Origin of the sequence: Pseudomonas huaxiensis (assembly GCF_003231275.1) — a bacterium.
Taxonomy (GTDB): Bacteria; Pseudomonadota; Gammaproteobacteria; order Pseudomonadales; family Pseudomonadaceae; genus Aquipseudomonas; species Aquipseudomonas huaxiensis.
This window is the reverse complement of the sequence record NZ_QKVL01000026.1, coordinates 1-55489: the sequence shown is the minus strand read 5'-3', so window position 1 is coordinate 55489 and position 55489 is coordinate 1. Positions and strand designations below refer to the sequence as shown.

The 55489-nt window shown below is 62.8% G+C and carries 51 protein-coding genes and 1 pseudogene (1 of these 52 cut by a window edge); 31 read left to right on the top strand and 21 right to left on the bottom strand.

What is annotated here, in order from left to right; translation table 11 throughout:
* From DM374_RS22705 to DM374_RS22685, 5 genes are all read right to left on the bottom strand, one after another.
* On the bottom strand, window positions 1-249 hold the beginning of the coding sequence (locus DM374_RS22705) for an SDR family NAD(P)-dependent oxidoreductase (protein WP_157969736.1). The gene continues 450 nt to the left of window position 1, outside the view; only the first 249 of its 699 coding nucleotides appear in the window; its start codon is at window positions 247-249; its stop codon lies beyond the left edge, outside the window.
* A complete protein-coding gene (gene phrB / locus DM374_RS22700; protein WP_110971904.1) occupies window positions 239-1678 on the bottom strand; it encodes a deoxyribodipyrimidine photo-lyase in 1440 nt (479 codons plus the stop codon). The genes DM374_RS22705 and phrB overlap by 11 nt, the downstream gene beginning before the upstream one ends.
* Window positions 1678-2577, bottom strand: a complete 900-nt coding sequence (locus DM374_RS22695) for a MerR family transcriptional regulator (protein WP_110971903.1) — start codon at window positions 2575-2577, stop codon at window positions 1678-1680. The genes phrB and DM374_RS22695 overlap by 1 nt, the downstream gene beginning before the upstream one ends.
* On the bottom strand, window positions 2567-3523 hold the full coding sequence (locus tag DM374_RS22690) for a YbgA family protein (protein ID WP_110971902.1): 957 nt from the start codon (window positions 3521-3523) through the stop codon (window positions 2567-2569). Before DM374_RS22690 ends, DM374_RS22695 begins: the two co-directional genes overlap by 11 nt.
* A gap of 109 nt (window positions 3524-3632) precedes the next feature.
* The gene (locus tag DM374_RS22685) at window positions 3633-4619 is read right to left on the bottom strand and encodes an NAD(P)/FAD-dependent oxidoreductase (RefSeq protein WP_110971901.1); all 987 of its coding nucleotides are present in this window, start codon (window positions 4617-4619) and stop codon (window positions 3633-3635) included.
* A 193-nt stretch (window positions 4620-4812) separates the two neighbouring features.
* Between DM374_RS22685 and DM374_RS22680 the strand changes: the two genes are divergently transcribed.
* Together DM374_RS22680 and hemH are read left to right on the top strand one after the other, a co-directional pair.
* On the top strand, window positions 4813-5715 hold the full coding sequence (locus DM374_RS22680) for a TIGR01777 family oxidoreductase (RefSeq protein ID WP_110971900.1): 903 nt from the start codon (window positions 4813-4815) through the stop codon (window positions 5713-5715).
* 12 nt (window positions 5716-5727) lie between these two features.
* Complete coding sequence (gene hemH / locus DM374_RS22675; protein WP_110971899.1) at window positions 5728-6741, top strand: ferrochelatase; 1014 nt, start codon at window positions 5728-5730, stop codon at window positions 6739-6741.
* A gap of 581 nt (window positions 6742-7322) precedes the next feature.
* Here the strand turns inward: hemH and DM374_RS22670 are convergent.
* The gene (locus DM374_RS22670) at window positions 7323-8597 is read right to left on the bottom strand and encodes a uracil-xanthine permease family protein (RefSeq protein ID WP_110971898.1); all 1275 of its coding nucleotides are present in this window, start codon (window positions 8595-8597) and stop codon (window positions 7323-7325) included.
* Between the two features lie 2 nt (window positions 8598-8599).
* Window positions 8600-9238, bottom strand: coding sequence for a uracil phosphoribosyltransferase (upp, locus tag DM374_RS22665; protein ID WP_095158634.1), 639 nt, complete (start codon window positions 9236-9238; stop codon window positions 8600-8602).
* A gap of 165 nt (window positions 9239-9403) precedes the next feature.
* Between upp and DM374_RS22660 the strand changes: the two genes are divergently transcribed.
* From DM374_RS22660 to DM374_RS22645, 4 genes are all read left to right on the top strand, one after another.
* Complete coding sequence (locus tag DM374_RS22660; protein WP_095158633.1) at window positions 9404-9961, top strand: hypoxanthine-guanine phosphoribosyltransferase; 558 nt, start codon at window positions 9404-9406, stop codon at window positions 9959-9961.
* A gap of 4 nt (window positions 9962-9965) precedes the next feature.
* On the top strand, window positions 9966-10439 hold the full coding sequence (locus tag DM374_RS22655) for a WbuC family cupin fold metalloprotein (RefSeq protein WP_110971897.1): 474 nt from the start codon (window positions 9966-9968) through the stop codon (window positions 10437-10439).
* An 86-nt stretch (window positions 10440-10525) separates the two neighbouring features.
* Window positions 10526-10996 carry a hypothetical protein gene (locus DM374_RS22650; protein ID WP_095158631.1) on the top strand — a complete coding sequence of 157 codons (471 nt, stop codon included), beginning with the start codon at window positions 10526-10528 and terminating at the stop codon, window positions 10994-10996.
* Window positions 10997-11068: 72 nt separating this feature from the next.
* The gene (locus tag DM374_RS22645; RefSeq protein ID WP_095158630.1) at window positions 11069-11359 is read left to right on the top strand and encodes a PA4642 family protein; all 291 of its coding nucleotides are present in this window, start codon (window positions 11069-11071) and stop codon (window positions 11357-11359) included.
* A gap of 54 nt (window positions 11360-11413) precedes the next feature.
* Here the strand turns inward: DM374_RS22645 and mqo are convergent, their stop codons facing one another.
* Together mqo and DM374_RS22635 are read right to left on the bottom strand one after the other, a co-directional pair.
* A complete protein-coding gene (mqo, locus tag DM374_RS22640; RefSeq protein WP_110971896.1) occupies window positions 11414-12919 on the bottom strand; it encodes a malate dehydrogenase (quinone) in 1506 nt (501 codons plus the stop codon).
* Window positions 12920-13525: 606 nt separating this feature from the next.
* Complete coding sequence (locus DM374_RS22635) at window positions 13526-13759, bottom strand: hypothetical protein (RefSeq protein WP_110971935.1); 234 nt, start codon at window positions 13757-13759, stop codon at window positions 13526-13528.
* Between the two features lie 170 nt (window positions 13760-13929).
* Between DM374_RS22635 and DM374_RS22630 the strand changes: the two genes are divergently transcribed.
* Window positions 13930-14514: a YajG family lipoprotein gene (locus DM374_RS22630; RefSeq protein WP_095158628.1), complete on the top strand. Its 585-nt coding sequence runs from the start codon at window positions 13930-13932 to the stop codon at window positions 14512-14514.
* A 118-nt stretch (window positions 14515-14632) separates the two neighbouring features.
* On the opposite strand, the gene DM374_RS22625 is transcribed toward DM374_RS22630, so the two are convergent.
* Window positions 14633-14839 (bottom strand): hypothetical protein, encoded by a 207-nt coding sequence (locus tag DM374_RS22625; RefSeq protein WP_095158627.1) that lies wholly within the window; start codon window positions 14837-14839, stop codon window positions 14633-14635.
* A 163-nt stretch (window positions 14840-15002) separates the two neighbouring features.
* On the opposite strand from DM374_RS22625, the gene DM374_RS22620 reads away from it, so the two are divergent.
* On the top strand, window positions 15003-15263 hold the full coding sequence (locus DM374_RS22620; RefSeq protein ID WP_095158626.1) for a hypothetical protein: 261 nt from the start codon (window positions 15003-15005) through the stop codon (window positions 15261-15263).
* Between the two features lie 45 nt (window positions 15264-15308).
* On the opposite strand, the gene DM374_RS22615 is transcribed toward DM374_RS22620, so the two are convergent.
* Window positions 15309-16475: a 1-acyl-sn-glycerol-3-phosphate acyltransferase gene (locus tag DM374_RS22615; protein ID WP_110971895.1), complete on the bottom strand. Its 1167-nt coding sequence runs from the start codon at window positions 16473-16475 to the stop codon at window positions 15309-15311.
* Between the two features lie 111 nt (window positions 16476-16586).
* Between DM374_RS22615 and DM374_RS22610 the strand changes: the two genes are divergently transcribed.
* Genes DM374_RS22610 through DM374_RS22600 form a run of 3 tightly spaced genes read left to right on the top strand, consistent with a single transcriptional unit; the run spans window position 16587 to window position 17661 of the window.
* On the top strand, window positions 16587-16769 hold the full coding sequence (locus DM374_RS22610) for a CPXCG motif-containing cysteine-rich protein (RefSeq protein ID WP_095158624.1): 183 nt from the start codon (window positions 16587-16589) through the stop codon (window positions 16767-16769).
* A complete protein-coding gene (locus tag DM374_RS22605) occupies window positions 16769-17029 on the top strand; it encodes a putative signal transducing protein (protein ID WP_110971894.1) in 261 nt (86 codons plus the stop codon). Before DM374_RS22610 ends, DM374_RS22605 begins: the two co-directional genes overlap by 1 nt.
* An 11-nt stretch (window positions 17030-17040) precedes the next feature.
* Window positions 17041-17661, top strand: a complete 621-nt coding sequence (locus DM374_RS22600; protein ID WP_110971893.1) for an SOS response-associated peptidase — start codon at window positions 17041-17043, stop codon at window positions 17659-17661.
* A gap of 66 nt (window positions 17662-17727) precedes the next feature.
* On the opposite strand, the gene DM374_RS34455 is transcribed toward DM374_RS22600, so the two are convergent.
* Both DM374_RS34455 and DM374_RS34450 read right to left on the bottom strand, forming a co-directional pair.
* Entirely contained in the window at window positions 17728-18471 is a 744-nt protein-coding gene (locus DM374_RS34455) for a methyl-accepting chemotaxis protein (RefSeq protein WP_371864333.1), read from the bottom strand.
* 114 nt (window positions 18472-18585) lie between these two features.
* Window positions 18586-18786, bottom strand: a pseudogene (locus tag DM374_RS34450) (HAMP domain-containing protein); the annotation flags it as partial.
* Window positions 18787-20027: 1241 nt separating this feature from the next.
* Between DM374_RS34450 and DM374_RS22590 the strand changes: the two are divergent.
* Window positions 20028-20846, top strand: coding sequence for a M48 family metallopeptidase (locus DM374_RS22590; protein WP_110971891.1), 819 nt, complete (start codon window positions 20028-20030; stop codon window positions 20844-20846).
* Window positions 20847-20949: 103 nt separating this feature from the next.
* Here DM374_RS22590 and DM374_RS22585 read toward each other — a convergent pair whose 3' ends face one another.
* The 5 genes from DM374_RS22585 to DM374_RS22565 form a co-directional block, all read right to left on the bottom strand.
* Window positions 20950-21537, bottom strand: coding sequence for a TMEM165/GDT1 family protein (locus DM374_RS22585; RefSeq protein ID WP_110971890.1), 588 nt, complete (start codon window positions 21535-21537; stop codon window positions 20950-20952).
* A gap of 248 nt (window positions 21538-21785) precedes the next feature.
* Window positions 21786-22784 carry a class I SAM-dependent methyltransferase gene (locus DM374_RS22580; protein ID WP_110971889.1) on the bottom strand — a complete coding sequence of 333 codons (999 nt, stop codon included), beginning with the start codon at window positions 22782-22784 and terminating at the stop codon, window positions 21786-21788.
* 51 nt (window positions 22785-22835) lie between these two features.
* Window positions 22836-23792 carry a 2-hydroxyacid dehydrogenase gene (locus tag DM374_RS22575; protein WP_110971888.1) on the bottom strand — a complete coding sequence of 319 codons (957 nt, stop codon included), beginning with the start codon at window positions 23790-23792 and terminating at the stop codon, window positions 22836-22838.
* A gap of 25 nt (window positions 23793-23817) precedes the next feature.
* The gene (locus DM374_RS22570) at window positions 23818-24177 is read right to left on the bottom strand and encodes a MerR family transcriptional regulator (protein ID WP_110971887.1); all 360 of its coding nucleotides are present in this window, start codon (window positions 24175-24177) and stop codon (window positions 23818-23820) included.
* 11 nt (window positions 24178-24188) lie between these two features.
* Window positions 24189-24764, bottom strand: coding sequence for an NAD(P)H-dependent oxidoreductase (locus DM374_RS22565; protein WP_110971886.1), 576 nt, complete (start codon window positions 24762-24764; stop codon window positions 24189-24191).
* A 203-nt stretch (window positions 24765-24967) separates the two neighbouring features.
* Between DM374_RS22565 and DM374_RS22560 the strand changes: the two genes are divergently transcribed.
* From DM374_RS22560 to qhpG, 9 genes are all read left to right on the top strand, one after another.
* Window positions 24968-25597, top strand: coding sequence for a LysE family transporter (locus DM374_RS22560; RefSeq protein ID WP_110971885.1), 630 nt, complete (start codon window positions 24968-24970; stop codon window positions 25595-25597).
* Between the two features lie 139 nt (window positions 25598-25736).
* Window positions 25737-27419: a fatty acid--CoA ligase gene (locus DM374_RS22555; protein ID WP_110971884.1), complete on the top strand. Its 1683-nt coding sequence runs from the start codon at window positions 25737-25739 to the stop codon at window positions 27417-27419.
* Window positions 27420-27744: 325 nt separating this feature from the next.
* Window positions 27745-29646, top strand: coding sequence for a DUF1302 domain-containing protein (locus DM374_RS22550; RefSeq protein ID WP_110971883.1), 1902 nt, complete (start codon window positions 27745-27747; stop codon window positions 29644-29646).
* Between the two features lie 30 nt (window positions 29647-29676).
* The gene (locus tag DM374_RS22545) at window positions 29677-31041 is read left to right on the top strand and encodes a DUF1329 domain-containing protein (RefSeq protein ID WP_110971882.1); all 1365 of its coding nucleotides are present in this window, start codon (window positions 29677-29679) and stop codon (window positions 31039-31041) included.
* A 264-nt stretch (window positions 31042-31305) separates the two neighbouring features.
* Entirely contained in the window at window positions 31306-34011 is a 2706-nt protein-coding gene (locus tag DM374_RS22540; RefSeq protein ID WP_110971881.1) for a helix-turn-helix transcriptional regulator, read from the top strand.
* Window positions 34012-34230: 219 nt separating this feature from the next.
* Entirely contained in the window at window positions 34231-36144 is a 1914-nt protein-coding gene (locus DM374_RS22535; protein ID WP_110971880.1) for a sigma-54-dependent Fis family transcriptional regulator, read from the top strand.
* A complete protein-coding gene (locus tag DM374_RS22530) occupies window positions 36144-37862 on the top strand; it encodes an ABC transporter ATP-binding protein (RefSeq protein ID WP_110971879.1) in 1719 nt (572 codons plus the stop codon). Before DM374_RS22535 ends, DM374_RS22530 begins: the two co-directional genes overlap by 1 nt.
* The gene (qhpE, locus tag DM374_RS22525; RefSeq protein ID WP_110971878.1) at window positions 37855-38520 is read left to right on the top strand and encodes a subtilisin-like serine protease QhpE; all 666 of its coding nucleotides are present in this window, start codon (window positions 37855-37857) and stop codon (window positions 38518-38520) included. Before DM374_RS22530 ends, qhpE begins: the two co-directional genes overlap by 8 nt.
* Window positions 38517-39824 (top strand): flavin-dependent monooxygenase QhpG, encoded by a 1308-nt coding sequence (gene qhpG / locus DM374_RS22520; protein WP_110971877.1) that lies wholly within the window; start codon window positions 38517-38519, stop codon window positions 39822-39824. The genes qhpE and qhpG overlap by 4 nt, the downstream gene beginning before the upstream one ends.
* A gap of 254 nt (window positions 39825-40078) precedes the next feature.
* Here qhpG and DM374_RS22515 read toward each other — a convergent pair whose 3' ends face one another.
* Entirely contained in the window at window positions 40079-41572 is a 1494-nt protein-coding gene (locus DM374_RS22515) for an aldehyde dehydrogenase family protein (RefSeq protein ID WP_110971876.1), read from the bottom strand.
* 400 nt (window positions 41573-41972) lie between these two features.
* On the opposite strand from DM374_RS22515, the gene peaA reads away from it, so the two are divergent.
* From peaA to peaD, 4 genes are read left to right on the top strand one after another with little or no spacing between them, the layout of a single operon-like run.
* On the top strand, window positions 41973-43550 hold the full coding sequence (gene peaA, locus DM374_RS22510) for a quinohemoprotein amine dehydrogenase subunit alpha (RefSeq protein WP_110971875.1): 1578 nt from the start codon (window positions 41973-41975) through the stop codon (window positions 43548-43550).
* A gap of 46 nt (window positions 43551-43596) precedes the next feature.
* Window positions 43597-45027 (top strand): quinohemoprotein amine dehydrogenase maturation protein, encoded by a 1431-nt coding sequence (gene peaB, locus DM374_RS22505; protein WP_110971874.1) that lies wholly within the window; start codon window positions 43597-43599, stop codon window positions 45025-45027.
* 1 nt (window position 45028) lies between these two features.
* Window positions 45029-45352, top strand: coding sequence for a quinohemoprotein amine dehydrogenase subunit gamma (gene qhpC, locus DM374_RS22500; protein WP_095158602.1), 324 nt, complete (start codon window positions 45029-45031; stop codon window positions 45350-45352).
* 32 nt (window positions 45353-45384) lie between these two features.
* Window positions 45385-46500, top strand: a complete 1116-nt coding sequence (gene peaD / locus DM374_RS22495) for a quinohemoprotein amine dehydrogenase subunit beta (protein ID WP_110971873.1) — start codon at window positions 45385-45387, stop codon at window positions 46498-46500.
* Between the two features lie 537 nt (window positions 46501-47037).
* Here peaD and DM374_RS22490 read toward each other — a convergent pair.
* The gene (locus DM374_RS22490) at window positions 47038-48432 is read right to left on the bottom strand and encodes an aminotransferase-like domain-containing protein (RefSeq protein WP_110971872.1); all 1395 of its coding nucleotides are present in this window, start codon (window positions 48430-48432) and stop codon (window positions 47038-47040) included.
* On the opposite strand from DM374_RS22490, the gene DM374_RS33245 reads away from it, so the two are divergent.
* From DM374_RS33245 to DM374_RS22475, 4 genes are all read left to right on the top strand, one after another.
* Complete coding sequence (locus DM374_RS33245; protein ID WP_157969735.1) at window positions 48431-48604, top strand: hypothetical protein; 174 nt, start codon at window positions 48431-48433, stop codon at window positions 48602-48604. The genes DM374_RS22490 and DM374_RS33245 overlap by 2 nt on opposite strands.
* 39 nt (window positions 48605-48643) lie before the next feature.
* Window positions 48644-49846: a benzoate/H(+) symporter BenE family transporter gene (locus DM374_RS22485; protein ID WP_110971871.1), complete on the top strand. Its 1203-nt coding sequence runs from the start codon at window positions 48644-48646 to the stop codon at window positions 49844-49846.
* Window positions 49847-50116: 270 nt separating this feature from the next.
* Window positions 50117-51724: a tetratricopeptide repeat-containing response regulator gene (locus DM374_RS22480; protein ID WP_110971870.1), complete on the top strand. Its 1608-nt coding sequence runs from the start codon at window positions 50117-50119 to the stop codon at window positions 51722-51724.
* Window positions 51721-52413, top strand: a complete 693-nt coding sequence (locus DM374_RS22475; RefSeq protein WP_110971869.1) for a sensor histidine kinase — start codon at window positions 51721-51723, stop codon at window positions 52411-52413. The genes DM374_RS22480 and DM374_RS22475 overlap by 4 nt, the downstream gene beginning before the upstream one ends.
* A 488-nt stretch (window positions 52414-52901) precedes the next feature.
* On the opposite strand, the gene DM374_RS22470 is transcribed toward DM374_RS22475, so the two are convergent.
* Window positions 52902-53084 carry a hypothetical protein gene (locus DM374_RS22470; protein WP_110971868.1) on the bottom strand — a complete coding sequence of 61 codons (183 nt, stop codon included), beginning with the start codon at window positions 53082-53084 and terminating at the stop codon, window positions 52902-52904.
* Between the two features lie 334 nt (window positions 53085-53418).
* Here DM374_RS22470 and DM374_RS33800 point away from each other — a divergent pair, with 334 nt between their 5' ends.
* Both DM374_RS33800 and DM374_RS22460 read left to right on the top strand, forming a co-directional pair.
* Window positions 53419-55041, top strand: a complete 1623-nt coding sequence (locus tag DM374_RS33800) for an S-type pyocin domain-containing protein (RefSeq protein ID WP_225422562.1) — start codon at window positions 53419-53421, stop codon at window positions 55039-55041.
* Window positions 55038-55310, top strand: coding sequence for a colicin immunity domain-containing protein (locus DM374_RS22460; RefSeq protein WP_110971866.1), 273 nt, complete (start codon window positions 55038-55040; stop codon window positions 55308-55310). The genes DM374_RS33800 and DM374_RS22460 overlap by 4 nt, the downstream gene beginning before the upstream one ends.
* The last annotated feature ends 179 nt before the right edge of the window (window positions 55311-55489 follow it).

Below are 55489 nucleotides of genomic sequence, written 5' to 3'. Positions count from 1 at the left end.
GATCAGCGTGTCGAGCGCGCCCCAACGATCCTGGATACGCCGACTCATGCACTCAGCCTGCGCGGCATCGCTCAAGTCACCGTCGAGCACCAGGCAGTGCCGGGCGAGGTTCTCGGGAAGTGGGTCGAACGGAGCACGACCGCTGATTGCCACGTGATGACCGAGCATGAGCAACTGTGTCGCCAATGCGTGACCCAGGCCGTTGCTGGCGCCGGTTACCCAGATACGTTTTGGTGTCTCAGTATTCAAGGGCGTGCTCTTTGCTGTGGTCGTTGGGGAGTTGTCGGAAAGCGTCGATGGCGCGCTGGCGACTCGGGCCAAGATCGACAATCGGCTGTGGATAACCTTGAACGCCGAACAACCCGCCGGGGCTGTGGATATCTTTATCGTCCAGCGCCTTCAACTCCGGCAACCAGTGTCGCAGGAAGCGGCCCTTGCTGTCGAAGCGCTCGGATTGGCTGACGGGGTTGAACACCCGGAAATACGGCGCGGCATCGGTGCCGGTGGACGCACTCCACTGCCAACCACCGTTGTTTGCGGCCAGGTCACCGTCTATCAGATGGCGCATGAAGAATTCTTCACCCTTGCGCCAGTCGATCAGCAGGTTCTTGCTCAGGAACATCGCTACCACCATGCGCAGACGGTTGTGCATCCAGCCGGTGGCGAGCAATTGGCGCATGGCGGCATCGACGATCGGGATGCCGGTACGGCCTTCCTGCCAGGCGGCGAGGTCCTCGGGGGCGTCGCGCCATTTCACCGCTTCGGTCGCCGGGCGGAAGGCGCGGTGGCGAGAGACACGCGGATAGCCGACGAGCACATGCTTGTAGAACTCGCGCCAGAGCAACTCGTTGATCCAGGTGACGGCGCCGGGATTACCGCTTTCGAATTCGCCGTAGTTGTTGGCCAGCGCGGTGTGCAGGCACTGGCGCACGGAAATTACTCCGGCAGCGAGGTACGGCGACAGTTGGCTGGTGCCGTCGACGGCGGGCAGGTCGCGTTGTTCGGTGTAGTCCGCCATGTCGTCTTCAACGAAGCGGGCCAGCCGCTCGCGGGCGTGGTCTTCACCCGCCGGCCACTGCTCGCGCAGCGACGCTGCGGGGGTGGGAAAACCATCGATGTGCCGTGGGATATCGTCACTGGCGACGTTAGTCTTCGCCTGCTTGCGCGGCAATGGCTGCAATGCGGGCAGGCCATGGTGCAGGCGCTGATAACAGAGCTTGCGGAACTGGGTGAAAACCTTGAAGTAACCGCCCTGGCGAGTGAGCACCGTGCCCGGTTTGAACAGCAACTGATCCAGGTGACTGTGCAGGCCGATGCCGTGCTGCAGCAGGTATTCGCCTACGTCGCGATCACGCTGCTGTTCGTTGATCCCATATTCCTCGTTGACATGGACATCCTGCGCGCCGTACTCCCGGCATACCTCGTGCAACACCCGGGGTGCGTCCTTCCAGTCATCGGCAACACGAATCAGCAGCGGGATGTTCAGTTCGCCGAGCGCCTGTTTCAGTGCGTCCAGATTGCGCAGCCAGAAGTCCACCTTGCAGGCGGCATCATCGTGGTGCTTCCACTGTGCCGGGCTGACCAGCCAGAGCGCCAGGCACGGGCCGCGCTCGCAAGCGGTGGCCAGGGCGGTGTTGTCATGTACGCGCAGGTCGCTGCGCAGCCAGATCAATTGCATTATTCGGGTCCGTTTTTTTCCGTGACAAGCGGCTTGAGGTCTTGCAGGCACCGGCACGCCGCCAGAGGCGAGTCGAGCAAGTGCCAATCGGGATCTGTCGGCAACGCATGCTTGTGTAAAGTGACCGCAGCGCCGAACAGGAGTTTCGGTACGCTCAGCGGCGAGAGGGTGCGTTGCAGTCGGTCACTGTCCTGGGCGGTATTGATGCTGACCAGCACCGCCTTCGCCCCCAGTTGCTCGACGCCCAGTGCCAGGTCGCGGGCGGGCAGGGTGCTGTCGAACACTTCCACCGGGCAGCCGGCGTCACTCACCAGCCAGGCGCACAGCCACAACTGCGGATCGAACGGCAGGCCGCCGCCATTGACCAGCATCGCCGGCGCACCGTTGCACTGGCGGTTGTTGTGGTACACCCGAAGCCCCAGCTTGCTGCGCAGCCAACTGTGGAAAAAGCCCTGTTCGAGGCGAGCGGTGGGGTGTGTCTGCCAACGTGCTTCAAGATGACCGAGCAACGGCAGCAGCAGTTGCTCGCACAGGGTGGTGGCGGGGTAGAGCGCCATGGCCTGGTTGAACTGTTGGTCGAGCTGGCGCTCGGCGAGGTGGGCGATGCACTCGGTGAGGTGGGTGCGCAGCGCCTGCCAGTCGTCGCCGGGAATGCTCTGCTCGGGCGACTTGTCGCTGTCGAGCAACGGCAGCACCTGACTGACTGCAACACCACGGTTGAGCCAGAACAGAATGCTGCGAATCCGTTCCACCTGATCGCTGCTGTACAGCCGGTGGCCCTTGCTGGTGCGCTGCGGCACCACCAGGCCATAACGCCGCTCCCAGGCGCGCAAGGTGACCGGGTTGACCCCGGTCAGCCGTGAGATTTCGCGAATGGGCAATAGCGGTTCAGATGGCATTGCGCAGGCTCAGGTTTTCCGGGTGTGGCTGCAGGTAGACCTGGCTCAGCAAGTACGCGTCGGGATGATGGTTGAGGTGATGCTTGAGCAGCGTCAGCGGCACCACCAGCGGGACGATTCCGGCCATGTATTGCTCGATCACGCGGCGGATTTCCTGCTTGTCCCCGGCGTCAAGGAAGCGCCGCAGGTAACCGCTCAGGTGCATCAGCACATTGCCGTGGGTGCCGCGGTTGGCGCAGCGGCGCAACGCGGCGATCAACTGGCTGAAATACGCCGGGCCGATCTGCTGCGGGTCGTCCTGGCGGCTCATGCTGCCCAGCAGTTTGCCGAGCACTTTGTATTGCTCGGGGTTGTGCGCCATCAGTTGGTACTTGTAGCGGGAGTGGAAGGCGATCAGCGCGTGGCGGCTCAGGCCCTCGGCGCACAGGCGCTGCCAGTCGGCATAGGCCAGCACGCGGATGATGAAGTTTTCCCGCAGCACCGGGTCGCACAGCCGGCCTTCTTCTTCCAGCGGCAGGTCCGGGCGCAACTCGCGGAAGCGCGCGGCGTACAGGCCGCTGGCGCGCTCGCGTGCGGGGTAGCCGTTGGCCTGGTAGACCTTGATGCGCTCCAGTCCGCAGGACGGCGATTTCTGCATGAAGATGTAGCCGCAGATATCGTCCAGCTCGACGGCCATCTGGTCGGCGTACTGGATCAGCGCATCGGAAACATCGATGGTGTCGTCGCGGCTGTTGACGGCGCGAGGCTGGGCGGGATCGCCGGCAAGGTGGATCGCGGCACGAGGCGTGCCCAGGCCGATCGCCACTTCGGGACAGACGGGCACCAGCTCGAAATGCTCCGCCAGTGCTTCAGTGCACAGGCGCGATTCCTTGTGACCGCCATTGAAGCGGACTTCTTCACCGGCGAGGCAGGCGCTGAGGGCGATTTTGGGCTTGGTAGCGAGCATGTTGGGCAACCTTTCTTGTACAAAGATAAAAACCTGTACAACTTTGCTCAGCATAAGCCGGAAGTTGTACAAGTCAATATTTCTGTAGAGGACGCCTTGCCCGCTGGGATTATTCCAGGTGTTCGATCAGGCGGCGGGCAGCTTCCTGGCCACTGAGCCAGGCGCCTTCGACCCGGCCCGACAGGCACCAGTCACCGCAGGCATACAGGCCCAGGTCGGCGTCGGCGAGTGCGCCCCACTCATGGTTGCTGGCGGGGCGTGCGTAGAGCCAGCGGTGCGCCAGGGTGAAGCTCGGCGCCGGTACTGCACAGCCGACCAGCTCGGCGAAATCGCCCAGCAACTGTTCGATCACTGCTTCTTTTTGCAGGTCGATGTGCTGTTTGCTCCAGGCCGAGGTGGCGTGCAGGACCCAGGTGTCCAGGCGCTCCTCGCGCCCCGGCTTGCTGCGGTTGCGGGCCAGCCAGTCGAGGGCGCAGTCCTGCACGAAGCAGCCCTGCATGGGCGTGGCCAGCGGGGTGTCGAAGCCCAGGGCGATGGCCCAGGTCGGCTCCATCTGCACGCCGGCCGCGGCTGCAGCGAGTTTCGGCGTGGCGGCCAGCAAGGCCGCGGCCTGCGGTGCCGGCACGGCGACGATGACCTTGCTGAACGGGCCGTGGCTGCAGCCTTCGGTGTCCTGCAGGTGCCAGTACTGTTTGCCGCGGAAGACTTCACTGATGCGGCAACTGAAGTTCACCGTGACGTCCTTGAGCAGGCCGCGGGTGATGGCGCTCATGCGTGGCGTGCCGACCCAGCGGATCTGTTCGTCCGGCGAAGGGCTCAACTGGCCGTCGCGGTAGTTATAGAGTTGCGGCTTCCACTCCGCGACCCAGCCCTTGGCCTGCCAGTGCTGGATCTGCTCGACGAAGCGGCGGTCGCGGGCGGTGAAATATTGCGCACCGAGGTCCAGAGCCCCGGCTTCGCTGCGCTTGCTGGCCATACGTCCACCGCTGCCGTGCCCCTTGTCGAACAGGTGGACGGTGAGTCCTTCCTTCTGCAAGGCCTGGGCGGCAGAGAGTCCGGCAATGCCGGCACCGATGATGGCGATAGGTACGGTCATGATGGGCCTCTTTGAACCTTCTAGTAGGTACAGACAGCCACGCTGTCGGACAAACCTGTACAACTCCAGGGTTTTGTATAAGATCGATCGGCTCGTTGCAACAGGTTGGCCTATGTTTATCCCAGAGTGAACGGTCAAAAAAGTGCCTTGCTTTTAAAAGTAGACCAGCGAGCGCCATCATGAGGACACGGCCATGAATATATTGCTGACCGGTGGTACCGGCCTGATTGGACAGCAACTGTGTCGCCACTGGCTCGACCAGGGTCATCGACTGACGGTCTGGAGCCGCCGTGCCGATCAGGTTGGCCAGCTTTGCGGTGCCGGCGTTCGCGGCATCAGCGAGCTGGAGGCTTACGGCGACGGGCCGCTGGATGCGGTCATCAACCTGGCCGGTGCGCCGATTGCCGATCGACCCTGGACCGTGTCGCGGCGGGCGCAGTTATGGGGCAGCCGGATCACCCTGACCGAACACCTGCTGGCCTGGCTCGAGCGTCGTGAACAGCGCCCGGCCGTGATGATCTCCGGCTCCGCGGTGGGCTGGTATGGCGACGGCGGCGAACGTGAATTGACCGAGTCTTCGCGCCCGGTCAAGGAAGACTTCGCCAGCCAGTTGTGTATCGCCTGGGAAGAAACCGCGCAGCGCGCCGAAGCCCTCGGCATCCGTGTCGTGCTGCTTCGCACCGGGTTGGTCCTGGCCAGCGAGGGCGGCTTTTTGTCGCGCCTGCGGCTGCCCTTCAAACTCGGGCTGGGCGGGCCGATCGGCGATGGCCGGCAGTGGATGCCGTGGATTCATATCCAGGACGAAATCGCCCTGATTGATTTTCTCTTGCAGCGCAACGATGCCAGCGGTCCTTATAATGCCTGCGCTCCGGAGCCTGTCCGCAACCGCGAGTTCGCCCGGCGCCTGGGTCGCACGCTGCACCGGCCGGCGTTCATGCCGTTACCCGCGCTGGTGTTGAAGGCGGGGCTTGGCGAGTTGTCGACGTTGCTCCTCGGTGGTCAGCGCGCGCGCCCGGTGCGTGCGCTGGCGGCCGGCTTCACCTTCCGTTTCAACGATGTGCAATCGGCGCTGGACGAGTTGTCCCCCCGCCTCTGAAAAGGATGTTGCATGACCGATCATGCTTTGCTGCTGGTCAACCTGGGTTCGCCGGCGTCCACCTCCGTCGCTGATGTGCGCCGTTACCTCAATCAGTTCCTGATGGACCCTTACGTCATCGACTTGCCGTGGCCGGTGCGGCGTTTGCTGGTGTCGCTGATCCTGATCAAGCGCCCGGAACAGTCCGCCCATGCCTACGCGTCGATCTGGTGGGACGAGGGCTCGCCGCTGGTGGTGCTGACCCGTCGCCTGCAACAGGCCGTGGCGCCGCACTGGACCCACGGACCGGTGGAAATCGCCATGCGCTATGGCGAGCCGTCGCTGCCCTCGGTGTTGAAGAAACTGGCCGCCCAAGGTGTGCGCAAGGTAACCCTCGCGCCCCTGTATCCGCAGTTCGCCGACAGTACCGTGACCACCGTGATCGCCCAGGCGAATGAGGTGATCGCCGAGCAGAGACTGCCGTTGCAGATGACGGTGTTGAAGCCGTTCTATGACCAGCCCGAGTACATCGATGCGCTGGTGGCGAGCGCCAAGCCTTATCTGGAGCAGGATTTCGATCACCTGCTGCTGAGTTTCCACGGGCTGCCGGAGCGGCACCTGAAGAAGCTCGACCCGACCGGAACGCATAACTTCCAGGACGCCGACTGCTGCCGTGAGGCTTCTGCGGAAATGCTCGCCGTCTGTTATCGCGGCCAGTGCTTGCGGACGGCCCAGGCTTTCGCGCGCAAGATGGGGCTGCCGGATGGCAAATGGTCGGTGTCCTTCCAGTCGCGGCTGGGCAAGGCGAAGTGGATCGAGCCCTACACCGAAGCGCGGCTGGATGAACTGGCCAAGGCCGGGGCGAAGAAGCTGCTGGTGATGTGCCCGGCGTTCGTTGCCGACTGTATCGAGACCCTCGAAGAAATTGGCGACCGCGGTCGCGAGCAATTCATCGAGGCGGGTGGGGAGGAGTTGAAGTTGGTGCCTTGTCTGAACGATCACCCGCAATGGGTGCAGGCACTGGTTACGCTGTGCGAGCGGGCCTGATCCTTGTGGGCGCTGGCTTGCCAGCGATGGCCATAGGTATCTACCATCTCATGACTGTATGAAGCCCATGAGGCGCCAGTCAGGAGGCCGGGTAGCGGCGAGCATTCGCTAGCCGACAGTTTTTCAGCGTTCTCAAGATCGAGCGCCGCCCGCGCGGCGCATCGCGAGCAAGCTCGCTCCTACATTGGTTGCAACGCGCAATGGCCTGTTAGAAAGGTATTGCCCGCTCTTGGCGTTTGGCGATGAATCGCGGGGAGGCTGTTGAATTCGACTCGATACCGCGATGTAAAAACAAGGCGATCAACCATGGCCTGACAGACATAGGTACGTTGCAACCAATGTAGGAGCGAGCTTGCTCGCGATGCGCCGCGCGGGCGGCGCTCGGTCTTGAGAGCGCTAGAAAATTTCCGGCATGCGCTTGGTGGCCATTACTCGGTCTTTTGACAGGCGCCTTCCAGCCACCACATGACCTAAAGATGTGTCCACAAGGGTTGCGGTGCTCACATCAGTTGTGGTTCCTCCGTGAACAAAAAAAGGGGCTGCCAACGCAGCCCCTTTTCTACAGGTGAAGATCACTCCGCTCAGGGCAGATGATCATCCATCACCTTGTTCTTCCAGCCGTCATTGCCCGGCAACAGCAGGTTCAGGGCGATAGCCACCACCGCGCACAGCGCGATGCCTTTCAGGCCCCAGTCATCCGGGCCGTCACCGCTACCGACCAGCACACCGCCGATACCGAAGACCAGTGTCACCGAAACGATCACCAGGTTGCGTGCTTCGCTCAGGTCGATCTTGTGGCGGATCATGGTGTTCATGCCGACCGCAGCGATCGAGCCGAACAGCAGGCAGAGAATACCGCCCATCACCGGCACCGGAATGCTCTGCAACAGCGCGCCGAACTTGCCGATGAAGGCCAGGGTAATGGCGAACACCGCCGCCCAGGTCATGATCTTCGGGTTGTAGTTCTTGGTCAGCATCACCGCGCCAGTCACCTCGGCGTAGGTGGTGTTGGGCGGGCCGCCGAACAGGCCGGCAGTGGTGGTGGCAATGCCGTCACCCAGCAGGGTGCGGTGCAGGCCCGGGGTCTTCAGGTAATCGCGACCGGTCACGCTACCCACCGCGATCACGCCGCCGATATGTTCGATAGCCGGAGCCAGGGCGACCGGCACGATGAACAGGATGGCCTGCCAGTTGAACGCCGGCGCAGTGAACTTCGGCAGCTCCAGCCACGGCGCGGCAGCGATCTTGGCGACATCGACGACACCGAAGGCGAACGACAGGCCAAAGCCCACCAGCACGCCGGCAATGATCGGCACCAGGCGGAAGATGCCTTTGCCGAAGACCGCGACGATCAGGGTAGTCAGCAGTGCTGGCATCGAGATCATCATCGCCGTGCTGTACGGCATCAGGGCGGTGCCGTCGCCGGCCTTGCCCATGGCCATGTTGGCCGCGATCGGCGCCATGGCCAGGCCGATGGAGATGATCACCGGACCGATCACCACCGGTGGCAGCAAGCGGTCGATGAACCCGGTGCCCTTGATCTTCACCGCCAGGCCCAGGAAGGTGTAGACGAAGCCTGCGGCCATGACGCCGCCCATGGTTTCGGCCAGACCGAACTGGCCCTTGGCAAGGATGATCGGGGTGATGAAGGCGAAGCTGGAGGCCAGGAACACCGGCACCTGACGCCCGGTGACGATCTGGAACAGCAGCGTGCCGAGGCCTGCGGTAAACAGTGCGACGTTGGGATCAAGGCCAGTGATCAGTGGCATCAGCACCAGGGCGCCGAAGGCCACGAAGAGCATTTGCGCGCCGGAGACTACCTGGCGCCAGAGCGGTTCGTTGAACTCGTCCTGCATGCTCAGGCGTCCTTCTGCTTGGTGCCGAAGATCTTGTCACCGGCATCGCCCAGGCCGGGAATGATGTAGCCGTCTTCGTTCAGGCGCTGGTCGATCGAAGCGGTGAAGAGCTGCACGTCAGGGTGGGCTTTTTCCACCACGGCGATGCCTTCCGGCGCGGCCACCAGGACCATGGCGCGGATATCCTTGCAACCGGCACGCTTGAGCAGCTCGATGGTCGCGACCATGGAACCGCCGGTGGCCAGCATCGGGTCGATGATCAGGGCCAGGCGCTGGTCGATTTCCGGCGCGAGCTTTTCCAGGTAGGTGTGGGCTTCGAGGGTTTCCTCGTTGCGGGCCACGCCCACGGCGCTGACTTTGGCGCCTGGGATCAGGCTGAGCACGCCTTCGAGCATGCCGATGCCGGCGCGCAGGATCGGGACTACAGTGATTTTCTTGCCGGCGATCTTCTCGACTTCGACGGCGCCGCACCAGCCATCGATGGAATAGGTTTCCAGTGGCAGGTCCTTGGTGGCTTCATAGGTCAGGAGCGCGCCGACTTCCTGGGCGAGTTCGCGAAAGTTCTTGGTACTGATATCGGCGCGGCGCATAAGGCCGAGCTTGTGGCGGATCAGCGGATGGCGGATCTCACGGATGGGCATGGGGAAGGGCTCCGGAATGCGGGCAAAAAAACCGCGCTAGATTAATCTATTCGACCGTGTGTGTCCTATAGCCACACTGGACGTTAGTCCAGAAATGCTTGATCTGATGCGTGTGGATGCGTACCTTTGCCCGCTTTTCCAAATCCTGACTCCCTGGAGAGTTTCATGTCCGCTGATCTCGAGCACATCCGTCAAGTCATGCGCGAGGCCGACTGCCTGCACGATGAAGCCGCAGTCGAGGCGGCCATCGCCCGAGTCGGCGCGCAGATTACCGAGCGCCTGGCCGACAGCAACCCGGTGGTGTTCTGCGTCATGAACGGCGGGCTGATCTTCGCCGGCAAACTGTTGACCCACCTGCCGTTCCCGCTGGAATCCTCCTACCTGCACGCCACTCGCTACCGCAACCAGACCAGCGGCGGTGACCTGTTCTGGAAGGCCAAGCCGGAAGTCTCGTTCATCGACCGCGACGTGCTGATCATCGACGACATCCTCGATGAAGGTCACACCCTCAGCGCCATCATGGATTTCTGCCGCCATGCCGGTGCTCGCAACGTCTACACCGCCGTGCTGATCGACAAGGACCACGACCGCAAGGCCAGCCCGGACCTTAAGGCCGACTTCGTTGGCCTGAGCTGCGTCGACCGCTATGTCTTCGGTTACGGCATGGACTACAAGGGCTACTGGCGCAACGCCAATGGCATCTACGCCGTCAAGGGGCTCTGACACCATGGCCAAGCCTTCCTACCTGGATCAATCGCTGTTCGCCGAGGTGGCACAAAAGGCCGCGCAAAGCCCGCGTGGCCGCGCGCATCACAACTTCCACGAGATGGAAGACTCTTGCCACCGCATGCTGGTCGGCCTGCAGCCGGAAACCTACGTTCCGCCCCATCGCCACCAGGCGGCCGACAAGGCCGAGAACCTGATCGTCCTCAAGGGCAAGCTGGGCGTGCTGATTTTCGATGAGGCCGGCAACGTGCTGGACAAGCGGATCCTGCAGGCGGGCGGCGAGTGTCTGGGGGTTGATCTGGCGCCCGGCATTTTCCATGGCCTGGTGGTCATGGAGCCCGACACTCTGATGTTCGAATGCAAGGCGGGCCCGTACCGCCCGGTCAGTGACGGCGACATGGCCCCTTGGGCGCCGCGCGAAGGCGAGCCGGAAGTCGTGGCCTACCAAGCGTGGATGCGCGCGCAGTTCGACTGATTGCCCGCGGGGCCTGGCGCAACGCCTGCGCCCCGCGACAACCGGACACATCATGGTAGAGTGCCAGGCCCTCCAAGGAGCCTGTCATGCGTGCGACGATTCTCCCGCTTCTCCTGTTCCTGAGCCTGCCTGCCGTTGCGGCGCCGATGCATGGCCAGTTCCTGCCGCCGGACGAGCAGTCGGTGCGTGGGGAAAACCCCGAAAGCCAGCAACTGCTGCAAGTGACCAGCTATTCGGTGGTCGTCGGTAACCAGCGCCAGTCCAACCAGCAACCGCTGCCGATCACTTCGTCACTGACCATGCGCCTGAAAGGCAAGCCGCTCAGCCAGGGTGCGACCATCACCCAGGTGGTGATCAGCTTCGACGGCGAGGGCAAAAGCCTGAAAAAGCCGGCCTTCGACAGTGCCACCCGCACCCTGACCCTGAATTACGCGCCTGCGCAGTACCAGGTGATCCTCGACCTGCTGCGCAACGACACCGTCTACGTGCAATTCCTCAGCTACCCCAACGGCCACATCTGGGCCGATCTGCACACCGGAACCCTTCGCGCGCGTTGAGCGCCGGGCCCGCCGGGGGGTAAACTGCCCGCCCCGTGGAAAATGTCCTTGATGGTTCAGTTGGAGTCGGTAATGCGTAAAGACAAGAAGCAGGTGATTGGCGACGAAATCAGCGATGACTACGTCAAATCGTTCCTCATTTACGAGCCAGCCGATGGCGTGACCTCGCCTTCGCACCACAAGCTGATCAAGGGCTACCGTGGCCTGCGCATCGACGACTTCGAGCGTTATGTCGGTTTCTTCGTTGAAGCCGGTTACGACCTGGACGGCAAGGACGAGCACGGCAAGACCTTCGTCGAGGCGATCGCCGACCAGCGCAACGCGCCGGAATACGTCGAGATCATCGAGAAAGCCCGCGGCTGATCGATCTTCTGCGCAAAAAAAACGCCCCGAAGGGCGTTTTTTTATGAGCGCGACTCAAGCGTAGCTTGGCGCCGGGCTGCTTTCGACCAGGCCCAGGGCCTCGTCGTTGTAGGCACTGACCTTGTGGTACAGGGCTGCGTCGGCTGCCAGGACTTTCTCCCGCGCGGGGAAGATTTCCTTGAGCTTCTCGGCCCACTCGCCCTTGGCCTTGTCGGCGAAGCAGCGTTCGATCAGATCCAGCATGATCGACACCGTCACCGAAGCGCCTGGCGAGGCACCCAGCAGGGCGGCGAGGGTGCCGTCCTGTGCGGCCACCAGTTCGGTACCGAACTGCAGAACGCCGCCTTTTTTCGGGTCTTTCTTGATGATCTGCACGCGCTGGCCAGCCACTTCCAGGCGCCAGTCCTCGGCTTTCGCCTCCGGATAGAAGCGGCGCAGGGAGTCCAGGCGCTGCTCCATCGACTGCATCACTTCGCTGACCAGGTACTTGGTCAGGTCCATGTTGTCGCGGGCCACGGCCAGCATCGGGCCGATGTTGCCCATGCGCACCGACAGCGGCAGGTCAAGGAACGAACCGTACTTGAGGAACTTGGTGGTAAAGCCGGCGTATGGGCCGAACAGCAGGGATTTCTTGCCGTCCACCACACGGGTGTCGAGGTGCGGAACCGACATCGGCGGAGCACCGACCGCGGCCTGGCTGTAGACCTTGGCCTGGTGTTGCTTGACGATTTCCGGGTTGTCGCAGCGCAGCCACTGGCCACTGACCGGGAAGCCGCCGAAGCCTTTGCTTTCCGGGATGCCGGACGCTTGCAGCAGCGGCAGGGCCGCGCCACCGGCGCCGAGGAACACGAAGCGGGCGTCGACATCACGGCTGCTGCCGCTGTTGACGTCCTTGACGCTGACGGTCCAGCCGCTGCCGTTACGGCGCAGGCCAGTGACCTTCTTGCTGTACTTGACCTGCGCATCCGGCGCGCTGGCCAGGTGCTTGAGCAGCTTGTTGGTCAGCGCGCCGAAGTTGACGTCTGTGCCCTTGATCACGCGGGTAGCGGCGATCTTCTGGTCAGCCGGGCGACCCGGCATCATCAGTGGCATCCACTCCTTCATCACCGTCTGGTCTTCGGTGTATTCCATCTCGCTGAAGGCGTGATGCTGCTTGAGCAGATCGAAGCGCTTCTTCAGGAACGCGACGCCTTTGTCACCCTCGACGTAGCTCAGGTGTGGCACCGGGTTGATGAACGCCCGTGGCGAGTTGAACGCGCCTTTTTTGCTCAGGTACGCCCAGAACTGCCGGGAAACCTCGAACTGGGTGTTGATGAGCACCGCTTTCTTGATGTCGATGCTGCCGTCAGCGGCCTGAGGCGTGTAGTTCAGTTCACACAGCCCGGCATGGCCCGTACCTGCGTTGTTCCACGGATTGGAACTTTCCGCGGCACCCGAATCCATCAACTCGACGACTTCCAGCTTGATTGCCGGGTCGAGTTCCTTGAGCAGCACGGCCAGGGTGGCACTCATGATGCCTGCCCCTACCAGTACCACATCGACTGTTTCGTTCTGCGCCATTTAACGCATCTCCAAAATCTTCAGCACCTAATTGACAGCATAGGACCCCGGAACTCCGAGACTGCCCTATCCGATACTTCGCAGCTTTCCAACGTTCACGGACACTGCCAACCAGGCTCGTTAGATGCGTATGAACGCATTTCGCGGCCGGTGCGGCAATTCGACTTATGGTCGAGGCGCCCGTCGTGCGCTATGAAACCGGCCTCAGTCACCCATGACGGATGAAGGCCGTAGCCAGCTGCTTGGGGCTGTTCGGGACACTGATGATGCTTTTGCACATACCAGACTGTTCATTGCTCGCCACACTCTTGTGAAGTTGTGAAAACCCGTTTTTTCACGCTCTTTTGGAGTCGTGAACCTCAAAAATGGACCGTGCAGGGCAGGTCCGTCAGGTTCAGGCAGAGCATGGGGGCCGAGAAAAAAGCGGGCACACCGGCTTCGCAAGACCTGTGTGGGCGGCTCTCTGTGGGCGGATGCGGGGAAGCCGATGCGTGGCATTGGCGGTACTGCGGGGCCCGATCAGGAGACGTCCTTATAATCGGGGGCAGATTATAACGAGGTCGCTGGGAGAAACGACCTTTATTAACGACTTTTCTTGCTCGGCCGTCAGGCGGCGAGCATGCGCTGCAGTCGATTGCCGCGCGGACGCTGTACGACCCGGGCGTTACCGGGGAGCGGACGGTTCAGCCATTGCAGACGCGATTCGCTGACTTCCACCCAGCCGGACCCGGCAGGTAGCTGTTCGCAACATTTGAATGCCTGGCACAGCCCCTGCGCGTCGAGGCGCGCGAAGTGGCGTTGCGGCTGGCGTTTGAAGAGCAGGGACCAGAGGCTGTGCATGGCGATGTACCGGTAGGAAACTGGCGCCAGCATACGTCGGCAATGATGAAGTCCGTATGACAGGGAATTGGAAGCATGAAAGCGCTGTCCTAACCGCAGAGGCCCGATGACTGGTGCATGACGGGCTGGGTATACTGGCGGCCTTTGCCGCTATTCCAGGAGAGATGAGCATGTTGCAACGTTTGTTGTTCGGTTTGATCGCTGTGACCAGCCTGACCCTGGTGGGTTGTGCCCACAGCCCGCAACAACTCAGCCCGCAACCGAAACTCACCGCCCAGCTCGCCCCCGTTGGCCATGGCCAGCCGGTGGTGGTGCGAGTGGTAGACGGACGCGGCACCCAGACCCTCGGCACCCGTGGCGGTCTGTACCCGGAAACCAGCGCCATCAGCGTCACCGGCAACGATATCCTGCCCAAGCTGCAGGCCCAGGCTGAAGCTGCTGTCCGCCTGTTGGGCTTCACCCCGACGCCGAACGCCTACAACGCCCCGCAGTTGACCGTGACCCTGGCTGAACTCAAGTACCAGTCGCCGAAAGAAGGCCTGTACGTGACCGAAGCCACCATCGGCGCGACCTTCAAGGCTGACGTGAACAACGCCAACCGTCGTTACAGCGGCCGCTACGGTGCTTCGCTGGACCAGCGTTTCGGCATGGCGCCGAACCAGGAAACCAACACCAAGCTGGTCAGCGACGTGCTCAGCGACGCTCTGACCCGCCTGTTCAAGGATCCGACCATCGGTCAGGTACTGGGCGAATAAACCGTCCCTTGAGCTGCAAGTTTCAAGTTTTAAGCGACAAGAAAAAGCCCGGTATCTGGCGACAGGTATCGGGCTTTTTCTTGTGGCTTGAAACTGACAGCTTGTAGCTTCGCGCGGCTCAGGCCGCGTCGACGTAGAAGTCGAGCACGCTGATACCGGTCTGGCTGTCGACCTCCGGCAAATGATCGTGGGGATGGCCGCCCAGGGCACAGTAGACCAGCCATTGGCGGTCCTGGACGTTGAAGGCCAAACCGTCGATCAGCGCTTCCTGCTCCTCGCTCTGGGCAATCAGATAGAGGCGATCCTGGTTTTCGGCGTGCAGCATGACAAGCTCCGGTTCGTTGGGAGGGCAACAGGGTGGCTTGTCTGGATGACGACTGTATGACGGCGCAATTTATCGTCATTGGTCGTAAAGGACGGGCAGGGACGGGCAGCTTGGGTAGAATGCGCGCGTTTCGAAGCAATCGTGGTTCTTTCGAGGTAAGGCGATGTCGCTGCAAATGTTCTGGGGCCTGTTCGCTGCCCACCCGACCAAACTGATCAATCTGCTGGCCCTGCTGCTGACCTGTCCTGGCGGCGTGCTCCTGCACAACGCCCGGCGCCGCGCTTCGCGGGCCATGGCCAGCCTGCCTGCAGGCGAGGCGGCCATCGACCTGCTGACCCAGCGGGTCAACCGGTTCTATTACAGCCTGGGGTTTGCTTTCCTGGCGCTGGCGTTGCTGTTGTCCTGGGTCAGCACCTGGATCTGACCTCTTGAGGGCCTCATCGCGCGCTCGCCATGAGGCCCTGAAGCGTTACAGCGGCAACCCGGCCTTGACCCGATACTGATTACGCACCGGCATCGCGTACTGCAACACCAGGTACGGACGATGCTCTTGCGGGCACGCCTCCAGCCGGCTCTGCCATTGCGCCTGAGCCTTGGCCAGCTCTTCGGCGCCAAACAGTTCAGCCGCCTTCGGCACCTGCAACTGCGGGTCGGCATCCGCCCACTGCGCGTACGCCAGGTAATGCGCCGGGAACAGTCGGTAGCCGGCGAGAATCTGCCGGTCGATCTCCGCCGCCAATTGCTTGGTATCGTCGAAGAGCTCGGTCACTGGCGCTGCGAAGTTGATGTGCACTCGCCCTTTGTAGCCGGTGATGCCCTGGGCGATGCTCAGGTCATCCTCGCCCGGCGCCTTGCTGTAGCTACCGGTGGTGGCGCGGATGTACAGCTCGCGGGCCTTGGCCTGGTCGCACGGGTCGTATTCGTAGCTGATCGACACCGGGCTCAGGTTCAGCGACTGGATCACCTCGCCGAACGGCTCGCCCTTGCGGCTCATGTGGAACATCTTGAGGATTGCCGAATCGGTGCGATCGTCGCCGTCCTTGGCGCGGCCTTCGGCCTGGGCGATCCAGATCGAGGCGCCATCGTTGCGAATCGAATGGTTGATGTAGGCCGAGAGCAGTTGATAGGCCGCCAGCTTCTCGCGCCGGCCGCTGATGGAGCGGTGCACGATGAAGCTCTTGTTCAGGCGCATCATGTCGCTGACGAAGGGCTTCTGCAGCAGGTTGTCGCCGATGGCGATGCGCGGGGTCGGCAGGCCGGCGTGGTAGACCGCGTAGTTGACGAACGCCGGGTCCATCACGATGTCACGGTGGTTGGCCAGGAACAGGTAGGCGGTACCCGACTTGAATTGCTCCACACCGGTATAGGTGACGCCGTCGGTGGCGCGCTCGATGGTGTGGTCGACGTAGAACTCGACCTTGTCCTGCAGGGTCGAGACGCAGGTCACGCCGGCGAATTCCTTGCGCAGGCGGCGAGCGATCAGCGGCTTGAGCAGCCAGCCGAAACCCGTGGCCATGCGCGGGAAGCGGAAGCGGGTGAGGATATCCAGGAATGCCGGGTCGCTGAGCAGGCGTGCCAGAACGGCAGGGACCTCAGCGTCGTCGTAGGGTCGGATGGCATCGAATTCGCCCATCATGCTCTCTTGTTGTGAAACGGCTAGGGTAAAGGGTAGGGCTGCGCCCAGAAATACCGGCTTGAGGGGGGCGCAAGACCGGCAATTATACGCACAATCACTGCGGAGGCCGCGATGCTGGAAACTGCGATCTACGATTGCCCTTATTGCGGCGAAGCCGTGGAAACCACCGTCGATCTTTCCGGCGGTGATCAGCACTACATCGAGGACTGCGCGGTGTGCTGCCGTCCGATCGTGTTCATTTTGCAGGTCCATGGTGACGAATGGATGCTGGACGTTAAGCGTGAGGACGACTGATGCAGCGAATCTACGAACCGGAAAACCTGCTGGAAGCCGAAGTGCTGATCGGCATGCTCGGTAGCGAAGGCATCGAGGCGTACCTGGCCGGGCGCGATCTGATGGGCGGCATCGGCGAGTTGCCGGTGCACGGCCTGCTCGGCCTCGCGGTGTCCGACGAGCAGGCCGAGTACGCACGGCAACTGATCGCCGCGTACAATGCGGCCCAGCCACTTCCTGGCGACGAGCCGGATCACCTTCCGGGAATTCTGATTTGCTAGGTTTCGCCTGAATGTGTGGACGTTATGCGCTGTTTCGCTGGTCGCCGGCTTTTGCCGCGTTGCCCGGCTTTCCTGAGGGCCAGCAGGCCCAATGGAACATTTCTCCCGGCGCCCAGGTACTGATCCAGCGCCTGGACGACGGCCAGATGACCCTGGCCCGCGCCCGCTGGGGCCTGACCCCGCCCTGGCTGACCGATCTCACCCGCACCCCCGCCCATGCTCGCGCCGAAACCCTCGCCGAACAACCGATGTTCCGTGAAGCCTTCGCCAAGCGTCGCTGCCTGCTGCCGGCCAACGGTTTCTACGAATGGCGCGGCGCGGTGCGCAAGCGCCCGTACTGGCTGACGCCGGGGGAGGGTTCGTCGTTGTTCTTCGCGGCGATCTGGGAAGCGTATCCGGTGCAGGAGCAGATCTGGCTGAGCACCGCGGTGGTGACCCAGGCGGCGATGAACCAGCGTCGTCCGCTGATCCTCGATGCCGCCGGGCAGGCCGCGTGGCTCAACCCGGACACCCCGGTCGGTGAACTCCAGGGCCTGCTGGCCAGTCAGCCCGCTGCCTTGCGCGAGCGGGTGCTGGCCAACTTCGTCAACGATCCGAAACTCAATGCCCCGGAATGCTTGACCCCCGGCTGAGCAGCCCCAACATAGGCGTCAAAACGCTAACTGACTGACACCCTGCTTTAACTTGTAGCTTGCAGCTCAAACTCTAAATTGGTTGATGAGCCGACGCTGCTGCTCGGCCAGCTTGGTCAGCTCGGCGCTGGCGGTGCTGGACTCGTCGGCGCCACCGGCCACTTCGTTGGCCACCTGGCCAATGTTGATCACGTTGCGGTTGATGTCCTCGGCCACCGCGCTCTGCTCCTCGGCGGCACTGGCGATCTGGGTGTTCATGTCGTTGATCACCGACACCGCGCGAGTGATGCTTTCCAGCGCCTCGGCCGCCCGCGCCGCCTGCTGCACGCTGACGTCGGTCTTGCCCTGGCTGTCTTCCATGACCCGCACCACATCGCGGGTGCCTTGCTGCAGTTGCTGGATCATCTGCTGGATTTCTTCGGTGGCCTGCTGGGTTTTCTGCGCCAGGTTGCGGACCTCGTCGGCGACCACGGCGAAGCCGCGGCCCTGTTCACCCGCCCGTGCAGCCTCGATGGCGGCGTTGAGCGCCAGCAGGTTGGTCTGCTCGGCAATGGCGCGGATCGCCACGAGGATGGCGTTGATGTTTTCGCTGTCGCGGGCCAGAGCCTGCACTACGCCAACCGCGCGACCGATCTCTTCGGCCAGGGCGGTGATCGATTGCGAGGTGTCGCGGACGATCGACAGGCCCTGGTTGGCGGCCTGGTCGGCATTGCTCGCGGCCTGGGCGGCGTGGGTGGCGTTGCGCGCCACGTCCTGGGCGGTGGCGGTCATCTCGTGCACCGCGGTGGCGACCAGGTCGATCTCCGCCATCTGCTTGTGCACGCCCTGGTTGGTGCGAATGGCGATATCGGCGGTGTGCTCCGACGAGTCGCTGACCTTCTGCACCGAGCTGACCACCTGGCTGATCATCGATTGCAGCTTGCCCAGGAAGGTATTGAAGCCCCTGGCGATCGAGCCCAGCTCGTCGGCGCGGTCGCTGTGCAGGCGGCGGGTGAGGTCGCCTTCGCCCTGGGCGATGTCATCGAGCATGGCCACCATCTGCCGCAGCGGGCGAGCGATACCGTGGGCCAGCAGCCAGATCACCAGCAGGCCGAGGGCCGCGATGGTCAGGCCGACCAGGGTCATGCCGGTAATGTCGGTGCGGCGTTGTTCGCTGAGTTCGTTCTGCAGTTTTTCCGAGTCGGCCATGACCGCGCTGGTCGGCAGTTGCAGCAGCAGGGTCCAGCGGGTGTCGGTGTCGGCGATCTTGAACGGCAGGAACAGGCGGATCTGGCCGTTTTCGTGGTCGACTTCATAGCGCAGCGTGTCGCCGCTGAGTTTGGACAGGCCGGCGGCGTCGACGGCGTCGAGCACGTCGCTGGCTTTCTCGCCGAACTTGTTTTCGTCCTTGGTGTAGGCAACCAGGCGGCCGTTGTTGGAGATCAGCGCCAGTTCGCCGGCGCCGTTATAGAGCTGGCTGTCGGCGGCTTTGAGCAGGTCCTGGATGAAGTTCACCGACAGGTCGGCGCCGACAATGCCCTGGAACTTGCCGTCTACCAGGATCGGTTCGATAAAGGAGGCGAGCATGACCATCTTGTCGCCCACTTTATAAGGCGCGGGGTCGATCACGCAGGCGTGCTTGCTCTCCTGCGAGCACAGGTAGTACTCGCTGGCGCGCACGCCGGTGGACAGCAGGGTGTTGTTGCTCAGGTCAACCAGCGCTTCAACGGCCAGGGTGCCGTCGGTATTACGGTACCACCAGGGCTGAAAGCGACCGTTGCTGGGGTCGATGCCCTTGATCGAGGTGCCGACGAAGCTGGCGTCGGCGTGGTCCAGTGCGTTCGGCTCCCAGGCGATGTAACCGCCCAGCACCAGCGGGTTATCCACAACCGTCTGCTTCAGCAGGGTGATCAGCTCTTCGCGCTGGACCTGCAGGCGCGGGGTGCCGGCTTCGTTTTTCTGACCGATCTGGGCGTTGGTGGTGGCCAGGCCGCGAGCGATCAGGAGGGGAGCTTCAAGGCGACGCAGAATCTGGCTGACCTGGGTCTGGGCCAGGGCGGTCAGGCGCTGCTCTATCAACGTATCGAACTGCTGTTGCGTGCGGTTCTGCACCAGTTCCTGGGTTTTTGCACCGGAATACACCGCATACAGCACCAGGGCTGCGACGATACTCAACACGATGGCGCCCGCCAGGGCCGCAACGGAAAACTGGATCGACTTGAACTTCATAGAGGCTCCGAGCGCAGGGAAAAGTCGCCTTGCCCCGGTGTTATCGGCGTGCCGCCGCTAAATCATGAGACTGCCGGGCAGAAATCTTTGCTAACGGTTGTGGCGCGATGAATCGTGCCGGCCTAGGATACGGCCCACGTTAGAAGGGAGTTTTATTGATGCGTAGATCGGTTGTTATTGGCGCCTTGAGCGCCTCGATGCTGCTGGCGGGTTGCCAGGCGGTGAACACCACCAGCGGCGGAGCGGTGGGTGTTGAACGCAAGCAATATATGTTCAGCATGCTGTCGACCGACGAGGTCAACCAGATGTACGCCCAGTCTTATCAGCAGACCCTGGGCGAAGCGTCCACCAAGGGCCAACTGGACAAGACCAGCGCTGCGGCCAAACGTGTTCAGGCCATCGCTGACCGGCTGATTGCCCAGGCGCCGCAGTTCCGCCCGGATGCTGCGCAGTGGAAGTGGGAGGTCAACCTGATCAAGAGCGACGAGCTCAACGCCAACTGCGGTCCTGGCGGCAAGATCATTTTCTACACCGGCCTGATCGACAAACTGAAGCTGACCGACGATGAAATCGCCGCGGTGATGGGCCATGAAATTGCCCACGCCTTGCGCGAACACGGTCGTGAAGCGATGTCCAAGGCCTATGGCATCCAGATTGCCCGCCAGGGCGCCGGCGCCTTGCTGGGTCTGGGTGAAGACAGCCTGGCCCTGGCCGACACCGTTGTGCAGTACAGCCTGACCTTGCCCAACAGCCGTGGCAACGAGAACGAAGCCGACCTGATCGGCCTCGAACTGTCGGCCCGTGCCGGCTACAACCCGAATGCCGCGATCACCTTGTGGAACAAGATGGCCCAGGCTTCGGGTGGCAACTCGCCGCCGGAGTTCATGAGCACTCACCCGGCTTCGGACAGCCGCATCGCTTCGCTGCAGGCGGCGATTCCGAAGGTGATGCCGTTGTATGAGCAGGCGAAGAAGTAAGAGGTTGTAAGTTTCATCGCCGGCAAGCCGGCTCCCACAGGTTCGGTGTCGCCACTGTGGGAGCTGGCTGCAGCGATGAGGCCATAGCAATACCCGATCAGGCTCAGCCTATCCAGCCGCTCACCTTCATCGCCGAGTACACCGCGACCAACGCCAGCACCACGAAGGCGCTCGCTGCCAGGCGACGAATCAGGGTCAGTGGCAGTTTGTCGGCGGCAAAGTTGCCCGCCAGTACCACCGGCACGTTGGCAATCAGCATGCCCAGGGTGGTGCCGATGATCACCAGGATCAGGTGCGGATATTGCGCCGCCAGCATCACCGTGGCGACCTGGGTCTTGTCACCGATTTCCGCGATGAAGAACGCGATCAGTGTCGTCAGGAACGGCCCGAAGCGCCGCGCGGCACCGGCTTCGTCATCGTCCATCTTGTCCGGAACCAGCGTCCACAAGGCTGTAGCGAGGAAGCTTGCGGCCAGAATCCAGTGCAGGGTGGCGTCGCTGAAGAAGCTGCCGAACCAGGCCCCGACGGCACCCGCAGCGGCGTGGTTGGCCAGGGTAGCGGCGACGATGCCGGCAATGATTGGCCAGGGCTTGCGAAAGCGAGCGGCGAGAATGAGGGCCAGCAATTGCGTCTTGTCGCCGATTTCAGCGAGCGCAACGATTGCGGTGGGGACGAGCAACGATTCCAACATCAGGATTCCTACGGGGGCGGGTCGACACGGCTATGACACGTACAGCCTTCCCGCCCCGGGTAAGGTGTGCGTGTCATAGGTCTTGTCAAACCCTGGATCCGTCTGTGCGGACCGTGGGTCGTGCGCGCCATGGTCTGAGGACCAAGTATGTTGACGTCGCACCAGGCGAGCAGGGCGCTCGCGGGAGACTACTCCCCTAGGACGGAGCGGATTCTGCCTTCGCAAAACCGTTTCGGCAAGCGAAGTTTTTACGACCGCAGTGCCCGGTAGATTTTGAATCCCTGGCCTTGGGCACGCACTTCGCAGTTGCCCAGCGCGCCTTCGATCAGCGGCTGATAGCGCAGGAAACTGTTGGCAACAAGCCGAATTTCGCCGCATTTTTGCAGATGTTCGGCGGATTTTTTCAGCAGGTTTTCCGAGGCCTGGTAATTGGTGTGAACCCCGGTGTGGAACGGCGGATTACTCAGAATGACGTCCAGTCCGCGAGGTGCGGCGTCGATCCCGTCGCCGCTGATCACCTCGCCTTCCAGACCGTTAGCCGCCAGGGTCAGGCGGCTGCTGGCTACGGCGAAGGCGTCGACGTCGAGCAGGGTGACCCGGCTCTGTGGATAACGTCGTTTGATCGTCGCGCCCAGCACCCCGGCGCCGCAGCCGAAGTCCAGCACATGACCGGAGGGCAGACCGTCCAGATGCTCCAGCAACAGCGCGGTGCCACGGTCCAGCCGGCCATGGCTGAACACGCCGGGCAGGCTGACGATCTGCAACGGGCCGTCGGCCAGCGGCAGTTCGAATCGTTCCGCGAGGCTTTCCAGCGGCTGCGCGACGGGCGGGTGTTCCACGGTCACCTGCCACAACTGGCAGTGGCGAGCGCTGTCGAGCTTGCGCGGTTTGCCGAAGGCGTGAAGTTGCTTGGCCGCCGCCTCTATGCCGCCGCGTTTTTCCCCGACCAGAAACAGCTCGCGGCCGCCCAGGCGCGAGGCGAGGGCGTTGAGCAGGTAGTTGGCCAGGTCGCGGGACTTGGGCAGGAACAGCACGGCGCCGTCGAACGGCACCTCTGGTACGTCGACGCCGTAGTGGCTGCGTCCGCTGTAACGGGCGTCCAGCGTTGCCTGGTCGCCGGCGTGCCAGGACCAGCCCAGCGCCTGGCTGAAGGTGCCCAGCAGGCTGTCGGCCGGTAACCCGGCGAGCAACAGCGGGCCTGTGAACAGATCGGCCTGACGAAGCAACACTTCACTGCGCGGGTCCATGGACGGCGGCTCCTGAAAAAAGTGGCGAAGTCTAACAGAACCCGCCTTGGCTTAGCTGACCACCCGCCGTGGGCTGCCCCCAAGGAACGCGCGAGCGTTTTCGCTCAACTGCTCGACGATGCGCTGCCGCGCTTCCACCGCGCCCCAGGCGCTGTGCGGAGTGACGATCAGGCGCGGGATATCGGGCGCCAGCAGTGGGTTGCCGTTGACGGGCGGCTCGACCGAAAGCACGTCGGTCGCCGCACCGCCCAGATGACCCGCGCGCAGGGTGTCGGCCAATGCCTGTTCGTCGATCAGCCCGCCGCGTGCGGTGTTGACGATAAAGGCGCCGGGCTTGAGCAGCGCCAGTTGCGCCGCGCCGATCATATGGCGGGTGCTGTCGTTGAGCGGGCAGTGCAGGGTCAGGGCGTCGACCTGGGGTAGCAATTCGTCCAGGCTCAGGCGGTCTTCACGCGGCGGCCGGCCCGGCAGTTGGCCGAGCAGGACGCGCATGCCGAAGGCCTCGGCCAGGCGCCCGACCGCGCTGCCCAGTTCACCGTGACCGAGCAGGCCAAGGGTCTTGCCTTCCAGCTCGACGATAGGGAAATCCAGCAGGCAGAACTGCTTGGCCTGGCCCCATTTGCCGGCGGCGACAGCCTGTTGGTAGTCCGGCAGGCGAGTGGCCAGTGCCAGCAGCAGTGTCAGGGTGTGCTGGGCAACCGACGGCGTGCCGTAGCCCTGGCAGTTGCTGACCACGATACCCTGGGCGCGGGCAGCCTGCAGGTCGACGTTATTGGTGCCGGTGGCGGCCACCAGGATCAGTTTCAGGTCCGGGCTGGCCTTGAGGGTGGCGGCGTCGAGCATGACCTTGTTGCTGATTACCACGCTGGCGCCGCGCAGTCGCTCGGCGACCTGCTCGGGAGCGGTGGCGGGGTGGACGTCGAAACGCTCGAAGCAGCCGCGCAGACCGCTCAGGTCAAGATCTCCGAGGTCCAGCGAGCTGTGGTCGAGAAAGACGGCATGGGTCATGAAAGGCTCCTGGATCGGTGACGGATTAAAGAAGGGGGAAGCAGCTGTCCGCAAGCTGCTGCAGACCGGCGTCGAACGCCTGCAACTCATCGAATTGCCGTTGCAGGTCGTCGATCCGCTGTCGCAGTTGCGTGCTCTTGCCGGCGATGGCCTGGCGGGCACGCTCCAGGGAAATCTGTCCGTCGGCCATTAGAGCCTGCATCTCGCGGAGGGTAAAGCCGAGCCGCTGCGCGCATTTGATCAGCCCCAGCAGCTCGACGTCGTGCGGGTCATAGATGCGGTACTTGCCCAGGCGTTTCGCCGGTGGCAGCAGGCCGATGCTTTCGTAGTGGCGGATGCACTTGATGGTGGTGCCGGAGAGGCGGGCGGCTTCGCCGATGTACATCGAACATCCTTTCAATGCAGGGCCAGGGCGCGGGCCTGCTGTAGCCAGGACTGGCGGCGCCGCGGCGTGGAGTGGAGAACCGGGCCGAACGTTAGCGTTTTTTCCGGACGGATACCACAGAAGGCCAGGGTGGTCCGGCGCATCTGGTGCAGGGCGGGCGCGCCGTAGATCCAGCGGAAGTACCAGGGCGGGGTGTCGAGGGTCACCAGCAGGTGGGCGGTGCGGCCGGCCAGGAGTTTTTCCGGGAAGGGCGAGCCGCTCTTGTAGCGAAAGGCGAAGCCCGGCAGCAATATCCGGTCGAGAAAACCCTTGAGCAGCGCTGGCACGCCGCCCCACCAGACCGGGTAGACCAGCACCAGGCGTTGGGCCCAGGTGATGTGCTGTTGGGCTTTGAGCAGGTCGGGTTCCAGCGGCTGCTCCTGGCGGTAGCCCTGGCGCAGGATGGGGTCGAAAGCGAGGTCGCCAAGGCTGAGGAGACGCACGTCATGGCCTGCCTCGCGGGCGGCGTCGGCGTAGTGCTGGCTGAGGGTGGCGCAGAAACTGTCGGGCGCTGGGTGGCCGAGGATGATCAGGATGCGTTGGGTCATGTGTGGCGGGGCCCTTGGGGAAAGGGCGCAGAGTAGGGGTTGACCCTTGGGGGAGGGTCAAACCTAATCGCTGGCAAGCCAGCTCCCACAGGGTTGGGCTCAAGTGCCTGTGGGAGCTGGCTTGCCAGTGATCAACTGTATCTGTTGTAACAAGTTATGAATCGTTAAGGTACTCCCCTCATTTTTACCAGGAGCCGCTTTTCATGTATTGGGCAGAATTTCTCACGGTCGCGCTGATTCACCTGCTGGCCGTCGCCAGCCCCGGCCCGGATTTCGCCGTGGTCGTGCGCGAAAGCGTGACCCACGGTCGCCGCGCCGGGACCTGGACCGCCTTCGGCGTGGGCACGGCGATTTTCCTGCATGTGGGCTACTCGCTGCTGGGCATCGGCCTGATCGTGTCGCAGTCGATCATGCTGTTCAATGCGCTGAAATGGGCCGCTGCCGCCTACCTCGTGTACATCGGCTTCAAGGCTCTGCGCGCCAAGCCGGCAGGCGCGGGCGGCGAGGCGATTCAGGTTTCCACCGTCGAGCGCACGCCGCGCGCGGCCTTCGTCGCCGGTTTCATGACCAATGGCCTGAACCCCAAGGCCACGCTGTTTTTCCTGTCGTTGTTCACCGTGGTCATCAACCCGCATACGCCGTTGTTGGTCCAGGCCGGTTACGGCGTGTACCTGGCGCTGGCCACCGGCCTGTGGTTCTGCCTGGTGGCGATGCTGTTCAGCCAGGCCCGCGTGCGCGCCGGCTTTGCCCGCATGGGGCACTGGTTCGACCGCACCATGGGCGCCGTGCTGATCGCCCTCGGGATCAAGATCGCGTTCAGCGAAATACGCTGAAAAGAGGCGGCCGGACGGTATGACCGTTCGGTCGAATGGCGGCCAAATCATTCCTTTGGCTGATTTGACCTCCGCTGGCCCGTTCTAGAGTAAGGACAGCTTTGTCCATGCCCCGTGCAACTCCAGAAAAGGGACTCCCATGTTGCAGACCCGTATCATCGCCCCCGCCGAGGGTGCGTATCAGTTTCCGCTGTTGATCAAGCGCCTGCTCATGTCTGGCAGCCGCTACGAGAAAACCCGCGAGATCGTCTACCGCGACCAGTTGCGCTACAGCTACCTGACCCTCAACGAGCGCATTGCCCGCCTGGCCAACGTGCTCACCGAAGCCGGGGTCAAGGCCGGCGATACCGTGGCAGTGATGGACTGGGACAGCCATCGCTACCTGGAGTGCATGTTTGCCATTCCGATGATCGGCGCGGTGGTGCACACCATCAACGTGCGCCTGTCGCCGGAGCAGATCCTCTACACCATGAACCACGCCGACGACCGCTTCGTGCTGGTCAACAGCGAGTTCGTCGGGCTCTACCAGGCGATTGCCGGGCAATTGACCACGGTGGAAAAAACCATCCTGCTCACCGATGGCCCCGAGAAAACCGCCGAGTTGCCTGGCCTGGTCGGCGAGTACGAGCAACTGCTGGCCGCCGCCAGCCCGCACTACGACTTCCCGGACTTCGACGAAAACTCCGTCGCCACCACCTTCTACACCACCGGCACCACCGGTAATCCCAAGGGCGTCTACTTCACCCACCGCCAATTGGTGCTGCACACCATGGGGGTGGCCACTGTTACCGGTAGCATCGACAGCATCCGCCTGCTCGGCACCGACGACGTCTACATGCCCATCACGCCGATGTTCCACGTTCACGCCTGGGGCATTCCTTACGTCGCGACCATGCTCGGCCTCAAGCAGGTGTACCCGGGGCGTTACGATCCGGAACTGTTGGTCAAGTTGTGGCGTGACGAGAAAGTCAGTTTCTCCCACTGCGTACCGACCATCCTGCAGATGCTGCTCAACGCCAAGGGCGCGCAGCAAGAGGACTTCGGCGGCTGGAAGATCATCATCGGCGGCAGTGCGCTGAACCGCGCGCTGTACGAGGCGGCCAAGGCCCGCGGCATCCAGTTGACCGCCGCCTACGGCATGTCCGAGACCTGCCCGCTGGTGGCTTGTGCGCACCTCAATGAAGAGCTGCTGGCCGGCAGCGAGGACGAATGCGTCACCTATCGGATCAAGGCCGGCGTGCCGGTGCCCCTGGTGGAAGCGGCGATCGTCGATGGCGACGGCAAATTCCTCCCGGCCGATGGCGAAGCTCAAGGCGAACTGGTCCTGCGTGCGCCGTGGCTGACCATGGGTTACTACCGTGAAGAGGCCAAGAGCGAGGAACTGTGGGCCGGCGGCTGGCTGCACACCGGCGATGTGGCGACCCTCGACAGCATGGGCGTGATCGACATCCGCGACCGCATCAAGGACGTGATCAAGACCGGCGGCGAGTGGGTGTCGTCACTCGACCTGGAAGACCTCATCAGCCGCCACTCGGCCGTCCGCGAGGTGGCCGTGGTGGGCATCGCCGATCCGCAGTGGGGCGAGCGCCCGTTCGCGCTGCTGGTGGTGCGGGAAGGGGCGAGCATCGATGCGCGGGTATTGAAGGAACACTTGAAGCCGTTCGTCGAGCTGGGGCACATCAACAAGTGGGCAATCCCCAGTCAGATCGCCCTTGTTACCGAAATTCCCAAGACCAGTGTCGGCAAGCTCGACAAGAAGCGTATCCGCATCGACATCGTCGAGTGGCAGGCCAGCAACAGCGCTTTTCTTTCCACCCTGTAAGCCGCACCGGCCCGCGTCTTGACTGACGCGGGCCGCATTCCAGAGGCCCCGCGGCCTTGTGAAATGGAAAATATCAGCCATTCTTGCCCAGCCAGCTTGTAGACCACCTGCTCTGGCCCTGCCATGAGCGAGGGTGATGTGCAAATCACACTTTAGAGGGATCAAGCACTACTACCTGCTGGCTATAGTCGGGTCAGGGGATTTTGAGGAATGGGGAATGCGCATGCAGCGCACCGACATACGCCCTGCCAGTCTGGCGACCGATCGGCCTCCGTTTCATTGAAGGACTCACTGCCATAAAAATAAAGTACATGGAGTAGCGTCGATGACATCAGTAAATCTGTTCTGGCGCCGGGCGAAACTGCCCCTGGCCGTCAGCCTCGCTTCTACGCTTGCAAGTCCAGCATTCGCCGTCAGTTTCAATATCGGTGAGATCGAGGGGAGTTTCGACTCGTCGCTGTCGGTCGGTGCGAGCTGGTCCACCGAGAACGCCAACAAGAACCTGATCGGTGCCAACAACGGTGGTCGCGGCCTCTCGCAGACCTCCGACGACGGTCACCTGAACTTCAAACGCGGTGAAACCTTCTCGAAGATCTTCAAGGGCATCCATGACCTGGAGCTCAAGTACGGCGACACCGGCGTCTTCGTCCGGGGCAAGTACTGGTATGACTTCGAGCTGAAGGACGAACACCGCGAGTTCAAGGACATCAGCGACTCGAACCGCAAGGAAGGCGCACAGTCCTCCGGTGGGCAGATTCTCGACGCCTTCGTGTACCACAACTACGCCATTGCCGATCTGCCGGGCACCGTTCGTCTCGGCAAGCAGGTGGTGAACTGGGGTGAAAGTACCTTCATCGGCAGCGGTATCAACTCCGTCAACCCGATCGACGTGTCTGCGTTTCGTCGTCCGGGTGCCGAGATCAAGGAAGGCCTGATCCCGGTCAACATGTTCTACATTTCCCAGAGTCTGACCGACAACTTGTCGGCTCAGGCCTTCTACCAGCTCGAGTGGGACCAGACCGTGGTGGATAACTGCGGGACGTTTTTCTCGCAGCCTGACGTTATCGCCGACGGTTGTGACCGCAACCTGGCCATATTGGCGAAACAATCCAGCATCGCTTCTCCGGCCGTGCGTAACGCGCTGTCCCAGTTGGGCGTGAATTACGGCTCACCTGACGAGGGTGTGATCGTGCGCCGTGACGGCGACCGCGATGCCCGTGACGGTGGCCAGTTCGGTGTAGCCTTGAAATACATGTTCGAGCCGCTGAACACCGAGTTCGGTGGTTACTTCATGAACTACCACAGCCGTGCGCCGATCTTCAGCGGCAAGGGCGGTCCAGCCAGCGCCTATAGCGCGAACAACCTGGTCGCCCGGCTGATGGCCAACGGCCTGAGCCAGGCCCAGGCCGTGGCAGCGGCACCGACGTTGCTGCCGCTGGTGGTCGCGGGTAACTCCAGTTACTACGTCGAATACCCTGAAGACATTCGCCTGTATGGCCTGAGCTTCTCCACCACGTTGCCTACCGGTACCGCGTGGAGTGGTGAGGTCAGCTACCGTCCGAATGCGCCGGTGCAGCTCAACACTACCGATATTCTCTATTCCGGCCTCACTCCGTTGGATCCGACCGCGTCGGTACTCAAGGGCAGCCCGGGCGCAGACCAGCCAGGGTATCGCCGCAAGGAAATCACCCAACTGCAAACCACCTTCACCCACTTCTTCGATCAGGTCATGGGCGCCAGCCGCCTGACACTGGTAGGTGAAGTCGGCTGGACCCACGTCGGTGGTCTGGAAAGCAATTCCAAGGCGCGTTATGGCCGTGACCCGGTGTACGGCCCTGGCCCGCTGCCGAATGGTCGCTGCGCATCGCTGAACGCCAGCACCCTGGCCGCTGCGGACAAGAACAACCTGACCCGCTACTGCGAGAACGACGGCTTCACCACCGCCAACTCCTGGGGCTACCGTGCACGCGCCATCTGGGACTACCCGGACGTATTCGCCGGTGTGAACCTCAAGCCTAGCGTGGCCTGGTCCCACGACGTGGAAGGCTACTCGCCTGGTCCTGGCGGCAACTTCGAGGAAGGTCGCAAGGCCGTCAGCCTCGGTCTGGAGGCCGAATACCAGAACACCTACACCGCCAACCTGTCGTACACCAACTTCTTCGACGGTAAGTACACCACCGTGGATGACCGCGACTTCGTCGCCCTCAGCTTCGGCGTGAACTTCTAAGCGCATTGATTCAGGAAGAAGAACATGACAATGAAAACCACCAAGACTCTGCTGAAAGCCGGTGTGCTGGGCCTGTCCCTGCTGGCGACCAGTGTAATGGCTGCCGTTTCCGCCGATGAAGCGGCCAAATTGGGCTCAACGCTGACCCCGATGGGGGCGGAAAAGGCCGGTAACGCCGACGGTTCCATCACTGCCTGGCAGCCGCTGACGAAGACTGCCGGTAGCGTCGACGCCAAGGGTTTCCTGTCCGACCCGTACGGCAGTGAACAACCCAAGTTCACCATCACCGCGCAGAACGTCGACCAGTACAAGGACAAGCTCTCGCCTGGCCAGGTCGCGATGTTCAAGCGCTACCCCGAGACCTACAAGCTCCCGGTATACCCGACCCACCGCGGTTCCACCGTGCCGGATGACGTGTTCGCCGCCATCAAGCAGAACGCGACGGCCACTACCCTGGTCGAGGGCGGCAACGGCCTGAACAACTTCCAGGTCGCGGTTCCGTTCCCGATTCCGAAAAGCGGCATTGAGGTGATTTGGAACCACATCACCCGCTACCGTGGCGGCAGCGTGACTCGCCTGGTGACCCAGGCCACGCCGCAGCCCAACGGCAGCTATAGCCTGGTGTACTTCAAGGACCAATTCGTCTTCCGCGACAAGATGAAGGACTATGACCCGAAAAATCCAGGCAACGTGCTGTTCTACTTCAAACAGGCAGTGACCGCTCCGGCGCGACTGGCCGGTACCGTACTGCTGGTCCACGAGACCCTCGACCAGGTCAAGGAACCGCGCAAGGCATGGGTCTACAACGCCGGGCAGCGCCGTGTGCGTCAGGCGCCGCAGGTGTCCTATGACGGTCCGGGTACTGCTGCCGACGGTCTGCGGACTTCCGACAACCTGGACATGTTCAACGGTGCGCCAGACCGCTACGACTGGAAGCTGGAAGGCAAGAAGGAGATGTTCATCGCCTCCAACAGCTACAAGCTGGACTCGCCAACCCTGAAGTACGCCGACATCCTCAAGGCGGGCCATATCAACCAGGACCTGACCCGCTACGAGCTGCGCCGCGTCTGGCATGTGGTCGCGACCCTGAAACCAGGCCAGCGCCACATCTACGCCAAACGTGACTTCTACATCGACGAAGACACCTGGCAAGCGGCGGTGATCGACCAGTACGACGGTCGTGACCAACTGTGGCGCGTATCCGAGGCCCATTCCCAGGACTACTACAACGTGGAAGTGCCGTGGTACACCCTGGAAGCCATCTACGACCTGCAATCGGGCCGTTACCTGGCGCTGGGCATGAAGAACGAAGAGAAGAAGGCCTACGACTTCGGCTTCACTGCCAGCCAGGCTGACTTCACCCCAGCGGCCCTGAATCAGTCGGGCGTGCGTTAACGCTTCAAACCCTCCGTGTGATCCCCAGAACGCCCCGGCTTGCCGGGGCGTTTTGATTTCCGCCGCCACCATCGACTAATTCCGCTGGCCCCGCCGTTTTTATCGCTAAACCGGTAGCCCGTTGCGCCCAGTCAATGTTGTCTCTGTTGCTTCTTGTTGTAGTCTTTTTTCCGTACTTGCGGCAATCGCCTTCAAATGTGTCGGTTAAACCGCTAGTCTGCGCCAATCCCTGTTGCCGAAGATTTCAATTAAAACGAGCCGGCCATGACCGATCTGTCCAGCACGCAAGGGTTCACCCAACAGACCGTGTCGGTTCTGGAAGGGCGTTTCTACCGGCCACCGCTGCCCGACGGGCATGTGCCGCGGGCACGCCTTTGCCAGCGTTTGCAGGCCGGGCTGGGTGGGCGTCTGTTGCTGGTCAATGCGCCCGCGGGATTCGGCAAGAGTTCGCTGGCGGTGGAGTTCTGTCAGGGCCTGCCGTCCCATTGGCGCAGCCTGTGGCTGGGGCTGAGCCGGCGCGACAATGATCCCGGGCGTTTTCTCGAGCGCCTGCTCGAAGGACTGCAACAGTACTGCCCGAGCCTCGGCGGCCAGGCACTGGGCCTGCTGAAAATGCGCCAGCGCCATCAGCCGTTCGCCTTCGAGGAATGGCTCGACGGCTTGCTCGATGAACTGGCCGAGCATTTGCTGAGCACATCTCCCGTGCTGCTGGTGCTGGACGACTACCACCTGGCCCAAGGGCCCGTGCTGGACCGTTGCCTGCAATTCTTCCTCAATCACCTGCCGCCTGGCCTTGTGTTGCTGGTCACCAGCCGCCAGCGTCCTGACTGGCACCTCGCGCGGCTGCGGCTGTCGCGGCAATTGATCGAACTCAACGAACAAGACCTGCGCCTGACCCCAGACGAATCCCTGGCCGTGCTCGGCCAGCACCCGTCGGTGCGCGGTCAGGCGCTGGACAACCTGATACAGCGCAGTGACGGCTGGGTTGCCGGGCTGCGCTTCTGGCTGCTGGCGGCCACCGAATCCGGCGCCGACAGCGCGCTGCCCCAGGCCTTGCACGGTGGCGAAGGGCTGATCCGCGATTACCTGCTGGAGGAAGTCATCGACTGCCTGCCGGCCGAGGTCCAGAGCTTTCTCAACGACACCGCCTGCCAGGAGCGTTTCTGCGCCGACCTGTGCGACGCCCTGCGGGAAAGCCACGACAGCGACGAAATCCTGCGTTACCTGCAATCCCATCAAGTCTTCCTCGTACCGCTGGACGAGCACGGCTACTGGTTCCGCTATCACCACCTGTTCTCCGACCTGCTGCGCACCCGCCAGGCCAGCCTGCCGCTGTCGAGCCTGCACCTGCGCGCCTGTCGCTGGTTCCACGGCCAGGGTCTGCTGGACGAGGCGGTGGAGCAGGCGCTGCGGGCCGGGCACCTGGATGTGGCCGCCAACCTGGTGCAGAACCTCTCCGAAGAACAACTGCTGGCCGAACAGAACGTCGGCATGCTGCTGCGCTGGAAGATGGACCTGCCCGACAGCTTGCTGATCAGCACACCGCGGCTGATCGTGCTGTATAGCTGGGCGCTGGGGCTGGCCTGTCAACTGGATGCCGCCGAGGAACTGGCCAGCCACCTCAGCCGCTTCCTGCCGGCACCGTCGGCCACCGCGCAGAAGTCCATGCTGGCGCAGTGGCTGGCCTTGAGCGGGATCATCGCCCGCGGCCGGGGTGATCGCGAACGCACCCGTTCCTACTGTGAGCAGGCCCTGCAAAGCCTGCCGAACAAACGCTATGGGCAGCGCCTCATGTGCCTGTCGACGCTGTCCAATCTGGCCATCGCCGATGCCGATTTCTGGCGTGCGCGGGGCTGGAACCGCGAAGCTCTGGAGTTGGCGCAGCGGGTCGGCAACCCGTTGTTCGAGGCCCTGGCCCATTACGACCGGGCGCGGGTGCTGCATGCCCGCGGCGAGGTGCTGCGGGCGATGGACGAGGTGCGTCAAGGCCTGCAACGCCTGCACGGTCTGTCGGCGCAGCGGCTGTATGCGGTGCGCGCGCGGTTGATGTTGTACGAGGGTTACTTGCTGGTCAGCCGCCTGCAGCCCGATGCCGGGCGCAGTCGTTTGCGTGCCGGGCTGATCGAAGCGCGCGCTTGTCGCGATATCAGCGTGCTGATCGGCCATTGCGCCCTGGCGACCCTGGACGGCCGCGAAGGACGCTTCGCCGAAGCCTTCGCCGAGCTGGCCGAGGCCGAGCGCTTGATGCACATCTGGGACGTGCCGCCGATCTTCTATCTGGCAATGATTACCCTGGTCAAATGCGAACTCTGGCTGGCCCAGGGGCGCAACGACCTGGCCGAATCCTGGTTGCTGCGTCTGAGCCAGACCTATGGCGGGCAACAGGCCGCGGCGGCGCCGGAGTTCCATCCGCTGCTGCCGTTGCACATCGAATTGCAACAGGCCCTGCTGGAGCAGGCTCAGGGGCGGTTGGCCCAGTCCGGGCAGCGATTGCAGACGCTGGTCGGCCGTGGTCAGGCCAGTGGCGGGCAACTGCTCTGCGTTATCGCGTTGTGTCAGCAAGTGGGTTTGCTGTTGGCCCAGGGTGACCAGGCCGGCGCGCGCGAGCGCTTGGTATCGAGCCTCGAATCTGCGCGGGGTGGGGCGTTGCAACCCTATCAGCGTCTGCTCAACGAACACCCCGACTGGCTGCGTGAACAACTTCAGGCGCAATCGACCAGCCCGGTCCAGGCCAGCCTGCTGGGGCTTTTGCCCAACCAGGAAGTCAACGGCAGCGGCGAAACCCTCAGCGCCCGCGAACACGCGGTGCTCAAGCTGATCGCCCAAGGCTGCTCCAATCAGGAAATCAGCGAGCAACTGTTTATCTCGCTGCATACCGTCAAGACTCACGCGAGTCACATCAACAGCAAACTCGGCGTCGAGCGCCGGACCCAGGCGGTGGCGCGGGCCAAGTCGCTCGGGCTTTTGTAACAGGGTATATTCGAGATTGTCGGGGCTGCTTCGCACCCCTTCGCGACGGTTCGGCGACCCGACAAGCTCGCTCCCACAGAGCCATACCCATGTGAACTGTGGGAGCGAGCTTGTCGGGTCGCCGAACCGTCGCGAAGGGCCGCGCAGCGGCCCCCGAAAAGCCCTGCCCCCAATGGCGCAGGACTTGCTTGTAACGGATTAACCGATCCGGAGCCGCCGATGAGCACAATAAAAACAGCACCCGCCACCGCGACCTCTAACCCCCGCCTTGCCCGGGAACGCTTGTCCGTCGAAGGCCAACTGCCCGATGGCTTTTTGCGTGCCGAAATCGACGCTTCGTGGCGCCGTAGCCTCGACCATGGGGTTCCCGGTAACGCCGGGCAGGAAGTCGCCCTGACTTCCGCCGCCAGCCTCGATCTGCTGCTGGCCAACAACCGTCCGCTGCTGGATGCTGCGACCGCCGAACTCGACTACCTCGGTGCGCGCCAGGGCCAGGACAGCCTGATCATTCTCGCCAACGCCGACGCCACCATCCTCACCATCCAGGGTGAATCCGCCGTGCTCAAGCGCCGTGGCCTGGGCGATATTTCCCCCGGCACCTGCTGGAGCGAAGCCGTCCGCGGCACCAACGCCCTCGGCACCGCGCTGGTGGAAGCGCGCACGGTGCAGATCGATTGCGGCGAACACTTTCTCGAACGGCTCAGCGATTTTTCCTGCACCTCGGTGCCGATCCACTGCCCGCAAGGTGAGCTGCTTGGTGTCCTCGACCTGACCCGCCAAGGCCCGCTGGGCCGTCTGCATGACCGCACCGCGCTGCTGGCGCTGGCGGTCAGCCAGATCGAAAGCCGGCTGTTCAAGAGCAGCTTCCCCGAACAGATCGTGCTGGCCTTCCACAGCCGTCGGCAGTACCTGGAGTCCTGCTGGCAGGGCCTGCTGGCGGTGAGCCTGGACGGGCATATCCTCGCTGCCAGCAACCAGGCCTGTCAGTTGCTGCGCAGCGACCGCGCCAGCCTGATCGGCCAGCGCTGCGACGGCCTGCTGGGCATGCGCCTGGAACAGTGGCTGGCGCGTCTGCAACAGGGCCAGGTCGACAGCGTCGAGACCGCCAAAGGCGCGTTTTACTACAAGACCCTGCAAGTGCCGCAGCGTCCGCTCGCGGTGTCGGTTCCGGCGCTGGTCGCCCGCGCGGCACCGGTTGTATCCTCAACGCCGTCGCTGGAAACCCTCGGCGCCGGCAACAGCCGTTTTGCCCGGGCGTTGCGTATGGCCCGCCAGGGGCTGGCCAATGACTTGCCGGTGGTTCTGCTGGGCGAAACCGGCAGCGGCAAGGAAGTGGTCGCCCGTGCGTTGCATCAGGAAAGCGCACGCGCCGGCAAACCCTTCATCGCAGTGAACTGCGCGGCGATCCCTGAAGGGCTGATCGAATCGGAGCTGTTCGGCTACCGCGAAGGCGCCTTCACCGGCTCGCGGCGCGGCGGCATGGTCGGGCGCTTGCAGCAGGCCCATGGCGGCACGCTGTTTCTCGATGAAGTCGGCGACATGCCGCTGGCCTTGCAAGCCCGGTTGTTGCGGGTGTTGCAGGAGCGCAAGGTGGCGCCGCTGGGCGCGGCCCAGGAGCAGGAACTGGACATCGCGCTGGTCTGCGCCACCCACCGTGACCTCAAGCGCCAGGTACAAGAGCAGCAGTTCCGCGAAGACCTCTACTACCGCCTCAACGGCATCAGCGTGCAGTTGCCGGCCCTGCGCGAGCGCGAAGACCTGCCCGCGCTGATCGACAGTCTGCTGGTCCGCCTCGGCGGCCAAGGCGTGCGGCTGTCTACCGAAGTGTCGCGGTTGTTCGCCGGCTATCATTGGCCGGGCAACATCCGCCAACTGGAAATGAGCCTTCGCCTGCTGCTGGCGATGCGCGAAGACGGCGAAAAGGAGCTGGGCCTCGACCATCTGCCAGACAACCTGCTGGACGAACTGCGCGCCGGCGAACCACCGGTCAACCGCGACAACCTTCGCCACAACCAGCACGACCTGATTCGCCAGGCCCTCGACCGTCATCACGGCAACGTCTCGGCGGCTGCCGATGCGCTGGGCATCAGCCGTGCCACGCTGTACCGCAAGCTCAAGCAGATGCCGCGGTGATGCAGCGTCTGCTCTCGCGCCTGATCGAGCATCAGGACCGTCCCGCCCTGCACGACGCGCTGGGTTGGCTGTACAGCTTCGTCCGACCGCAGCGGCTGGCCATCGCCGGCCTGCTCGGGCTGTCGATGTGCGCCACGGCGCTGGTGCTGGTGCAGCCGTGGCTGACCAAGCTGCTGATCGACGATGGCCTGCTGGCCAAGGACTTCCCGAAGCTGGCGCTGATCGCCGGCCTGATGGTGCTGGCCGGGATCGTCGGCACGCTGTTGTCCGGGCTCAATCGCTACCTGCACACCCGCCTTTCGGGGCGCATTCTGTTTGCCCTGCGCGACGAACTGTACCGGCACCTGCAACGTCTCTCGCCGACCTTCTACGGCCAGCGCCGGCTGGGTGACCTGATGTCGCGGCTGGACGGCGACGTCGCCGAAATCCAGCGCTTCGCCGTGGATTCGCTGTTCTCCGCCGTGTCCAGCGTGATCGGCCTGGTCTGCGCGTTGGCCATGCTGTTGGTGTTGTCGTGGAAGCTGGCACTGCTGGCGCTGGTACTGATCCCGCTGGACGTGCTCTGGCTGCGCTGGATGAGGCGCAAGGTCGAGCGTGAGGTGCGGCAGTTGCGCGAGCGTTCGGCGGACGTTTCGTCGTTCCTGGTGGAGACCCTGCCGGCGATGAAATTCATTCAGTCTGCCGGCCAGCAGCAACGCGAGGCTCGCCGTCTCGATGGCCTGGGGCAGGGCTACATGGGCCAGTTGCTGCGGGTGCAGGTCACCGAGTTCTTCACCCAGGCGGTGCCTGGCACCCTGACGTCGCTGTCCCGCGCCTGCGCGTTTCTGGTGGGCGGTTACTGGGTGGTGCAGGGCAGCTGGCAACTGGGCGCGCTGATCGCGTTTTCCACCTACCTCGGCATGGCCGTCGGCCCGGTGCAAAGCCTGCTGGGCTTGTATGTGGCGATGCAGCGCATGAGCGTCAGCCTTGGCCGGGTGATGGAGTTGCGCGGCGTTGCCCCGGAAGTCGACAGCCCGGTCCACACCTGGCCGATGCCGGAACGTGGCGACCTGCATTTGCGTGGGGTGTGCTTCGCCCATCCGGGGCGGCCGCCGTTGTTGCAGGATGTCGAGGCGAGTATTCCCCACGGCAGCAAGGTCGCCCTGCGCGGTATCTCCGGTGCCGGCAAATCCACCTTGATCGACCTGCTGCAACGCTTCTACGATCCGCAGTCCGGGCAGATCCTGCTGGGCGGCGTCGACCTGCGCGAACTCGATTTGCACGCTTTGCGGCGGCGGGTGGCGGTGGTCAGCCAGGACATCGTGCTGTTTCGTGGCAGCCTCGCCGACAACCTGGCCTACAGCGTGCCGGATGCCAGCCGCGAAGCCATTGCCGAAGTCGCCCGGCTGGCGCAACTGGACAGCCTGATCGCCAGCCTGCCGGAAGGCCTCGACAGCCCGCTGGGCGAGCGCGGCCAGCAGTTGTCGGGCGGTCAGAAACAGCGTATTGCTATCGCCCGCGCACTGCTGCAGGACCCGCTGCTGCTGGTGCTGGACGAAGCCACCTCGCAAGTTGACGAACACACGGAGCGTGAAGTGATTGCCGCGATTGACCAACTCTTTGCTGACCGTACCCGGATCCTGGTCAGCCATCGTCCCTCGACCCTGGCCGACGCCAGCCTGCATCTGGTCCTGCGTGAGGGTCGCCTGCACGTTCTGACGGAGGCCGGCCATGCGTGATTTGCGGGTGGGTGTGGTCGACAGCGGCACGCCCCTGGCGCGCATGGGCGAGGCGCGGCGCTTCCAGCTGGCCTCGGTCGGGATCAGCCAGCAGCCGCCGCTGGAAGATGCCCTCGGCCACGGCAGCGCCGTGGTGCAACTGATCGCTGCGGGTGCCGGAGACGTGCCGATCCATGTCGCCCAGGTCTTCGACCAGAGGGGTGTCACCACTGCCTTGCAAGTCGCCGCCGGGATTGACTGGCTGGTGAGCTGCGGCGTGCGCTTGATCAACCTCAGCCTTGGTTTGCGTGAGGACCGCCCGGCGCTGCGCGACGCCTGCGCGGCGGCGATCAAGGCCGGCGTACTGATCTGCGCCTCGACCCCGGCGCAGGGCATGCCGGTGTATCCCGCCGCGTATCCCGGGGTGCTGCGCATCACCGGCGATGCGCGTTGCCAGCCCGATGAATGGAGCTGGCTGGACACGCCCCAGGCCGATTTCGGCGCCTGTGTGCGGGCCCGCGAGAGTCCGCTGTCTGGCGCCAGTTTTGGCTGCGCGGCACTGACCGGGCACATCGCCGCCTTCCTGCGCGACCAGCCCCACGCCAGCAACCCCCAGGTGATGGCGTGGCTGCTGTACAACGCTCAATACCGTGGACGCGAATATAAGGGCCAGGCATGAAATCCATCGCCGTGCTCGGTGCCGGGCCTGCGGGTACTGCCGTTGCCTTGGGTTTGCGCCGGCTCGGTTTCCAGGTGTGCGTGGTCAGCGAATGGCGGCGCTTCGCGGCACTCGAAGGCGTGTCGCAACGGGTACTGGACGCACTGCGCGGTGCCGGGCTGAACCACGCATTGGCGGTGGCGAGCGAGCCGTCGCGGCGCCACGCACGCTGGAACGGCGAAGCCCATGACCGTAATGTCGAGTTCCTGCTCGACCGTCCGCGTTTCGACCAGGGCCTGCGCGACGACTTGCACCACGCTGGTGTTCGCCTGATCGAAGCGCGGGTGCTTGGCGTGCGGAGCGAGGCGAACGGGGTGATCGTCGAACTGGACGGCGCGCCCGCGTTGTCCGCTGACTTCTACGTCGAAGCCCGCGGGCGCCAGGCCCCGCAACATGACCGTTCCGTGGGTCGTGCCTGGCGCGGGCCGGAGACCTTGAGCCTGCTGAACCGCTGGCAGGGTGAGTCCGGCAGTAGTGCCAGCGCCGTGGAAAGCCAGGCCGATGGCTGGATGTGGATGGCCCGGCAGGCCGATGGTCGTTGCTACTGGCAATGGACCCTGGACGTCGCCGGTACCGCTTTACCGGACAAATCCGCGCTGCTCGATTTCTGCCGCGAACGCCGCTGGCAATCGCCGCTGGCGCGGGCGTTTTTTGCCTCGCAGGACGAGCGCGACCTGCAACTGCACGCGCGCAGCAGCACGGCGATCCTCACGCCGGTCTGTGGCGGCGACAACTGGCTGCGGGTGGGCGATGCGGCGATGGCGGTGGACCCGTTGTCGGGCAACGGCATCTTCCAGTCACTGTCCTCGGCCCTGCAGGCGCCGGCGGTGATCAATACCCTGCTGACACGCCCGGAGCGCCGTGACCTGGCGCTGCGGTTTCATCAACAGCGGGTGGAGCACCTGTTCTGGCGTTTCGCCCGGCTCGGGCGGGATTTCTACATCGAGGAACAACGCTGGGCCGAGCAGCCGTTCTGGCAGGCGCGGCGGCAATGGCCGGACGCCGAACCGCTCCACGCCGACGTGGATTTCGCCAGCCTGCGGATAGAACAGGCGCCAGTGCTGCGTGACGGTCTTGTGGACCTCGCGCACGTGGTGATCAGCCCCGATCAGCCATTGGGCATCTGGCACCTGAATGGTGTGGAACTGGCGCCGCTGGTCAGCCGGTTGCGCACTGAACCGGCCGATCAAGTGCTGGCGCCGCTGAGCCCCGAACAGCAGCGCCACATCCGTGGCTGGCTGCTGAGCCAAGGCTACCGTCCCTGATAGACGCCGAACCGCAGCGAATGCCACCGCCCCTGTGGGAGCTGGCTTGCCAGCGATAGCGTCGGTGACTTCACCACTGCAATCGCTGGCAAGCCAGCTCCCACAGGGTTGGTGTTGCAGCGCCGAAGACCTGCGAAGCGAGTCATGGATCAGGCACCAGCGCCCCGCGACGGCAGTCTCGCCCTCGCGCAAGTGATGATCGGCCCCGATCAGCGTCTGGGCGTCTGGTGCCTAAACAGGTTGGGCTATCGCCCTTAAAGCTTGATCAACACCGACTTCAACTCGGTGTAATGCTCAATCGCCGCCGCGCCCATCTCCCGGCCGACGCCGGACATCTTGTAGCCGCCGAACGGCAGCGCCGGGTCCAGCGCGCTGTGGCAGTTGACCCACACCGAGCCCGAGCGAATCTTCGGAATCATCCGGTGCACGGCGCCGAGGTTGTTGGACCAGATGCTCGCGCCCAAACCGTACGGGCTGTCATTGGCCAGGCGCAGGGCCTCGGCTTCGTCGTCGAAGGGCATGGCCACCAGCACCGGGCCGAAGATCTCTTCCTGCACCAGCGGGTGCTTCTGATCGACATCGACGATCACCGTGGGCTTGACGAAATAGCCGGGGCCGAACTGCTCGCCGCCGCAGGCGATGGTGGCGCCGCTGTTGCGGCCTTGTTCGATGTAGTCGAACACGCGTTTCTGCTGGCGCGCAGAGATCAGCGGGCCCATCTGCACGCTAGGGTCGAGGCCGTTGCCGAGTTTCATGCTGTTGGCGATGCCGGCGATATCGGCCACGACGTTGTCGAAGTGCTTGCGGTGCACATACAGCCTGGAGCCTGCGCAGCAGACCTGGCCCTGGTTGAAGAAGATCGCCTGGGCGGCGCCGGCGGCGGCGATGGACAGGTCGGCATCGGCCATGACGATAGTCGGCGATTTACCGCCCAGTTCCAGGGTGACGCGGGTCATGTTGTCCATTGCCACTTTGCCGATCTGCTGGCCGACGGCGGTGGAACCGGTGAAGGTCAGTTTGTCCACGCCGGGGTGGCGGGTGAGGGCATCGCCGGCGACCACGCCGGTGCCGGTGACCACGTTGAACACGCCCGCGGGGTAACCGACTTCCAGCACCAGTTCGGCCAGCTTCAGGGCGCTCAGCGGGGTTTCGTCGGCGGGCTTGAGTACCACGCTGCAACCGGTGGCCAGGGCCGGGCCGAGTTTCCAGCAGGCCAGCAGCAGCGGGAAGTTCCAGGCGACGATGGCGCCGACCACACCCACCGCTTCACGCCGGACGAAACCATGGAACTCGTCGTTGGGCATCAACGGCAGCGACACCTCGACAGTCTGACCCTCGATCTTGGTCGCCCAGCCGGCCATGTAGCGCAGGAAGTCGATGGCCAGTTGCACATCCATCACCCGCGCCACCACCGCGCTCTTGCCGTTGTTCAGGCATTCGAGCTGGGCGAGGATTTCGCCGTCGCGCTCCATCAGGTCGGCCAGTTTCCACAGCAGGTTCTGCCGCTCGCGCGGGCGGGTCCGGCTCCAGGCCGAATCATCGAAGGCCTGGCGCGCGGCGGTCACCGCGCGGTCGACATCGGCGGGCGTGGCTGCCGGCACCTGGCACAGCACCTCGCCGCTGGCCGGGTTGCGCAGGGTCAGGCGTTCGCCGTCACTGGACTCGACCCAGTCGGCGCCGATCAGCATGGTCGGCGCACGTCGGATAAACGCCTCGACGGCAGGGTGCAGGGGGGCAGTGGTGGACATGGCAAACCTCGTTCTTGTGAGTAGATGCCGAGGCGGATCGCAACCGCTGTGCCAAGTGCCGGGTGTCGCCTTGCAGGGCTGTGAATCCAAGGGGTGAAACGTTGCCGCGCCGGCCGGGTGTCGCACACCGGTCGTCGCAAATTGCGACAGGCGATGAGACGTTCTCAGCGGCCTGCGACAGCCGTCTCACGTTGTCTCAAGTGTCGCGAATCAAGCCGCGAGGCCCGTGTCATATGGCCCGTCGAGCCCGGAATACAGCGCTTCGGGCTCTTGGCACACAATATGTATCGACCCTTGCAAGCGGCTCTTCGGTCCGTGCTCTGCCGCTGTACGGCCGACGGAAGAGACCTATAAGAAGTGTACGAACAATAAGAAGAACCCCCGTGGAGGTCAGTCATCGATGAAGAGAACACTCAGGTTCGCCAGCGCTGGAGGGATGCTGGCAGTGGCCGTCAGCCTTGCCTTGCAGCCCCAGGTCAGTCAGGCCCGCGAAGCCCAGGCGATCCTCAAGGAAACCTGCCAGGGCTGTCACCTGCCCGAAGGTGACAACGCCTTGAGCCGCATCAGCCACCAACGCAAAACCCCGGAAGGCTGGCTGATGACCATCGGCCGCATGCAGACCATGCACCAGTTGCAGATCAGCGACGAAGACCGCCGCACGCTGGTCAAGTACCTCGCCGACACCCAGGGCCTGGCGCCCAGCGAAACCGACGGCGTGCGCTACGCCCTCGAACGTCGCCTGAACACCGTCGAGCAGATCGGTGAACCCACCCAGCAAATGTGCGCCCGCTGCCACTCCGGCGCACGGATCGCCCTGCAGCGGCGTCCGGCCAAGGAGTGGGAGCACCTGGTCAACTTCCACCTTGGCCAGTGGCCGTCGCTGGAATACCAGGCGCTGTCCCGTGATCGCGACTGGTTCGAGCTGGCGAAGAAGGACATGGTGCCGCTGCTGGCGCAGAAGTACCCGTTCGACAGCAAGGCCTGGAGCGACTGGCAGAAGTCGATGCCCAAGGCCGCGACCCTGGCTGGGACCTGGAGCTTCAGCGGCCACCTGCCGGGCAAGGGCGAACTCAACGGTGTGATGACCGTCAGCCCCGAAGCCGGTGACCGCTTCAAGGTCAGCCTCGACGGCCAGTACGCCGACGGCACGCCGTTCAAGGGCCAGGGCACGGCGATGCTCTACAGCGGCTATGAATGGCGCGGCACCGTGGACGTGGATGGTGTGAGCATGCGGCAGGTGCTCGCCGCCAATAACGGCCAGCTCACCGGCCGCATGTTCGAAAAAGCCCACGATGAACGCGGCCTGGACTTTGTTGCCGCGCAGCAAGGATCGCCGCGTCTGTTGGCGGTGCAGCCGGGTTATGTGAAGGCCGGCAGCGAAGCCGAGCTGACCCTGGTCGGCAGCGGCCTGAGCGGCACGCCGTCGTTCGGCAAGGGCGTGCAAGTGCTCGACGTGCTGGAGAACACGCCGCAGCGCGTGCGGGTCAAGGTCAAGGCCGCCGCGGATGCACCGCAGGGCTTGCAGGCGGTCAGCGTCGGCAAGCTCGGCGGTCCGCAACTGGCGGTGTACCGCGAGATTGCCGAGGTGAAAGTGGTCCCGGCGTTCTCCGTGGCGCGGGTCGGTGACAACGGCGGTTCCACGCCGAAGGTGCAGGGCCGTTTCGATGCCGAGGCCTGGGGCCAGGGCGCCGATGGCAAGGCCTACCGCATTGGCGTGCTCCCGGCGCAATGGAAAGTCGAGCCGTTCGACGAGCGTGCCCGCGAGGACGAGGACGTCAAGTTCGCCGGCATCATGCAGGCCGACAGCGGCGTGTTCACCCCCGGCGATGCCGGCCCGAACCCGGCGCGCAAGATGTCCACCAACAACGCCGGCAACCTCAAGGTCATTGCCGCCGTGGACGACGCCGGCAAGGCGCGTACCGGTGAAGGTCAACTGATCGTGACCATCCAGCGCTGGAACAACCCGCCCATCCCGTGACACGGCGGTTTGACCTGGCCACATCCGAATGCTCTAGGAGGTTGCGATGGGCGCGATTCTGAATCTGGTAGAACGCAATTTGCATGAAGTGCGGGTCGATGACGCCCGCATGCTGTTCCACATCCCCAGTAGCTCGCTGTTCGCCAGCGATGCCCTGACCGGGGAAATCATCGACGCACTGCGCCACGAAAGCTGCTCCAGCGATGCTCTGGTGCAACGCCTGGCGGCGCGTTTCGATGGCGTCGAAGTCAACGAGACCCTGCGCGAGCTGATCGCGCTGGAACTGGTCAGCGACGGCTCGCCGCTGAGCCCGGAAACGGCGCTGAAAAAAGTCGAGCGCACCGCGCTCAATACCGTGGTGCTCAACGTCAACACCGGCTGCAACCTGAGCTGCACCTACTGCTACAAGGAAGACCTGGACAAGCCGTCGGCCGGCAAGCGCATGGAGGTCGAGACCGCAGTGGCCTCGGTGGAAATGCTGCTCAAGGAGTCGCCCGACGAGCCGTTCTACACCGTGGTGTTCTTCGGCGGCGAGCCGCTGAGCAACCGCAAGCTGATCGAGTACATGGTCGATTACTGCGAGCGGCGTTTCAGCGAGGTGGGCAAGCGGGTGGACTTCGTCATGACCACCAACGCCACCTTGCTCACCGAAGAGATCGTCGACTACCTCAATGCCCACCGCTTCGGGTTGTCGGTGAGTATCGACGGGCCGAAGACCGTGCACGACCGCAACCGCATCACCGTGGGCGGGCAGGGCACCTATGACGTGGTGCGGCGCAAGGCCGACATGCTGCTGTCGCGCTACGACAGCCGCCCGGTGGGCGCGCGGGTCACCCTGACCAAGGGCGTGACCGATATCGAGACCATCTGGAACCACCTGTTCAACGAGATGGGTTTTGCCGAAGTCGGTTTCGCCCCGGTGACCTCGGGCGACATCAGCGACTACAACCTCTCGGGCGAGGAACTGATCGACGTCTTCGCCAACATGAAGGCCCTCGGCCGCAAGTACCTGGAGGCGGCGCTGGAGCACCGCAACATCGGTTTCTCCAACTTGCACCAGTTGCTCACCGACATCCACGAAGGCCACAAGAAAGCGCTGCCGTGTGGTGCCGGCCTGAAGATGCTGGCGGTGGACCACAAGGGCGAGTTGAACCTCTGCCACCGCTTCACCGGCTCCAGCCTGCCGACCTTCGGCAACGTGCACAGCGGCGTGAAGCAGGTCGAACTCAACGAGTTCCTCTCGCAGCGCCTGGACCGCACCAACACCGGTTGCGACACCTGCCGCATCCGCAACCTGTGCTCCGGCGGCTGCTACCACGAGAGCTACGCCCGCTACGGCGATCCGGCCCACCCGACCTACCACTATTGCGAACTGATGCGTGACTGGGTGGACTTCGGCATCGAAGTCTACAGCCGGATCATGGCCGAGAACCCGGCCTTCATCAGCCGCTACATCACTGCGCGCAAGGTCCACTGACATGAAGCATCTCAAGCCGATCAACAACAAAGCACTGAAGCTGGAACAGGCTGCCGAGGAAAACCGCATCGAAGAAGTGCTGGCGATGAACTCGGTCGCCGGCTGCGCCTCGACCACTGACCCTGGCTGGGAAATCGACGCCTTCGGTGGTGTCTCGTCGCTGTGCCAGCCGATGGAATCGGACCTGTACGGTTGCTCCGACCCATGCTGGTGGCCCGCGCAGGTGCCGGACATGATGAGCACCTACCCCGACTGGAACAAGGATGCCCAGGCCTCCGGTGACAACTGGCGCAACCTCGGGACCGTGTTCCCGGACGACAAATGAGCCCCCAGGCAGACAAGAAGAGGGATATCCGCATGCTTCAGATTGCAACCCGCGGCCTGGCCGCCCTGGTGGTGCTCGGCGCCGGTTCGGCGATGGCCGCCGACGAAGGCAAGGCGCTCAATGCCGGCCACGAATACATGGTCACCACCAACTACCCGAACAACCTGCACGTCATCGACCTAGCCAGCGAAAAGCTCTACAAGACCTGCCAGATGCCCGACGCCTTCGGACCGGGCTCGGTGCAGATGTCGCCGGACAAACGCACCGCCTACGTGCTGAACAACCACTACGCCGACATCTACGGCGTTGAGCTGGACAGTTGCAAACAGGTGTTCCACGCCAGCATCACCCAGTTGCCGGGCGAGAAGGCGCGTTCGATGTTCTCCTTCACCATCAGCCAGGACGGCAAGGAAATCTACACCGTCGCCAACCCGACCAAGATGTTCAGTGACCACTACGAAGTGCAGGCGCCGCGGCTCGACGTGTACGGCACCGATGGCGGGCTCGACGCCAAGCCGCTGCGCAGCTTCCCGGCACCGCGGCAACTGACCATCATGCAGGGCGCTGACGACGGCAGCCTGTACGTGGCCGGGCCGGACATCTACAAGGTCGATGTGAAGACGGGAAAATTCGACGTCATCGTCCCTAGCCGCAACTGGAAACGCCCCAACTACAGCGCCCCGGACGTGCTCTACGTGTGGAATCAGCAGACCTACCGGCATGATTTCTCGCTGCTCTACACCGCGTCGAAATTCAAGGACGAGAAGCAGGACCCGGCGACGGCCGAGTACGTTTATGGCTTCTTCAACATCGACCTGGCTACCGGCAAGAGCCAGACCGTCGACTTCGGCCCGCTGACCGAAATCTACTTCAGCGGCATGCGCTCGCCGACCGACCCGAATGTGGTTTACGGCGTGCTCAATCGCCTGGCCAAGTACGACATCAAGGAGAAAAAGCTGATCAAGGCCGCGACGCTGGATCACTCGTATTACTGCGTCTCGATGAACAAGGCGGGGACGCGGATCTACCTTGCGGGCACTTACAACGACATCGCTATTTTTGATGCCGACAGTCTGGAGCCGAAGGGCAAGATCCAGTTGCCTGGGGGGGATATGGCGATTACTACGGCGCAGGTGTTTGTGCGGTAAGTAGTGGCGCTCATGCCAGCGATGGGCATGGGTATCTACACATCTTTCGGCCATGTGGTGGTTGAAAGGCGGTTGTCAAAAAACCGAGTAATGTCCACTGGACGCATGTCGGGAGTTTTCTAGCGATCTCAAGATCGAGCGCCGCCCGCGCGGCGCATCGCGAGCAAGCTCGCTCCTACATCGGTTGCAACGTACCTATGTCTGTCAGGCCATGGTTGGCAGCCTTGTTTGTACAACGCGGTATCGAGTGGACTTCAACAAGCCACCCCGCGATTCATCGTCAAACGCCAAGAGTGGGCAACCCAACTCTCACAGACCACGGCACGTTGCAACCTATGTAGGAGCGAGCTTGCTCGCGATGCGCCGCGCGGGCGGCGCTCGATCTTGAGAGTGTTGAAGAACTATCGCCTAGCACTTGGTGGCCATGACCAGATCCTCTGACAGGCAACTCGTGGCCGTCACACAATTCCGAGATGTGTAGATATCCACACAGCGATGGGGCCGGATCTGGCAGCCCTTTGTTCAAACCGAACTCGCTCAGTAAAACCGCCGCGGATCCGAAGCCCCCGCCAGGCTCGCCAACTGGGTCAGTGCAAACCTCAATTCATCCTCGCGGGTCGGTGACATCAGCACCACTCGCACGCCGCGCGTCTCGCCGTTGCGCTCGGGCTGGAACTGCGATCCGCTAAGCACCTTCACCCCCTGCGCCCGCGCCAGGGTGGTGAATTCGTCCGCGCTCCACGGCTCCGGCAACTCCAGCCAGAGGTGATAGCTGTGGGCCTCGGCCCTGATCCGCAATCCCGGCAGCAACTCGCGCGCCAGCGCCTGGCGGCGTGCCGCTTCTTCGCGCTGGAGCCGCACCAGTTTCAATTCCAGCCCCTCCGCCAGGATGTTGCTCGCCAGTTGCGCAGTCAGTGGCGAGGGCATCCAGACGCTGCTGCGGACCATCGCCGTCAGCCGCGACAGCAACCGCGGCGGGCTGTACAGGTAGCCGATGCGCAGCGCCGGCAGCACCGACTTGGACAAGCTGGTGAGGTACACCGACCGCTCCGGCGCATAGCTGGCCAGCGGCCGCAGCGTGGTGTCGCTGGCGAGGAAACCGTAGATGTCGTCGTCCAGGATCAGGAAGTCGAACTCTTCGGCAATCGCCGCAATTTCTGCCCGCCGCTGGTGCGACATGGTGGCGGTGGTGGGGTTCTGGCAGGTGGCGACACACACCAGCATGGTCGGCCGCTCGCGCTGGCACAGCTCGCGCAGTGACGCGGGAATGATGCCTTGCTCATCCATCTCCACGCCGCGCAGGCGCCGTTGCAGGCTGTGGGCCAGGGAGATGATCCCTGGGTAGCACAGCGATTCGCAGAGGATCAGGTCGTTGCATTCAGTCAGCGCGCTGATCGCCACCAGCAGTCCGTGCTGGGCGCCGGCGGTGATCACCACCTGTTGCCACACGGCGTCCGGCAGCGAGTGACGCAGCCATTGCGCGCCGGCTTCGCGGTGCGCGGGGTGGCCGCCGTCGGGGGCGTAGTCGAGGGTCTGGGCGAAGTCGGTGCTGTTGGCCAGTTCCACCAGCGCGCTGCGCAACCACGACGTAGCGGTGTCGCTGGCGGGCTTGATGATGGACAGGTCGAGCACTTGGCTGCTGCCCTGCAACGGCACAGCCGCGACGGCTGGCGCCGGGCTGATCTCGGCGGCAGGCGTGGCGAGGACGTAGGTGCCGCGGCCGACTTCACCCTGCAACAACCCGCGCCGCTGCGCCTCGCTGTAGGCGCGACTGACCGTGCCCGGCGTGACCTGCAGCGCCTGCGCCAGCTCGCGCAAGGTCGGCAGGCGCTCGCCGGGGCTGAGCAGGCCGCTGGCGATATCCCGCGCCAGGGCGTCGGCAATCGACAGGTAAACGGGCTGGTTGAAGGCGTTGAGCAGGGGGACCCACATGGACATTGCTACCGATGAAAACAATGGCGTCGAGCCTATCACATCGCAGCAATCGGCCCGATGGGGCGATCAATACAGCGCTGCCTGCGACAGGGTTAGGGGAGAAGATACTTCAAAATGTTTAATTGAGTCTATTGAATTGATTCAATTGAATCGACTAGATTTGAAATGAGTCGAATCAATTTGCTCCCCGCCCTTCACTGGAGACTGTATGGAAACGCTGAGAAAAGACTGTTCGCTGTCGGCGATTGTCGCCGGGTTGATCGCTGTGATCATTTCCTACGCCGGCCCGCTGATCATCGTTTTCCAGGCTGCCCGCGAGGCGCAGTTGTCGCCCGCCGAGGTGTCGTCGTGGATCTGGGCGATCTCCATCGGCAGCGGTATCACCGGCCTGTTGCTGAGCTGGCGCCTGCGTGCGCCGGTGATCACCGCCTGGTCAACGCCCGGCGCAGCGTTGCTGGTGTCGATGCTGCCGCAGGTGTCGCTGGCCGAAGCGGTGGGGGCGTATATCGTCGCTGCGCTGATCATTGCCTTGGTCGGCTTGAGCGGAGCCTTCGACAAACTGATGAGCCGCCTGCCCAAGGCCATTGCCGCGGCGATGCTGGCCGGCATCCTGTTCCGCTTTGGCGCCGAGCTGTTCACCTCGATCAAGGTGCAGCCGTGGCTGGTGCTGTCGATGTTTGCCAGTTACCTGGTGTTCAAGCGCCTGTCGCCGCGCTACGCGATTCTCTCGGTGCTGATCGTCGGTTGCGTGGTGGCCGGCCTGCTCGGCCAGTTGAACGGCTCGGCGCTGACCCTGGCCTTGGCTGAACCGGCCTTCATCACGCCGCAATGGAGCTGGCACGCGATCATCAACATCGGTCTGCCGCTGGCATTGGTCAGCCTCACCGGGCAGTACGTGCCCGGCATGGCGGTGATGCGCAGCGCCGGCTACACCACTCCGGCGCGGCCGATCCTTGCGGTGACCGCCATCGGCTCGGTACTGCTGGCGCCGTTCGGCTCCCACGGCTTCAACCTGGCGGCGATCACCGCGGCCATCTGCACCGGCCGCGAAGCCCACGAACAGCCGAGCAAGCGCTACATCGCGGGGATCGCCTGCGGGGTGTTCTACATCCTCATGGGTACCTTCGGCGCAACCCTGGCCTCGGTATTTTCCGCCTTGCCCAAAGAGCTGATCGCCGCCCTGGCCGGGCTGGCGCTGTTTGGCGCGATCATGACGGGGCTGGCGGGCGCCATGGCCGATGAAAAGCAGCGTGAAGCGGCGCTGATCACCTTTCTGGTGACCGCCTCGGGCATGAGCTTTCTCGGCCTGGCTGCGGCGTTCTGGGGCTTGATCTTCGGCCTGGTCGCCCACTGGGTGCTGAGCTACAGCCGACAACGCAGCGCCGCGGTCGTCGCAACCCCTGCCAATTGAGAGACAGCTCTCGTCTGTGACGCATGCGCGTTGTAAGGCACACGTCGGACGGCGATAATGGCACTTGGCTATCGTCGTTCCGACTCCCTTCGTTTTACCGTCTGGCGCGATCAGCGCAACCGCGTGTTTCCCCGGCTCAAGCAATGGTTGCGCGCTGCCGATAGCGTAGCGAGGGTGGCGGGTGATCGTGCCGGTCCGTCCCTTGCGGCGAAGCCGGGCCTGTCCTTGCGTGTGCGGGCGTCTCAATTATTTCAATGACAGGTTTTGTGGATGCTGGTTTACAGCCAAAAGAGTTTTCTGATCGTCGACGACTTCACCGATTTCCGGACGTCGTTGCGATCGATGCTGCGCGAAATGGGCATCAAGGACGTCGACACCGCCGAAAGCGGTGAAACCGCCATCCGCATGTGCGCGCAGAAGCGCTACGACTTCGTCCTGCACGACTTCCACATGGGCGACGGCAAGAAGAACGGCCAGCAAGTGCTCGAAGACCTGATGCTGGACAAACTGATCAGCCACGAATCGATCTTCGTCATGATCACCGCCGAGAGCAGCCAGGCGGTGGTGCTCAGCGCCCTCGAATACGAACCCGACGCCTACCTGACCAAACCCTTCAACCGGCTCGGCCTGACCCAGCGGCTGGACAAACTGGTACAGCGCAAGACCCTGCTCAAGCCGATTCTCCAGGCGCTGGACCGTGGCCGCCCGGCCGAAGTGCTGGTGGCCTGCGAGCAGCTCTGCCGCCAGGACCCGCGTTTCGCCCCGCTGTGCCTGCGTTACCGCGCCGACGCCATGGCCGCGCTGAATCGCCATGAAGAACTGGAGCGCTTCCTCAAGGCTATTTTGGCAAACCGACCGACGCCCTGGGCCTACGCGGCGCTGGGCAAACTGATGTTCAAGCGCGGCCAGATCGCCCAGGCCCAGGACGTCTACGAGCAGGCGATCAAAAGCTTCTCGATGATGCCCGGCCTGTACGACGGCCTCGCCGAAGTGCTCACTGCCAGCGGCGACAACCGTCGCGCCCAGCACGTGCTGGAAGACGCGGTGCGGCTGTCGCCACTGGCAGTGAAGCGGCAGATGCTGCTGGGCAAACTGGCCCTGGGCAACGCCGACTTCGACGGCGCCTCGCGGGCGTATCGCCAGGCGGTCAGCCAGGGTCAGAACTCGCGCTTCAAAGACCCGGAAAGCAACCTTGGCCTGGCCCAGGCGCTGATCAACAAGAACGCCGGCAACGGCCTTGATGCCCGCACCCGGGTCGAGATCAACCAGGTGCTCGGCGATGTTGCCAAGGAATACGGCGAAGACCAGGGTCTGCAAGTGCGTGCCCGCCTGATCAAGGCCACCGGCCTGCAGCAGGCCGGCGACGCCGAGACCGCCGCCAAACTCACCGAGGCCGCCATGGCCCGCCTCGACACCATGGACCAGTTCTTCTCCGCCGAAGCCGCCCTCGCCGTGGCCGCGCAGCTCAAGCAACTGGGCCAGGAAGACGCCGGCAAATCGATCCTGAAAAACTGCGTCGAGGTCTACGGCGACGACAACGCGGTGATGAAAAACATCGCCAAGCTCACCGACGACCCGGCCATCCTTGGTGCCGGCAACGAAGCGGTCGACCTCAACCGCCAAGGCGTGCGCAGCTACCAGGCCGGGCAGATGAACGAAGCCCTGGAGCTGTTCCGCAAGGCGCTGAAACTGCAACCGAAGAACATCAGCATCGCCCTCAACACCGCCCAGGCGCTGCTGCGTCTTGGCGGTGAGCAACCGGCGGCGGCGGTGCTGCAGGAATGTCGTGATTGCCTGGCCAAGGTGGCCGGCATTCCCGATACCGATCCGCGCTATGAGCGCTACCGCAAACTGCGCATCCGCGCCGTGGGGACATGATGTCTAAGCAATCGGGGCTGGATTTTTCCACGGTGATCGCCTCCACCGTGCACGACATGAAGAACTCCCTCGCCATGCTCATGCAGGCCCATAGCCAGTGGCAGGCACGTCTGCAGGACCAACAGCATCACGCGCCGGAACAGGTGGTGATCGAACATGAGTTCGCCCACCTCAACGGCATGCTCGTGCAGTTGCTTGGCCTGTACAAACTGGGCATCAACCAGTTGCCGATGCTCCCCGATTACCACGACCTCGATGACTTTATCGGCGGGTTGCTCGCTGGCTACGAGGGCATTCTCGTCAGTCGCGACATCGTTGCCCGCTTCGAGATTGATCAAGCCGCGCCGCTGGGGTTCTTTGACCGGGAACTGGTGGGGTCGGTGGTGTCCAACATCATCAACAACGCCACGCGCTATGCCGGTCACGCCTTGCTGGTGACCGTGCGGGAAGAGGGCGAGATGCTGGTCATCAGCATCAACGACGACGGCACCGGCTTCCCCGCGAAGATGATCGAGCAGCAGGACCAGTACGTGCAGGGCATCGAACACAGCACCGCGAGCACTGGCCTCGGCCTGTACTTCGCCGCCCGCATCGCCGCGCTGCATGAGCGTAATGGCGTGCAGGGCCGGATCGAAATTGCCAACGGCGGGGCGCTTGGGGGTGGGTTGTTCAGGATGTATTTGCCGTGATTGATGGGGCGTTTTTTGGCGCTTGAAGGCCATGAGGGCGCTAGGCAGGGGATCGGGTAATGGCGGCCAGGTGCTAGCCGATAGTTTTTCAGCGCTCTCAAGATCGAGCGCCGCCCGCGCGGCGCATCGCCGGCAACGCCGGCTCCCACATTTGTTGCAACGCGCCTATGTCTGTCAGGCCATGGTTGACCGCCTTGTTTGTTCGACTCGATTCAGGGGTTGGCGCTTCAGCCGCCCCGCACTCTCTAGCCATGCACCAAGGCTGGAAACACCAATCCCACAGGCCATGGCGCGTTGCAACAAATGTGGGAGCGAGCTTGTCGGGGCGCCGAACCGTCGCGATGCGCCGCGCGGGCGGCGCTCGATCTCAAGGCCGCTAAAGACATTCAGGCGAGCACCTGGCGGCCACTACAAGGCAGATACCCAGAAAAGGCCCTGACGCTCAAAACCCTCATAACCTGGTCCTGACCCCCAAGGCCCCAGCCGATTCAGCGCGCAGCCTGCTGCCTCGCCACGCCCGCCCGCAATGAGTCCACCAGCGCCTGTGACATCTCAAGGACATGTTGGTTGGACCAGAGCAATTCGCTCATTCCGCTGTCGTTTTCCGCTGTTTCGCAGGACTGGAAATTGTTGTCCCACGACAGACGCAGCAATCCTGCGAGCTGCTCCATGGCGATGACAGATAGGCTATTCAGAATCCACTCTCCCGTAACCCTACCCCCGCCATCCAGTGCCCGAAATCTTCAGCATTTCGTGACCCAGACAGAAGGGACGGATTTGCCTAAATTCGCATCAAGACCAATGAAAGGTAGAGCACTTTGTAAGTAAATATGCATTTGTGCATATTCTCCTATGCATAAATACTGTTTGCATGTACAGTTTTTATGCGTTTTGTCTTTGCTCCCTAAGAACTGAAGGGCAGGTTAGATCAAAACGCTAGGCCCTCATCCAGAAAATGTCTGGATGTCTTGTTAGCAAATTGCTTTTAAAATTAAAAGGACTTTTATGGCTTTTGAACCGGTAGAAAAAAATATAATTGTAAATCGTGGGATACCATGGACGCCTCCATCTTTTGGGCCAGCTATTGATAATACCAGGGGGTATCAGGCAGGAGATCTTCAACGTATTCTTAACGAGCTAGATCAGTTGGGCGGTGAGCCAGCTTTCTATAGACAGAAAGTCTCTCGCTCATTAGTCGAGTTAAGTAAAAAATTGAAGGCGATCATCGAGTTTAATTTTACTTCAAAAAACTCAGAGGTCACGACTCAAATAGAGATTGAGTTGAGGTCTCTACGAGAAAACACATCGCCAAGCGAATTTTTAACGCCTTACGAAAAAATAACAAATGAAAGAAATCGAGTCGATTCATTGATTCGGTCCAAAGCTCGCCAGCTAAAAGAAATGCAGCAGCGAGCAAACTCCTTTTTTGGCAGTGACCCGCTCAATAAAACTGATTCTGAGCTTAATCGTGCCTTTATGCAGCGGTTGACTAGAGATATTAAGGATGATGGTTATGACGATTGGGCCACATCATATGATTCTGCTTACGTAGCAAAGTATCTGACAAGCGAAATCAGTTACCTGACCGAGAGGTCACAATCTTTATTCAAGGTGCAAAGTGACGTTGGAAGGGTTGATCATACGTTTAAGCTCGCTGGAGCAGGTGCTACCCAGCTAAGCACAGTTGCTGGCTCCATCGCTATTTCTGCTGGGTCCAACATTACGTTGGAGGCTATGATTCAGGCTGCTATCCAGGGAGTGAAAGCCGTGCTAGGAACGGTCCTTGGCTCCGCTTCAGCCGTAGGTATTGGCCTTCTGGCTTACTCTGCATCTCTAGGCAACGGAGAGCGGCCCTCAACAATGCTAAATTTGCCGGCCAAAAGTTTGGCGCCGGATTTGCCCGACAATCTACACGACATTGCTATCGCTCATGGCACCGTAAGTATGCCTTATCGGATTTATGGTGATAACTTAAAGTATTCAGTAATAGCAACGCAGGCCCTAGGTGGGTTGCCTTCTCAAGTGCCGGTGAGGGTATTGTCGTTCGATTCCGTCGCCAATGCCTATGTATATGTGGCTTCAGACGCATGGCCTACAACGCTGACCTTTCCGATTGCTGTGACGGGCAATAGTTCAACGTCGAGCCCGGCACAACCAGTGCCAACGCCTGTGTATACGGGTATCACGTTAACGCCTATTGAAGTAAAAGCTGTACCCTTACCTGCGGTAGACCAACTAAGTATTCAGGATGCGATTTACGTTTATCCAGCAGATTCGGGTTTGCCACCCATTTATGTAGTCTTCAGCGAGCCCCTGGATTCTGGAAAGTACACTCGCAAGCAACTTGATAAAAAATATAAACATGCTGAAGATTTTGGGGTCGCAGACAGTCAAAAAAATCAGCAGACGTTGACAAAATTTAGAGATGCGATAGAGGCGCATTTGGCAGATATAGATACTATTGAGGGTGGGACGTATATCAGGAGCATAGGCTCTAGAGTTTTTTATAACTTAAAAACTAACAATGTTGTTATAATAAGCAGGGAAGGTCAGTTTTTGTCGGCATGGCAGCTTGATCCGACCTCGCCACAGTTTAAGAATTACATAGAAAAAGGAGTCCTGCAATGAGTATGAATTTAATAGAGCTTGCTAAAAGCTTTTTGAATGAAGGGCTAAGCGCGCAGGCCTTTTCTGATACGTATATTGCTTCTTGGCGTCGCGAGCGTAATGCCAATATCTTGAAGGATGATGCTCCTGGCGTATCTGAGTGTGCGTCGACGATATTTATTTTGGCAGACTGTTTCAATCCAGACGCCGATCGAACTGAAGGCGAAGTAGACGAAAATGGTCTGAAAATCGAAATTAGAGAAGTTTTAAATAAATTTAATCTTCTCTGATTTCATCATGCGCCATCAATGAAATGTAAAGTCTATCGGTAGCGCCTCGCATGCTTTAATGCGAGGTGCTGCATAACTGATGTATTAGGATCTGTATGAAAAGCCTTGAGACGAAGGTCAGGCAAGGCGAAAACAGCAGAGGAACGGCCGGGGTCGCGCTCGACGTTTACGGGTTGTAA

Coding starts and splice junctions, on each gene's coding strand:
- DM374_RS22620 (WP_095158626.1), top strand. CDS start 15,003: ATGTCGCTGCAAATGTTCTGGGGCCTGTTCGCTGCCCACCCGACCAAA.
- upp (WP_095158634.1), bottom strand. CDS start 9,238: ATGCCCATCCGTGAGATCCGCCATCCGCTGATCCGCCACAAGCTCGGC.
- peaD (WP_110971873.1), top strand. CDS start 45,385: ATGCTTCAGATTGCAACCCGCGGCCTGGCCGCCCTGGTGGTGCTCGGC.
- DM374_RS22540 (WP_110971881.1), top strand. CDS start 31,306: ATGACCGATCTGTCCAGCACGCAAGGGTTCACCCAACAGACCGTGTCG.
- DM374_RS33800 (WP_225422562.1), top strand. CDS start 53,419: ATGGCTTTTGAACCGGTAGAAAAAAATATAATTGTAAATCGTGGGATA.
- DM374_RS22670 (WP_110971898.1), bottom strand. CDS start 8,597: ATGCAGGACGAGTTCAACGAACCGCTCTGGCGCCAGGTAGTCTCCGGC.
- peaB (WP_110971874.1), top strand. CDS start 43,597: ATGGGCGCGATTCTGAATCTGGTAGAACGCAATTTGCATGAAGTGCGG.
- DM374_RS22585 (WP_110971890.1), bottom strand. CDS start 21,537: ATGTTGGAATCGTTGCTCGTCCCCACCGCAATCGTTGCGCTCGCTGAA.
- qhpC (WP_095158602.1), top strand. CDS start 45,029: ATGAAGCATCTCAAGCCGATCAACAACAAAGCACTGAAGCTGGAACAG.
- DM374_RS22590 (WP_110971891.1), top strand. CDS start 20,028: ATGCGTAGATCGGTTGTTATTGGCGCCTTGAGCGCCTCGATGCTGCTG.
- DM374_RS22615 (WP_110971895.1), bottom strand. CDS start 16,475: ATGATGGGCGAATTCGATGCCATCCGACCCTACGACGACGCTGAGGTC.
- qhpE (WP_110971878.1), top strand. CDS start 37,855: ATGCGTGATTTGCGGGTGGGTGTGGTCGACAGCGGCACGCCCCTGGCG.
- DM374_RS22575 (WP_110971888.1), bottom strand. CDS start 23,792: ATGACCCATGCCGTCTTTCTCGACCACAGCTCGCTGGACCTCGGAGAT.
- DM374_RS22530 (WP_110971879.1), top strand. CDS start 36,144: ATGCAGCGTCTGCTCTCGCGCCTGATCGAGCATCAGGACCGTCCCGCC.
- DM374_RS22475 (WP_110971869.1), top strand. CDS start 51,721: ATGATGTCTAAGCAATCGGGGCTGGATTTTTCCACGGTGATCGCCTCC.
- DM374_RS22550 (WP_110971883.1), top strand. CDS start 27,745: ATGACATCAGTAAATCTGTTCTGGCGCCGGGCGAAACTGCCCCTGGCC.
- DM374_RS22485 (WP_110971871.1), top strand. CDS start 48,644: ATGGAAACGCTGAGAAAAGACTGTTCGCTGTCGGCGATTGTCGCCGGG.
- DM374_RS22610 (WP_095158624.1), top strand. CDS start 16,587: ATGCTGGAAACTGCGATCTACGATTGCCCTTATTGCGGCGAAGCCGTG.
- DM374_RS22570 (WP_110971887.1), bottom strand. CDS start 24,177: ATGTACATCGGCGAAGCCGCCCGCCTCTCCGGCACCACCATCAAGTGC.
- DM374_RS22480 (WP_110971870.1), top strand. CDS start 50,117: ATGCTGGTTTACAGCCAAAAGAGTTTTCTGATCGTCGACGACTTCACC.
- DM374_RS22600 (WP_110971893.1), top strand. CDS start 17,041: ATGTGTGGACGTTATGCGCTGTTTCGCTGGTCGCCGGCTTTTGCCGCG.
- DM374_RS22645 (WP_095158630.1), top strand. CDS start 11,069: ATGCGTAAAGACAAGAAGCAGGTGATTGGCGACGAAATCAGCGATGAC.
- mqo (WP_110971896.1), bottom strand. CDS start 12,919: ATGGCGCAGAACGAAACAGTCGATGTGGTACTGGTAGGGGCAGGCATC.
- phrB (WP_110971904.1), bottom strand. CDS start 1,678: ATGCAATTGATCTGGCTGCGCAGCGACCTGCGCGTACATGACAACACC.
- DM374_RS22580 (WP_110971889.1), bottom strand. CDS start 22,784: ATGGACCCGCGCAGTGAAGTGTTGCTTCGTCAGGCCGATCTGTTCACA.
- DM374_RS22625 (WP_095158627.1), bottom strand. CDS start 14,839: ATGCTGCACGCCGAAAACCAGGATCGCCTCTATCTGATTGCCCAGAGC.
- DM374_RS22555 (WP_110971884.1), top strand. CDS start 25,737: ATGTTGCAGACCCGTATCATCGCCCCCGCCGAGGGTGCGTATCAGTTT.
- DM374_RS33245 (WP_157969735.1), top strand. CDS start 48,431: ATGGACATTGCTACCGATGAAAACAATGGCGTCGAGCCTATCACATCG.
- DM374_RS22460 (WP_110971866.1), top strand. CDS start 55,038: ATGAGTATGAATTTAATAGAGCTTGCTAAAAGCTTTTTGAATGAAGGG.
- DM374_RS22655 (WP_110971897.1), top strand. CDS start 9,966: ATGGCCAAGCCTTCCTACCTGGATCAATCGCTGTTCGCCGAGGTGGCA.
- DM374_RS22630 (WP_095158628.1), top strand. CDS start 13,930: ATGTTGCAACGTTTGTTGTTCGGTTTGATCGCTGTGACCAGCCTGACC.
- DM374_RS22470 (WP_110971868.1), bottom strand. CDS start 53,084: ATGGAGCAGCTCGCAGGATTGCTGCGTCTGTCGTGGGACAACAATTTC.
- DM374_RS22535 (WP_110971880.1), top strand. CDS start 34,231: ATGAGCACAATAAAAACAGCACCCGCCACCGCGACCTCTAACCCCCGC.
- DM374_RS22560 (WP_110971885.1), top strand. CDS start 24,968: ATGTATTGGGCAGAATTTCTCACGGTCGCGCTGATTCACCTGCTGGCC.
- peaA (WP_110971875.1), top strand. CDS start 41,973: ATGAAGAGAACACTCAGGTTCGCCAGCGCTGGAGGGATGCTGGCAGTG.
- qhpG (WP_110971877.1), top strand. CDS start 38,517: ATGAAATCCATCGCCGTGCTCGGTGCCGGGCCTGCGGGTACTGCCGTT.
- DM374_RS22490 (WP_110971872.1), bottom strand. CDS start 48,432: ATGTGGGTCCCCCTGCTCAACGCCTTCAACCAGCCCGTTTACCTGTCG.
- DM374_RS22660 (WP_095158633.1), top strand. CDS start 9,404: ATGTCCGCTGATCTCGAGCACATCCGTCAAGTCATGCGCGAGGCCGAC.
- hemH (WP_110971899.1), top strand. CDS start 5,728: ATGACCGATCATGCTTTGCTGCTGGTCAACCTGGGTTCGCCGGCGTCC.
- DM374_RS34455 (WP_371864333.1), bottom strand. CDS start 18,471: ATGGCGGAGATCGACCTGGTCGCCACCGCGGTGCACGAGATGACCGCC.
- DM374_RS22635 (WP_110971935.1), bottom strand. CDS start 13,759: ATGCACAGCCTCTGGTCCCTGCTCTTCAAACGCCAGCCGCAACGCCAC.
- DM374_RS22690 (WP_110971902.1), bottom strand. CDS start 3,523: ATGCTCGCTACCAAGCCCAAAATCGCCCTCAGCGCCTGCCTCGCCGGT.
- DM374_RS22605 (WP_110971894.1), top strand. CDS start 16,769: ATGCAGCGAATCTACGAACCGGAAAACCTGCTGGAAGCCGAAGTGCTG.
- DM374_RS22685 (WP_110971901.1), bottom strand. CDS start 4,619: ATGACCGTACCTATCGCCATCATCGGTGCCGGCATTGCCGGACTCTCT.
- DM374_RS22565 (WP_110971886.1), bottom strand. CDS start 24,764: ATGACCCAACGCATCCTGATCATCCTCGGCCACCCAGCGCCCGACAGT.
- DM374_RS22545 (WP_110971882.1), top strand. CDS start 29,677: ATGAAAACCACCAAGACTCTGCTGAAAGCCGGTGTGCTGGGCCTGTCC.
- DM374_RS22515 (WP_110971876.1), bottom strand. CDS start 41,572: ATGTCCACCACTGCCCCCCTGCACCCTGCCGTCGAGGCGTTTATCCGA.
- DM374_RS22680 (WP_110971900.1), top strand. CDS start 4,813: ATGAATATATTGCTGACCGGTGGTACCGGCCTGATTGGACAGCAACTG.
- DM374_RS22650 (WP_095158631.1), top strand. CDS start 10,526: ATGCGTGCGACGATTCTCCCGCTTCTCCTGTTCCTGAGCCTGCCTGCC.
- DM374_RS22695 (WP_110971903.1), bottom strand. CDS start 2,577: ATGCCATCTGAACCGCTATTGCCCATTCGCGAAATCTCACGGCTGACC.